The organism is Hungatella effluvii (assembly GCF_003201875.1).
In the GTDB taxonomy this organism is placed as follows: domain Bacteria; phylum Bacillota; class Clostridia; order Lachnospirales; family Lachnospiraceae; genus Hungatella; species Hungatella effluvii.
Window position 1 is genome coordinate 1 of sequence record NZ_QJKD01000004.1, and the last position, 57,671, is coordinate 57,671.

The 57,671-nt window shown below is 44.5% G+C and carries 52 protein-coding genes, 1 tRNA gene, 1 rRNA gene and 1 pseudogene; 28 read left to right on the forward strand and 27 right to left on the reverse strand.

What is annotated here, in order from left to right; all coding sequences use genetic code 11:
• The 5 genes from DFR60_RS08600 to DFR60_RS08620 form a co-directional block, all read right to left on the reverse strand.
• A 16S ribosomal RNA gene (locus tag DFR60_RS08600) occupies nt 1-95 on the reverse strand; the annotation flags it as partial.
• Nucleotides 96-489: 394 nt separating this feature from the next.
• Nucleotides 490-577 (reverse strand) — tRNA-Ser (locus tag DFR60_RS08605).
• A gap of 85 nt (nt 578-662) precedes the next feature.
• A complete protein-coding gene (locus DFR60_RS08610) occupies nt 663-1,376 on the reverse strand; it encodes a lysophospholipid acyltransferase family protein (protein ID WP_110322541.1) in 714 nt (237 codons plus the stop codon).
• 43 nt (nt 1,377-1,419) lie between these two features.
• Nucleotides 1,420-1,971 carry a Fe-S-containing hydro-lyase gene (locus DFR60_RS08615; protein ID WP_110322542.1) on the reverse strand — a complete coding sequence of 184 codons (552 nt, stop codon included), beginning with the start codon at nt 1,969-1,971 and terminating at the stop codon, nt 1,420-1,422.
• A gap of 37 nt (nt 1,972-2,008) precedes the next feature.
• Nucleotides 2,009-2,851, reverse strand: a complete 843-nt coding sequence (locus tag DFR60_RS08620) for a fumarate hydratase (RefSeq protein WP_110322543.1) — start codon at nt 2,849-2,851, stop codon at nt 2,009-2,011.
• 181 nt (nt 2,852-3,032) lie between these two features.
• Between DFR60_RS08620 and DFR60_RS08625 the strand changes: the two genes are divergently transcribed.
• Genes DFR60_RS08625 through DFR60_RS08635 form a run of 3 tightly spaced genes read left to right on the forward strand, consistent with a single transcriptional unit; the run spans nt 3,033 to nt 4,908 of the window.
• On the forward strand, nt 3,033-3,404 hold the full coding sequence (locus DFR60_RS08625; protein ID WP_002605423.1) for a GntR family transcriptional regulator: 372 nt from the start codon (nt 3,033-3,035) through the stop codon (nt 3,402-3,404).
• Nucleotides 3,401-4,099 carry an ABC transporter ATP-binding protein gene (locus DFR60_RS08630; RefSeq protein ID WP_110322544.1) on the forward strand — a complete coding sequence of 233 codons (699 nt, stop codon included), beginning with the start codon at nt 3,401-3,403 and terminating at the stop codon, nt 4,097-4,099. Before DFR60_RS08625 ends, DFR60_RS08630 begins: the two co-directional genes overlap by 4 nt.
• On the forward strand, nt 4,093-4,908 hold the full coding sequence (locus DFR60_RS08635) for a hypothetical protein (RefSeq protein ID WP_110322545.1): 816 nt from the start codon (nt 4,093-4,095) through the stop codon (nt 4,906-4,908). Before DFR60_RS08630 ends, DFR60_RS08635 begins: the two co-directional genes overlap by 7 nt.
• Nucleotides 4,909-5,052: 144 nt before the next feature.
• Here DFR60_RS08635 and DFR60_RS08640 read toward each other — a convergent pair whose 3' ends face one another.
• The 9 genes from DFR60_RS08640 to dnaA form a co-directional block, all read right to left on the reverse strand.
• A complete protein-coding gene (locus tag DFR60_RS08640) occupies nt 5,053-5,469 on the reverse strand; it encodes an RrF2 family transcriptional regulator (RefSeq protein WP_110322546.1) in 417 nt (138 codons plus the stop codon).
• Between the two features lie 265 nt (nt 5,470-5,734).
• A complete protein-coding gene (locus DFR60_RS08645) occupies nt 5,735-6,871 on the reverse strand; it encodes a sodium ion-translocating decarboxylase subunit beta (protein WP_110322547.1) in 1,137 nt (378 codons plus the stop codon).
• Between the two features lie 34 nt (nt 6,872-6,905).
• Nucleotides 6,906-8,237, reverse strand: coding sequence for a hemolysin family protein (locus tag DFR60_RS08650; protein WP_110322548.1), 1,332 nt, complete (start codon nt 8,235-8,237; stop codon nt 6,906-6,908).
• A 408-nt stretch (nt 8,238-8,645) separates the two neighbouring features.
• Nucleotides 8,646-11,168 (reverse strand): DNA gyrase subunit A, encoded by a 2,523-nt coding sequence (gyrA, locus tag DFR60_RS08655; RefSeq protein WP_110322549.1) that lies wholly within the window; start codon nt 11,166-11,168, stop codon nt 8,646-8,648.
• A gap of 36 nt (nt 11,169-11,204) precedes the next feature.
• Complete coding sequence (gene gyrB / locus DFR60_RS08660; protein ID WP_110322841.1) at nt 11,205-13,115, reverse strand: DNA topoisomerase (ATP-hydrolyzing) subunit B; 1,911 nt, start codon at nt 13,113-13,115, stop codon at nt 11,205-11,207.
• A gap of 24 nt (nt 13,116-13,139) precedes the next feature.
• Nucleotides 13,140-14,225, reverse strand: coding sequence for a DNA replication/repair protein RecF (gene recF, locus DFR60_RS08665; RefSeq protein ID WP_110322550.1), 1,086 nt, complete (start codon nt 14,223-14,225; stop codon nt 13,140-13,142).
• Nucleotides 14,226-14,234: 9 nt separating this feature from the next.
• Complete coding sequence (locus tag DFR60_RS08670) at nt 14,235-14,444, reverse strand: RNA-binding S4 domain-containing protein (RefSeq protein WP_110322551.1); 210 nt, start codon at nt 14,442-14,444, stop codon at nt 14,235-14,237.
• A gap of 28 nt (nt 14,445-14,472) precedes the next feature.
• On the reverse strand, nt 14,473-15,594 hold the full coding sequence (dnaN, locus tag DFR60_RS08675; protein ID WP_002605412.1) for a DNA polymerase III subunit beta: 1,122 nt from the start codon (nt 15,592-15,594) through the stop codon (nt 14,473-14,475).
• A 273-nt stretch (nt 15,595-15,867) separates the two neighbouring features.
• A complete protein-coding gene (gene dnaA, locus DFR60_RS08680) occupies nt 15,868-17,250 on the reverse strand; it encodes a chromosomal replication initiator protein DnaA (RefSeq protein ID WP_110322552.1) in 1,383 nt (460 codons plus the stop codon).
• A gap of 612 nt (nt 17,251-17,862) precedes the next feature.
• Between dnaA and DFR60_RS08685 the strand changes: the two genes are divergently transcribed.
• The 11 genes from DFR60_RS08685 to DFR60_RS08735 all read left to right on the forward strand — a co-directional run bounded on the left by DFR60_RS08685 (nt 17,863) and on the right by DFR60_RS08735 (nt 28,007).
• Complete coding sequence (locus DFR60_RS08685; RefSeq protein WP_002605410.1) at nt 17,863-18,492, forward strand: ECF transporter S component; 630 nt, start codon at nt 17,863-17,865, stop codon at nt 18,490-18,492.
• 602 nt (nt 18,493-19,094) lie between these two features.
• Nucleotides 19,095-20,015 (forward strand): hypothetical protein, encoded by a 921-nt coding sequence (locus DFR60_RS08690; RefSeq protein WP_110322842.1) that lies wholly within the window; start codon nt 19,095-19,097, stop codon nt 20,013-20,015.
• 278 nt (nt 20,016-20,293) lie between these two features.
• A complete protein-coding gene (gene rpmH / locus DFR60_RS08695) occupies nt 20,294-20,428 on the forward strand; it encodes a 50S ribosomal protein L34 (protein WP_039891277.1) in 135 nt (44 codons plus the stop codon).
• Between the two features lie 143 nt (nt 20,429-20,571).
• On the forward strand, nt 20,572-20,919 hold the full coding sequence (gene rnpA, locus DFR60_RS08700; RefSeq protein WP_029466960.1) for a ribonuclease P protein component: 348 nt from the start codon (nt 20,572-20,574) through the stop codon (nt 20,917-20,919).
• Between the two features lie 4 nt (nt 20,920-20,923).
• On the forward strand, nt 20,924-21,139 hold the full coding sequence (gene yidD / locus DFR60_RS08705) for a membrane protein insertion efficiency factor YidD (RefSeq protein ID WP_080552254.1): 216 nt from the start codon (nt 20,924-20,926) through the stop codon (nt 21,137-21,139).
• A gap of 89 nt (nt 21,140-21,228) precedes the next feature.
• Entirely contained in the window at nt 21,229-22,515 is a 1,287-nt protein-coding gene (locus tag DFR60_RS08710) for a YidC/Oxa1 family membrane protein insertase (RefSeq protein ID WP_110322553.1), read from the forward strand.
• Nucleotides 22,516-22,527: 12 nt separating this feature from the next.
• Entirely contained in the window at nt 22,528-23,196 is a 669-nt protein-coding gene (jag, locus tag DFR60_RS08715) for an RNA-binding cell elongation regulator Jag/EloR (RefSeq protein ID WP_002605405.1), read from the forward strand.
• A gap of 69 nt (nt 23,197-23,265) precedes the next feature.
• Complete coding sequence (gene mnmE / locus DFR60_RS08720) at nt 23,266-24,645, forward strand: tRNA uridine-5-carboxymethylaminomethyl(34) synthesis GTPase MnmE (protein ID WP_110322554.1); 1,380 nt, start codon at nt 23,266-23,268, stop codon at nt 24,643-24,645.
• A 17-nt stretch (nt 24,646-24,662) separates the two neighbouring features.
• A complete protein-coding gene (gene mnmG / locus DFR60_RS08725; protein ID WP_110322555.1) occupies nt 24,663-26,669 on the forward strand; it encodes a tRNA uridine-5-carboxymethylaminomethyl(34) synthesis enzyme MnmG in 2,007 nt (668 codons plus the stop codon).
• Nucleotides 26,653-27,384 (forward strand): 16S rRNA (guanine(527)-N(7))-methyltransferase RsmG, encoded by a 732-nt coding sequence (gene rsmG, locus DFR60_RS08730; RefSeq protein WP_110322556.1) that lies wholly within the window; start codon nt 26,653-26,655, stop codon nt 27,382-27,384. The genes mnmG and rsmG overlap by 17 nt, the downstream gene beginning before the upstream one ends.
• Nucleotides 27,385-27,485: 101 nt before the next feature.
• The gene (locus DFR60_RS08735) at nt 27,486-28,007 is read left to right on the forward strand and encodes a CDP-alcohol phosphatidyltransferase family protein (RefSeq protein WP_278321380.1); all 522 of its coding nucleotides are present in this window, start codon (nt 27,486-27,488) and stop codon (nt 28,005-28,007) included.
• A gap of 867 nt (nt 28,008-28,874) precedes the next feature.
• Here the strand turns inward: DFR60_RS08735 and DFR60_RS08740 are convergent.
• Complete coding sequence (locus DFR60_RS08740) at nt 28,875-29,825, reverse strand: alpha/beta fold hydrolase (RefSeq protein ID WP_110322558.1); 951 nt, start codon at nt 29,823-29,825, stop codon at nt 28,875-28,877.
• 242 nt (nt 29,826-30,067) lie between these two features.
• On the opposite strand from DFR60_RS08740, the gene DFR60_RS08745 reads away from it, so the two are divergent.
• Genes DFR60_RS08745 through DFR60_RS08755 form a run of 3 tightly spaced genes read left to right on the forward strand, consistent with a single transcriptional unit; the run spans nt 30,068 to nt 32,312 of the window.
• Complete coding sequence (locus tag DFR60_RS08745) at nt 30,068-30,838, forward strand: ParA family protein (protein WP_002605400.1); 771 nt, start codon at nt 30,068-30,070, stop codon at nt 30,836-30,838.
• A 2-nt stretch (nt 30,839-30,840) separates the two neighbouring features.
• Nucleotides 30,841-31,782, forward strand: a complete 942-nt coding sequence (locus DFR60_RS08750; protein ID WP_110322559.1) for a ParB/RepB/Spo0J family partition protein — start codon at nt 30,841-30,843, stop codon at nt 31,780-31,782.
• A 26-nt stretch (nt 31,783-31,808) separates the two neighbouring features.
• Complete coding sequence (locus DFR60_RS08755) at nt 31,809-32,312, forward strand: DUF4446 family protein (RefSeq protein ID WP_110322843.1); 504 nt, start codon at nt 31,809-31,811, stop codon at nt 32,310-32,312.
• Nucleotides 32,313-32,383: 71 nt separating this feature from the next.
• On the opposite strand, the gene coaW is transcribed toward DFR60_RS08755, so the two are convergent.
• From coaW to DFR60_RS08785, 6 genes are all read right to left on the reverse strand, one after another.
• Nucleotides 32,384-33,229, reverse strand: coding sequence for a type II pantothenate kinase (coaW, locus tag DFR60_RS08760; protein WP_110322560.1), 846 nt, complete (start codon nt 33,227-33,229; stop codon nt 32,384-32,386).
• 69 nt (nt 33,230-33,298) lie between these two features.
• Nucleotides 33,299-34,087, reverse strand: a complete 789-nt coding sequence (locus DFR60_RS08765) for a sulfite exporter TauE/SafE family protein (protein WP_110322561.1) — start codon at nt 34,085-34,087, stop codon at nt 33,299-33,301.
• On the reverse strand, nt 34,075-35,424 hold the full coding sequence (locus tag DFR60_RS08770) for an amidohydrolase family protein (RefSeq protein ID WP_110322562.1): 1,350 nt from the start codon (nt 35,422-35,424) through the stop codon (nt 34,075-34,077). Before DFR60_RS08770 ends, DFR60_RS08765 begins: the two co-directional genes overlap by 13 nt.
• Before the next feature lie 36 nt (nt 35,425-35,460).
• A complete protein-coding gene (locus tag DFR60_RS08775) occupies nt 35,461-35,907 on the reverse strand; it encodes a hypothetical protein (protein ID WP_110322563.1) in 447 nt (148 codons plus the stop codon).
• Between the two features lie 15 nt (nt 35,908-35,922).
• On the reverse strand, nt 35,923-36,753 hold the full coding sequence (locus DFR60_RS08780; RefSeq protein ID WP_110322564.1) for a DUF3100 domain-containing protein: 831 nt from the start codon (nt 36,751-36,753) through the stop codon (nt 35,923-35,925).
• A 267-nt stretch (nt 36,754-37,020) separates the two neighbouring features.
• The gene (locus tag DFR60_RS08785; protein WP_002605391.1) at nt 37,021-37,224 is read right to left on the reverse strand and encodes a cold-shock protein; all 204 of its coding nucleotides are present in this window, start codon (nt 37,222-37,224) and stop codon (nt 37,021-37,023) included.
• A gap of 265 nt (nt 37,225-37,489) precedes the next feature.
• Between DFR60_RS08785 and DFR60_RS08790 the strand changes: the two genes are divergently transcribed.
• Together DFR60_RS08790 and adhE are read left to right on the forward strand one after the other, a co-directional pair.
• Entirely contained in the window at nt 37,490-38,200 is a 711-nt protein-coding gene (locus tag DFR60_RS08790) for a Crp/Fnr family transcriptional regulator (RefSeq protein ID WP_110322565.1), read from the forward strand.
• Between the two features lie 208 nt (nt 38,201-38,408).
• Nucleotides 38,409-41,024: a bifunctional acetaldehyde-CoA/alcohol dehydrogenase gene (gene adhE / locus DFR60_RS08795; RefSeq protein WP_110322566.1), complete on the forward strand. Its 2,616-nt coding sequence runs from the start codon at nt 38,409-38,411 to the stop codon at nt 41,022-41,024.
• Between the two features lie 61 nt (nt 41,025-41,085).
• Here adhE and DFR60_RS08800 read toward each other — a convergent pair whose 3' ends face one another.
• Complete coding sequence (locus tag DFR60_RS08800; protein ID WP_110322567.1) at nt 41,086-42,024, reverse strand: acetylxylan esterase; 939 nt, start codon at nt 42,022-42,024, stop codon at nt 41,086-41,088.
• A 118-nt stretch (nt 42,025-42,142) separates the two neighbouring features.
• Here DFR60_RS08800 and DFR60_RS08805 point away from each other — a divergent pair, with 118 nt between their 5' ends.
• The 5 genes from DFR60_RS08805 to DFR60_RS08825 all read left to right on the forward strand — a co-directional run bounded on the left by DFR60_RS08805 (nt 42,143) and on the right by DFR60_RS08825 (nt 47,533).
• Nucleotides 42,143-43,051, forward strand: coding sequence for a helix-turn-helix domain-containing protein (locus DFR60_RS08805; RefSeq protein ID WP_110322568.1), 909 nt, complete (start codon nt 42,143-42,145; stop codon nt 43,049-43,051).
• 130 nt (nt 43,052-43,181) lie between these two features.
• Entirely contained in the window at nt 43,182-44,570 is a 1,389-nt protein-coding gene (locus DFR60_RS08810; protein WP_110322569.1) for an ABC transporter substrate-binding protein, read from the forward strand.
• A 61-nt stretch (nt 44,571-44,631) separates the two neighbouring features.
• Complete coding sequence (locus DFR60_RS08815; RefSeq protein ID WP_110322570.1) at nt 44,632-45,528, forward strand: carbohydrate ABC transporter permease; 897 nt, start codon at nt 44,632-44,634, stop codon at nt 45,526-45,528.
• Entirely contained in the window at nt 45,525-46,373 is an 849-nt protein-coding gene (locus DFR60_RS08820) for a carbohydrate ABC transporter permease (RefSeq protein WP_341457933.1), read from the forward strand. Before DFR60_RS08815 ends, DFR60_RS08820 begins: the two co-directional genes overlap by 4 nt.
• A 50-nt stretch (nt 46,374-46,423) precedes the next feature.
• Nucleotides 46,424-47,533 (forward strand): Gfo/Idh/MocA family protein, encoded by a 1,110-nt coding sequence (locus DFR60_RS08825; RefSeq protein ID WP_110322572.1) that lies wholly within the window; start codon nt 46,424-46,426, stop codon nt 47,531-47,533.
• Here DFR60_RS08825 and nudC read toward each other — a convergent pair.
• Both nudC and DFR60_RS08835 read right to left on the reverse strand, forming a co-directional pair.
• Nucleotides 47,530-48,372 carry an NAD(+) diphosphatase gene (gene nudC / locus DFR60_RS08830; protein WP_110322573.1) on the reverse strand — a complete coding sequence of 281 codons (843 nt, stop codon included), beginning with the start codon at nt 48,370-48,372 and terminating at the stop codon, nt 47,530-47,532. The genes DFR60_RS08825 and nudC overlap by 4 nt on opposite strands.
• A gap of 113 nt (nt 48,373-48,485) precedes the next feature.
• Nucleotides 48,486-49,076, reverse strand: a complete 591-nt coding sequence (locus tag DFR60_RS08835; RefSeq protein ID WP_243005010.1) for a biotin transporter BioY — start codon at nt 49,074-49,076, stop codon at nt 48,486-48,488.
• Nucleotides 49,077-49,427: 351 nt separating this feature from the next.
• Between DFR60_RS08835 and gdhA the strand changes: the two genes are divergently transcribed.
• On the forward strand, nt 49,428-50,762 hold the full coding sequence (gene gdhA, locus DFR60_RS08840) for an NADP-specific glutamate dehydrogenase (RefSeq protein ID WP_110322575.1): 1,335 nt from the start codon (nt 49,428-49,430) through the stop codon (nt 50,760-50,762).
• 137 nt (nt 50,763-50,899) lie between these two features.
• On the opposite strand, the gene DFR60_RS08845 is transcribed toward gdhA, so the two are convergent.
• The 3 genes and pseudogenes from DFR60_RS08845 to DFR60_RS08850 all read right to left on the reverse strand — a co-directional run bounded on the left by DFR60_RS08845 (nt 50,900) and on the right by DFR60_RS08850 (nt 54,338).
• Complete coding sequence (locus DFR60_RS08845; protein ID WP_110322576.1) at nt 50,900-52,456, reverse strand: response regulator transcription factor; 1,557 nt, start codon at nt 52,454-52,456, stop codon at nt 50,900-50,902.
• Nucleotides 52,449-52,514, reverse strand: a pseudogene (locus DFR60_RS31415) (DUF6783 domain-containing protein); the annotation flags it as partial. The gene DFR60_RS08845 and the pseudogene DFR60_RS31415, both read right to left, overlap by 8 nt.
• On the reverse strand, nt 52,515-54,338 hold the full coding sequence (locus DFR60_RS08850) for a sensor histidine kinase (RefSeq protein WP_167437556.1): 1,824 nt from the start codon (nt 54,336-54,338) through the stop codon (nt 52,515-52,517).
• Between the two features lie 200 nt (nt 54,339-54,538).
• Between DFR60_RS08850 and DFR60_RS08855 the strand changes: the two genes are divergently transcribed.
• From DFR60_RS08855 to DFR60_RS08865, 3 genes are all read left to right on the forward strand, one after another.
• A complete protein-coding gene (locus tag DFR60_RS08855; protein WP_243005011.1) occupies nt 54,539-55,813 on the forward strand; it encodes an ABC transporter substrate-binding protein in 1,275 nt (424 codons plus the stop codon).
• 95 nt (nt 55,814-55,908) lie between these two features.
• Nucleotides 55,909-56,790, forward strand: coding sequence for a carbohydrate ABC transporter permease (locus tag DFR60_RS08860; protein ID WP_110322578.1), 882 nt, complete (start codon nt 55,909-55,911; stop codon nt 56,788-56,790).
• A gap of 12 nt (nt 56,791-56,802) precedes the next feature.
• Nucleotides 56,803-57,636: a carbohydrate ABC transporter permease gene (locus DFR60_RS08865; RefSeq protein WP_055657705.1), complete on the forward strand. Its 834-nt coding sequence runs from the start codon at nt 56,803-56,805 to the stop codon at nt 57,634-57,636.
• Nucleotides 57,637-57,671 lie beyond the last annotated feature (35 nt).

Here is a 57,671-nt window from a genome sequence, read left to right on the forward strand (position 1 = left end):
CATCCGAAAACTTCCTCTTAATCGCTTCGCTCGACTTGCATGTGTTAAGCACGCCGCCAGCGTTCATCCTGAGCCAGGATCGAACTCTCATGTTAAATGATTCGTTTGATCCGGGGTCAAAATCAACTAACTAGCTAATTTATTTCCCGTTTTACTTGTTGTTTGGTTCGTATACAATACTTGTATTCGTTCTGAATTTTCTCATTCAAAGCCATCAAACAATGGCTTGTTTTATTAGAATTTTCAGGGTTTTACATACTGTTCAATCTTCTGTTTTCAAAGTGCTTTGCGTTGTTATGTTCTCAACAGCAACTCGTTTATATTACCACATCGTCTCTGTTTTGTCAACAACTTTTTTAATTTATTTTTTTGCTTTTTTCACCGTTTTTCGCGGTGGAGTTAAATTATAGCACATTGACTTGTCCGAGTCAACCATAATTTTACTTTTTTCTCCACGAAAGGGCAAAAAAATAATCATTTGGAAAAGAGCGGAGAAAGAGGGATTTGAACCCTCGCGCCGGTTACCCGACCTACACCCTTAGCAGGGGCGCCTCTTCGGCCTCTTGAGTATTTCTCCGTAGTTCATAGTCTCCATATGATTCGTCCTGCAACAAGATTGTTCCCAGACGCATTGACAATTATACTAGAGAATATTTCGATTGTCAACCCATATTTTCATTTATTTCCTGTTGAATTTTGTCGTGTACTATATCTGCTATTTGAATTGTCCTTAACCCAACATATTGTTCCGGCTGCAGCGGTTCCAGGAAGCGTACCTGGACCTTTTGCTTCTTAATAGAATTAACATCGAATGGTTTGAAACAGTCAATCAGTGCAACCGGCACAATCGGACACCTGGCATTTACCGCACTCTTGAAGGTTCCTCCTTTAAAAGAGAGAAGATTGTTTCCTTCCCTGCTCCGGGTCCCCTCGGCGAATATCACGTAATTTCTTCCCTGCTTCACATCCTCCGTCATCTTTGTGATGACCTTTAAGGATGCTTTTACGTCCTGGCGGTCTATGGACATGCCGTGCATGGCCGCGATGACCTGCTTGATCAATATAATATTAGAAGCTTCTTTCTTGACGACAATCCCCAGCGGATTGGGACAACTCTCCATAATGGCCAGAACATCAAACAGGCCCTGGTGATTGGGAAACAGGATAAAACCGTTTTTTTCGGGCAGATTTTGAATTCCGTGGACTTCTACTTCCACACGGCCTGTGCGGTTTACCGTTTTCACTACATTCCTAATATAATCATATCGCTGCTGTTCTGTGTGGGTATCCCCTGATCTCCCCAGCTTCCAGATATGATAAAACCATATTGGAGCCCGAAAAAAATTCCGAAGCACCATATATGCAATACGGTTCATGATTTCCTCCTGCGTTTCTCTGTATTGTAATTGGACAGAGAAACTATTCTTCCCTGTATTCTTTTATCGCGGTCTCATATAGATTGTTTCCTTTGCTGTCGATAACGACAATCACAGGGAAATCTTCTATCTCCAGACGGCGGATCGCTTCTGTGCCCAGGTCATCGTAAGCGATCACCTCTGAGGAAAGAATCCGCTTAGACAGAAGCGCCCCGGCCCCTCCTACTGCGGCAAAATAGACGGAACCATTTCTGACAATGGCATCCACCACCTCTTCACTTCTCTTTCCCTTTCCAATCATGCCGCCAAGCCCCATATCGAGAAGCTGCGGCGTATACCGGTCCATGCGGCTGGCTGTCGTAGGACCTGCCGATCCGATTGGTCGTCCTTCTCTTGCAGGGGATGGACCCATGTAATAGATCATGTTGCCGCTGATTTCAAACGGCAGTTCCTGCCCCCGGTCCAGTGTCTCCTGCATCCTCTTATGTGCCGCATCCCTGGCGGTATAGATGGTTCCTGATAAATATACGTAATCGCCCGCTGAAAGGCTGGCTGCGTCCTCTTTGGTAATTGGTGCTTTCATATAACGGTCCATACTGTGGTAACCCCTCCTTCTCTTTCTTAGAGTGCTCTTATATAATCCGGTGCGCATGACGGTTTACATGGCAACAGATATTGACCGCCACAGGCAGGCCCGCTATATGGGTGGGGTACGTCTCGATGTTTACCGCCAGAGCTGTGACGCTCCCGCCGAGTCCGCCCGGTCCGATTCCCAGGCGGTTGACTTTTTCGAGCAGTTCCTTCTCAAGCTCTCCTGCATAGCCCGCCGGAGGTTCCTCCTCCAGGTTTCTGGTCAGAGCGTGCTTTGCCATCTCCGCACATTTTTCGAAGGTTCCGCCGATTCCCACACCGATTACCATAGGGGGACAGGCATTGGGACCTGCATCACGGACTGCCGTAAGTACGGCTTCCTTAATCCCTTCGATCCCATCCGCCGGCTTTAACATAAAGATACGGCTCATGTTTTCACTGCCAAAGCCTTTGGGCGCTACGGTGATATCAATCCTGTCTCCATCCGTGATCTCATAATGGATGACAGCCGGAGTGTTGTCTTTCGTGTTGATCCGGTCTACCGGCTCTACCACGGATTTACGAAGATAACCTTCCACATATCCGTCATGCACGCCCTGATTTACCGCGTCTGCCAGGCTGCCTCCTTCTATATGTACGTCCTGTCCTATTTTCAGGAAAATGACAGCCATACCAGTATCCTGGCAGATGGGGATCCTGTCTTCCCCTGCAATTTTTAAATTTTCCTCCAGCTGCTCTAATATCTGCCTTCCCAGAGGCGACCTCTCCCGTCTTACCGCATCACAGAATACATTCTTCATGTCATCCGACAAAACATGGTTCGCTTCAATACACATTTCTTTAATATTTCTTGTTATCTCTTCGGCCTGAATGGTTCTTATCATACGATTCCTCCATATAAATGATGAAATCCATCACTCTCTTTTACTAACTATAAGGGATTGATGCATTGAAATCAAGTATAATCATGTGTTATTTCTTTTGCAATTACTCTTGACAATGGATGGATCGCGGTGTATTATTGTATTAAGTAATTAGTACAGTAATACAAATGGAGGTGAGCGAATGACATGGCATTTTGAAAATGACAGACCAATCTATACTCAGCTTTTGGAGCAGATACGTCTTCGGATTATATCAGGCATCTATGCGGCGGGCAGCCGCCTGCCATCTGTCAGGGAACTGGCGGCAGATGCTTCTGTCAATCCCAATACGATGCAGAAGGCGTTATCGGAGCTGGAACAAAGCGGTATTATCTATTCTCAAAGAACATCGGGACGTTTCGTCACGGAGGACACGGCAATGATTGAACATGTAAAAGAAGAGATTGCAGAAGAAAAAATCAAAGAATTTTTTAAGGTCATGAACAGTCTTGGCCTAAAACCGGGGGATACACTGAAATTAGTAGAAAAAGCGGCAAAGGAGATGAGTCAATGAATTCTATACTACAGTGCAGCCATATTACAAAAAAATTTGGCTCTTTAACGGCTCTCGATGATGTGAATTTCACCATCGAACCAGGCAGAATCGTAGGACTTCTGGGGCCTAACGGAAGCGGAAAGTCGACATTTATCAAGCTGGCCACAGGCCTGTTAACTCCGACAACCGGAACGATCACCATCTGCGATCTTCCGGTCAGTGTTGAGACGAAACGGAGAGTCTCTTACCTGCCTGATAAGAACTACTTAAATGACGGACTGAGAATCAACCAGATTCTTGACTATTTTCACGATTTTTACGACAATTTTGATTTAAACAAGGCTTACGAGATGTTAAAACGTCTGAACATCGATCCGAAGAGCCGGCTGAAAACGCTATCCAAAGGAACGAAGGAAAAGGTTCAGCTGATTCTGGTCATGAGCCGAAACGCTGATCTTTATCTTCTGGATGAACCAATCGGCGGTGTCGACCCGGCGGCCAGAGACTATATTTTAAATACCATATTATCGAATTACAATGAACAGGGTTCCATTATTATTTCCACCCATTTAATTTCCGATATTGAACCAGTTCTGGATGACATCATCTTTATCAAGGATGGAAAGATTGTTCTGACCAGTTCTGTCGATGCAATCCGGGAAGAAAACGGTAAATCTGTAGATGCTCTGTTCAGGGAGGTGTTCAAATGCTAGGTAAAGTATTCAAACATGAAATGAAATCCACATCCCGATTATTTTTACCGCTGATGATCGGATTCATTGCCATTACGCTTCTGTGCAAATTTACATTTGAAACCAGCTACAGTGCGATTCTGGGAAACAACAGGCTGATGGAAACGATTACGGTAATCTTTTTCGTCCTGTATTTTATCTATATCATCGCCCTGTTTGTCATGACTTCCGTGTTTATCGTCATGCACTTTTATAAAACCATGGTGAGTGACCAGGGATATTTAACCAACACTCTTCCAGTGAAGATGAGTACTCTGATCAATGCAAAGCTTTTGTCAGCCATCCTCTGGGAGATTATCGCCGGTGCGCTGTTTATATTATCCATCTTCATCTTTTTCACCGGACACTTAAACTTCAATCTGACTGATCTCCAGCAGCTGCTCCGTGATTTTGGGACTCTCTATCGTGAGGCTTCAAATTACCTGAATATGCCGATTTTCCTGATTGAAGTCACGATTACCTGCATCGCCGGTCTGATTTCCGGACCTCTGATGCTGTATGCGGCGATTGCGCTTGGTCACTTGTTCCGGAAACACAGAGTCCTCTGGGCTATAATCTCTTATTTTGTTATCTATGTGGTAATGCAGATTATCAGCAGCGTGTATTTCTCCATATGCGGTTACTCCTCTCCTCTAATCAGCAATTCGGAGTACGCCGTTCAGACGGTTAAGAATTATATGCTGTTCACCACCATCTTCAGCATGGCCTGCACAGCGGGATTTTATGCAATAACAGATTATATCTTTACCAGGAAGCTTAATCTGGAGTAATATCTTTCGGGTGAAAGGAACAGATAAAAAACGTGGTAATTCCGATCAGAGGATATTGATCCAATCGGGATTACCACGTTTTTTATTTTTATATCCAGCGTTCTCAATCCTGGCTCTTATTTCAATCCATATTTTGAATCCTTGTTATTCCTTCTTGAATATCTTCGCTTCAATCGAAGCGATCGTAATGTTTTCCAGCCGCTTACGGCATAATTCATCGAGATCCGCATAGATTCCATCCATGATGGCGGCCATACCGGATGCGATCATGCAGTCCATTTCCTTGTCTCCTGATTTCCATGAAGCCGATACAAAATCGACCTCCAGGGCATCGCATACCTGTCTTAAATTCACGCAGGATGAGTCTTTTTCAAAATGGTATCCGCCTTCCAGCCCCTCTTTTGTTGAAATGATTCCGGCCTTTTTTAACTTGGCCATGACCTTTCTCACTCTGGCCGGATTGGTGCATACGTTGGAAGCCAGCGCCTCGCTGGATATGGTTTCCTGACGGTGATTCAAATATACCAAGGCGTGGACCGCTATTGCAAATTCACTTGTCATGTGATTCGCCCCCTGTCTGATTCATACTCTTCCCTGAAACCTTAATCTGTAATTATTATTGTTTCAGTTTATATTGTAATACTATCAGTTACAGTTTTTTTTGTCAAGTCCAAACCAAAAGAAATTTCAAACAAATTTATTTTAATATTTTACCCATAATTACAACACAGCCCATAATGATCAGGATGGATACAAAGATTCCGCCCATCCCTTTTCCCATGATTTCCAGAGCTATTAAGAAATTTTCCATCATCATATTTCCCTCCTATAAGAACCTGGTTACCAGGCTGATGACAAGGCCGCCTGCTATGACTGAGGCAATCTGGCCGGATACATTGGCGCCGACTGCGTGCATCAGGATAATATTCCCCGGTTCCTCTTTCTGGGCCATCTTCTGTACTACTCTGGCAGACATGGGGAATGCGGATATTCCGGCCGCGCCGATCATCGGGTTGATTTTCTCTTTACGGAACAGATTTAATATTTTGGCAAACAGCACGCCGCCTATGGTATCAAATACAAAGGCAATCAGGCCAATACCCATGATCATCAGCGTATCGACTCTCACAAACGCCTCCGCACGCATGCTGAAGGAGATTGTAATTCCCAGAAGCAGGGTGATTAAATTGGCGAGCCCGTTCTGAGCCGTGTCGGAAAGATTGCCGAGAACGCCGCATTCTCTCAACAGGTTGCCAAACATTAAGAATCCCACAAGGGCTACCGACATCGGGGCGATCATGCCTACAATGATAGTTACAACGATTGGAAATGCTATCCTCATGGCCTTCGAAACGCCCCCAGGCTTATACTCCATATGGATGGTTCTCTCCTTCTTTGTCGTGACCAGCCTGATGGCAAATGGCTGTACAATCGGCACCAGGGCCATATAGGAGTAGGCGGCCACCGCTATGGCTCCAATATATTTTGAATGGAGAATCTGGGACACGAGGATGGAGGTCGGTCCATCTGCCGCGCCGATAATTCCGATGGATGCTGCGTCTTTCAAATCAAATCCCAGCAGTACCGCCGCACAGATCGCGATAAAGATTCCCAGCTGGGCGGCCGCACCGAATAAGAACATCACCGGCTGGGACAGCAGGGGGCCGAAATCGATCATGGCTCCGATTCCGATAAACAGGAGGATGGGAAGCGCCTCAGACGCTTCGATCCCCACATGAAACAGCCATTCTATAATTCCGTTGGTGTCGCCGACACCGGCCAGCACCTGATTGATAACCCCTGTATTCGGCAGATTCACCAGAATTGCACCGAATCCCATGGGCAGAAGCAGCGCCGGTTCATACTCTTTTTTAATTGCAAGCCATATCAGGATGATTCCCACCAGATACATGAGTATTTGCTGCCAAGTAACAGACATAATTCCCTCTAATAAGAATTCCATTTCCATCCTCCTGTTTTCTCTATTGCCCTAATTTTTATTGTCCTTTTTCTTTCTCCCGGTTCAGTTCTATTTTTACCGTCTTTATCACCTTTTCATTCATCTTAAGGATGGTGTAATGGATGCCATCCTCATACAGCTCTATAGGCATCTGTTTGTCATTCGGTATGTATCCGAGACATTCGATCAGATAGCCTGACAGGGTATCGCAGGAGCTCTCGATATCCTCATGAAGAACCTCATTTAAATCGTACAGGAGGATGCTTCCGGCCGCCTGGTACACATGGGGTTCCACCTCCACAAGCTCCGGCTCCACGTCTTCATACTCGTCGTGTAAATCGCCCACTATCTCCTCGATTAAGTCTTCCATGGTCACAATCCCCGACACGCCGCCGTACTCGTCGACGAGCACAGCCATCTTCAGCTTATTCTTCTGCATCTCCTGAAATAATTTATCCGTCTTCCTGTTTTCAGGAATAAAATACGGTTTCTGCATGATGGCGCGAATATCGATTTCCCTGACGGGCTTCTTATTCGCTTCTATGATAAAATCCTTCATAAACAGGATTCCCACTATATTGTCAATCTCATCCTCGTAGACCGGGATTCTGGAGTGTCTGCTGCTTAGTATTTCGTCGATACTGGACAGCAGAGGCATGCTTAAATCCACAGCGATCATGTCCTGGCGCGGAGTCATGATTTCTCTTGCCTTCTTATCATCAAATAAAAAGATGGAGGTTATCATATCCTGTTCAATTTCATTGAACACGCCGCTTTCCCGGCCGGTCTGGAGCATGGAACGGATCTCTTCTTCAGAAACCTCCTCTTCCAAATTCTCCGTCTTAAGTCCCAGAAGCCTTAATATTCCGTTAGTGGACGCGGACAACAGTGCAATAAACGGGGCCATGATCTTAGAAATGATATAAATTGGCTTAACGGCAAACAGGCTGAAGGCCTCCGCCTTCTGCAGCGCAACCCTTTTCGGCACCAGTTCACCAAATACCAGGTTGAAATAAGACAGGATGATCGTAACCACCACCATCGCTATGCTCTGGCTGTAGGGAATTCCTGACTGCGCCATGCGGTTTCCCAGTATCTGTGAAATACCGGTCGCCGCGGATGCACTGGAAAAGAATCCGGCAAACGTGATTGCCACCTGGATGGTTGACAGAAATCCTGTGGAATTTTCTGATAGTTTTTGAATCAGGGCCGCCTTTTTATTGCCATTGTCGGCGAGCATCCGGATCCTGTTCTTGTTGACAGATACAACTGCCATTTCTGCCCCTGCGAAAAATGCATTCATCATGGTAAGGGCTATTAATAGTAAAATCTGTGCGGCTATCGCAGCCGCGCCTGGGTCACTGTCCAAGCTTAATTCCTCCTTTATTTGGGTTGGGTATTCCGGCATTTTCCTCTAAATAAAGAGTCCGGCGGACCGGACTCCCGCGCCGGAGCGCAGTCGCTTCAGCGGCCATATTTCCTTAGCGCGGAGTACGCATCCTGCCCGGAGGGCTTTTTTTAAAGAGGAACACTTTCCTCTTAAAAAAAAAGACTTTTATTACAGTATGGATTACTCCACACTGCAATAAAAGTCTTGCCATTTCAATTCCCAGCGGATTATTTATTTTTCAATCCACGCTAAAGCGTTCATTAATCGTATTGACGCACAGGAATCCATAAGGTTATGCCGGCTACTCCCCTTTATTGATAGTCTTATTATAATATAAAGAGCGGGAAATTTCTATTAAAAAAATGTTAAGTTTTCCACTGCAGCCTTTTATTCTTCGGTTTCCAGAGCGGTTTCTTCATCTTCCAGGTCCAGATATTCCATGCCTTCGCCCTCTGAATTGCTTCCGTCATCACGGACTTTGGCAATACTTGCCACTCGGATATCGGATTCCTGATCGATATTCATGAGTTTTACACCGGAGGTGTTACGCCCGATTACGGAGATATCTTCCACAGAAATTCTGATTACAATTCCCTCATTGGTGATAATCATAATATCGTGATCGTCATGCACCAGCTTCGCTCCCACGATCGTACCGGTCTTCTCTGTGATCTTATAGCAGAGTACACCCTTTCCGCCTCTCTTCTGCGGGGTAAATTCGTCGATCGGGGTACGTTTGCCCATACCGTTTTCGGATACGATTAACAGCTTCTCACCCTGCGTATCCATCTGCATGCCAACGACCTCGTCATCATCGTTAAGCTTCATACCGATTACACCCATGGATACACGTCCCGTTACACGGACATCGGTCTCATTGAAACGGATACACTGGCCCATCTTCGTAATCAGGAAAATATCTTTTGAATTATCGGTTGCCTTTACCTCGATGAGTTCGTCATCCTCGCGGAGAACAATGGCCTGAAGTCCGTTCTTTCTGACATTGGCGTATTCCATCATCGGGGTCTTCTTTACCATACCGTTCTTTGTCGCCATGAATAAGAACTTGTCGTCGTCGTATTCCTTCATCGGAATGATGGCGGTAATGCTCTCTCCCGGAAGCAGCTGAAGCAGATTGATAATCGCCGTACCTCTGGCCGTCCTGCTTCCCTCCGGAATCGCATACGTCTTAAGCCTGTATACACGTCCTGTATTGGTAAAGAACATAATATAGTGGTGGTTGGTGGTCATAATCAGATCTTCGATATAATCCTGATCGATGGTCTGCATTCCCTTGATTCCCTTACCACCTCTGTTCTGGCTCCTAAAGTTGTCCACGGACATTCTCTTGATATAGCCCAGCTTTGTCATGGCAACAATGGTACTCTCATCCGGAATTAAGTCTTCCATGGACATGTCAAATTCATCGAATCCGATGGAGGTTCTTCTGTCATCCCCGTATTTATCGGAGATCAGCATGATCTCTTCCCGGATTACGCCAAGAAGCTTCTTCTCATCTGCAAGAATGGCTCTCAACTCCTCTATCTTCGCTTCCAGTTCCTTAAATTCGTTCTCCAGCTTCTCACGTTCCAGACCTGTAAGAGCACGGAGACGCATATCCACGATCGCCTGGGACTGAACATCACTTAAGCCAAAGCGCTCCATGAGTTCTGCCTTCGCAATCTGAACGTTCTGCGAATTACGGATAATCCGGATAACTTCATCAATATTATCAAGAGCGATCAGCAAGCCCTGTAAAATATGAGCGCGCTCTTCCGCCTTGTTTAAGTCGTACTGGGTCCTTCTGGTTACGACTTCCTTCTGGTGCTCTAAATACAGCTTGAGCATCTGCATCAGGTTTAAGACACGAGGCTCGTTATTGACAAGCGCCAGCATAATGACGCCGAATGTATCCTGTAACTGGGTATGTTTTAAAAGCTGGTTTAAAATAACATTGGCATTGACATCACGGCGAAGTTCGATGACGATTCTCATACCGGTACGGTCAGACTCATCTCGTAAATCCGTGATTCCATCGATTTTCTTCTCTTTTGCAAGCTCCGCCATCTTTTCGATCAGACGGGCCTTATTAACCATGTAAGGAAGTTCTGTTACGATAATACGGCTCTTTCCGTTGGGAAGCGTCTCTATATCCGTCACGGCGCGGACTCTTATCTTTCCACGTCCTGTACGGTAAGCCTCTTCGATTCCCATCTTTCCCAGGATGGTTGCACCTGTGGGGAAATCCGGCCCCTTGATGATCTCGAGGACCTCTTCCATCTCGGTCTCTCTGTTTTCCTCTACCTGATTATCAATAACTTTAACAACAGCGCCGATCACTTCTCTTAAGTTATGAGGCGGGATGTTGGTCGCCATACCTACGGCGATACCCGATGTTCCGTTGACCAGAAGATTCGGGAATCTGGCCGGAAGAACAACCGGTTCCTTCTCGGTCTCATCGAAGTTCGGTGTGAAATCAACGGTATTCTTTCCAATATCGGCCAGCATCTCCATGGAGACCTTGCTCAGACGCGCCTCCGTGTATCGCATGGCCGCCGCTCCGTCACCATCGACAGAACCAAAGTTGCCATGGCCGTCCACCAGAGGATATCTGGTTGACCACTCCTGCGCCATATTTACCAAAGCTCCGTAGATAGAGCTGTCGCCGTGCGGATGGTATTTACCCATGGTATCACCGACGATACGTGCACATTTACGATGGGGTTTATCTGGTCCGTTATTCAGTTCGATCATTGAGAATAAGACTCTTCGCTGAACCGGCTTCAAACCATCCCTTACATCAGGAAGCGCACGGGCAGCGATAACACTCATGGCGTAGTCGATATACGACTTTTCCATGGTCTTTTTCAAATCTACCTCATGAACCTTATCAAAAATATTTGGTTCCATATTTCTTCTCCTTTATAACGCAATATTAATTGGTTTTTAGATATCCAGATTGCCGTACTTGGCGTTGGCCTCGATAAATTCACGTCTCGGCTCTACCTGGTCTCCCATCAGTGTCGTAAATGTCAGATCAATCTCCGATGCAGTCTCCTCGTCAAAGGCAACACGAAGCAGAATTCTGCGCTCAGGATCCATGGTCGTCTCCCAGAGCTGCTCGGCATCCATCTCTCCCAGACCTTTATAACGCTGTATCTTATTATTGGTGTCACGTCCGATTTCCTTCAGGATGTTATTTAACTCTTCATCACTGTACGCGTACCATACCTTCTTGTTCTTTTCCACCTTATATAACGGCGGCTGAGCCAGATATACATGGCCCTGTTTGATTAACTCCGGCATGAAACGGTAAAGGAAGGTCAGAAGAAGCGTACTGATATGCGCTCCATCCACATCGGCATCGGTCATGATGATGATCTTGTTATAACGAAGCTTCGAGATATCAAAATCTTCATGAATTCCAGTACCGAACGCTGTAATCATTGCTTTAATTTCCGCATTGGAGTAGATACGGTCCAGTCTGGCCTTTTCCACGTTTAAAATCTTGCCTCGAAGGGGAAGGATGGCCTGGGTATCTCTGGAGCGGGCCGTCTTAGCGGAGCCGCCGGCGGAATCTCCCTCGACGATATAAATCTCGCAGTTTTCCGGATTCTTGTCAGAACAGTCTGCCAGCTTGCCCGGAAGAGCCATGCCCTCGAGAGCGGTCTTTCTTCTCGTCAAGTCTCTGGCCTTTCTCGCGGCTGCACGGGCACGCTGCGCCAGGATGGACTTATCACAGATGGTCTTGGCTACATTGGGATTCTGTTCCAGGAAATACGTAAACTGTTCCCTTAAAATGTTATCCACTGCGCCTCTGGCCTCACTGTTTCCCAGCTTCTGCTTCGTCTGTCCCTCAAACTGAGGTTCCTCGATCTTAACGCTGATGATGGCGGTGAGACCTTCCCGGATGTCCTCGCCGGAAAGATTGGCCTCGCTCTCTTTCAGCAGCTTGTTGTTTCTCGCATAGTCGTTCAGTGTATTGGTAAGGGCATTCTTAAATCCTGATAAATGGGTTCCGCCCTCGGGTGTATTGATATTGTTTACAAAACTGTAGATGTTCTCTGTATAAGAATCATTGTGCTGCATGGATACTTCCACGTATACGCCATCCTTGGATCCCTCACAATAAAATACCTGATCGTAGAGTGCAGACTTGCCGCGGTTTAAATATGTGACAAACTCCTTGATTCCGCCTTCGTAATGGAACACATGCTCGTGCTTCTCTTCCCGGTTATCCTTTAATATAATTTTTAAATTCTTTGTTAAGAACGCGGTTTCCCTCAAACGAATCTTCAAAGTATCATAATCAAACACGGTTTCTTCAAAAATAGTATCATCCGGAAGGAAGGTAACCTTCGTACCATGTTCATCAGGACCCGCTTCTCTGATAACCTTAAGGGGATACATGGTCTTTCCCCTTTCATAACGCTGCTTATAGGTCTTTCCATCCTGGGTAATTTCGACTTCCAGCCAGTTTGACAGTGCGTTTACTACAGATGCGCCAACGCCGTGAAGGCCGCCGGACACCTTATATCCCCCGCCGCCGAATTTACCGCCTGCGTGGAGGATGGTAAATGCTACCTCTACTGCTGGTATTCCGGCCTTTTTCTGGATGCCAACCGGTATGCCGCGGCCATCATCGACAACAGTAATGGAATTGTCTTCATTAATTGTAACATAAATCGTATCACAGTAGCCGGCCAGAGCCTCATCCACCGCATTATCGACAATCTCATATACAAGGTGATGGAGCCCCCTTACGGAAGTACTTCCAATGTACATACCCGGTCTCTTTCTGACCGCCTCAAGTCCTTCCAGTATCTGGATTTGATCTGCACCATATTCTTCATTCAAAGCGCTCATAATTATGAATTCCTCCTAATTCTCACTGTAAACTTCACCACTCACAACCTTAAATATCTTATCAATCCGAAACCGGTTGTTGACGAAATCTTCCAGTCCCGTACAGGTGATCATGGTCTGTATATGATTAATTCCCGATAACAAGTGATTCTGTCTGCTTCCATCCAGCTCAGATAGCACATCATCCAGCAAAAGGATTGGATAATCATTTACTGTTTTTTTAACGAGTTCAATTTCTGCAAGCTTTAAAGATAACGCAGCTGTCCTCTGCTGTCCCTGGGAACCATACCTTCTGATATCAATATCATTGATGATAAAGCTCAAATCATCTCTGTGAGGTCCAGTCAGCGTCGTCCTCTGTTTTAAATCCGAAGGCCTGCTTTTTCTTAATGTATCTTCAAACATATCGACTGTGACATTTGGCTCATAGCTGATATGTAAAGATTCTTTTTCTCCTGATAACTGACGGTGGATGGGTCCAACCAGGTCGTTTAGCTGACTTACAAAGGCATCCCGGCACCGGATTACCTCCCGTCCGTACTGAACCAGCTGCATATCCCAGATATCCAGAGTCTCCTCATAGTCCGGCCGGAACATGATATCCTTCAACAGTTTGTTCCTCTGGGTTACAATTTTATTGTACTGAACCAGAGAATGAACATACAGCTTGTTTAGTTGACATAACTCCAAGTCAATGAACCGCCTTCTTTCGGCAGGGCCGTTTTTTATGAGATTTAAGTCTTCCGGAGAAAAAAATACAACATTGACAATTCCGAACAGTTCGCTGGCCTTCTTGATTGGAACACCGTTGACCGCCACGCCTTTTGCTCTGTTTTTCTTTAAATGCATGTCGATTCTGTATGGAACATCTCTTTTTCTGACGTTTAATTTGATATGCGACTCATCCCTGTCAAACTGTATAATTTCTTTATCTTTGCTTCCCCTGTGGGATTTTGTCGTAGCACAGACATAGATTGCTTCTAAGATATTGGTTTTCCCCTGGGCGTTATCTCCATAAAGGATGTTGGTCCCATGACTGAAATCCATATGTAGTTTATCGTAATTTCTGTAATTTTTAAGCTCTATCGACTCGATAATCATGGACTTCTCTTATTCCTCGATTTTAATCGTCTTTCCGTCGTACTCGACGATATCTCCGGCTCTCAGTTTTTTGCCTCGCTGAAGCTCAGTCCTGCCGTTTACTTTGACTAAGGCTTCTTCTATTACATATTTTGCATCCACGCCGGAGCCGACCAGACCCACTGCTTTCAGGGCCTGGCCAAGCTTGATGTATTCATCTCTTAACTTGATTATTTCCAATTTTTTCTCCTTTTTTCATCCCGTCATCCTAAACGGATGCGGCATTGAAGTTGACCGGAAGAATTAAATAGATATATTTTCCTTCTTCATCCCTGATAAAGCACGGGGATTTCGGATTCAGCATATAAAGAGTAACTTCTTCGTCATCGATGATTCTGAGCGCATCAATCAGGAACTTCGGATTAAAGCCGATCATAATATCGCTGCCTGTCTTATGGGCCGTCACTTCAGCGTTCATGGATCCAAAGCTGGAATTCATCTTAAGCTGCAGCTCCTGATCCACCACATTGATGATCAGCGGCTTCTTGTCATTCTCACGGATCAGGATGGTTGCCCTCTCGATGGAATCTAAGAGTTCCCGCTTATTAACCGTGATCTTTGTCTCGTAATCGCTGGAAAGCATCTGGTCGATCCGGAAATACTCGCCTTCAATCAGACGGGATACCACAATGGTATCATCAAACTCGAATAAAATGTGGTTGCTGCTGAAGAAAATCAGCACTTCCTTTTCGTTGTCGCCGCCTAAAATCTTGCTGACCTCACTGAGAGTCTTGCCAGGAACGATGACTTTTATATCATGATACGTATCTTTTAATTCCACATTCCGGATGGAAATACGGTGGCCATCCAGAGAAACGACCTTTAACTGGCTTCCGGAGACCTGGAATAATTCACCGGTCATCATCTTATTGCTGTCGTTGGGAGCAATGGAGAAGATGGTCTGCCGGATGACTTCCTTCAGTGTGAACTGGGAAAGGCAGATGTAATTATCTCTTTCTATATAGGGAAGGTATGCGAATTCTTCTCCGTCACGTCCCTGAATATGGAATACGGATTTTTCGCAGGAAATCGTGGTGGTGAATTTTTCATCGCTTTCAATGGTAACGACAGAATCACCTGCGGATGAAAGCTTTCGGACGATTTCGGATAACAGCTTGGCATCCAGAGCGATCTTACCGCGTTCATGGATGGTTCCTTCTACTTTAGTTTCAATACCGAGTTCCATATCGTTGGCTGTCAGTTTGATCTCTGAACCGCTGGCATCGATGAAGATGCATTCTAAGATCGACATGGTTGTCTTGGATGGAACTGCTTTTAAAACGATGTTGATGCCGTTTAAAATGGCATCCTGTTGAAATGTCAGCTTCATAATTGTTGATAACTCCTTTTCAGTAAATTCACGAATTTTATAGATAGATAAATAGATAAATTCCGTCGTATTAGTAGTAGGGGCTGTGGGTATGTGTAAAAGCCCTTGAACCTTCGAGGGGGACAGGCTTTTCCCTGTGAATAAGAGTGTGAATAACGTCCACATTACTTCAGGAAAACTCTCAGGTTATCCACATGAGCCTGAGAACGGAAAAGAACCCCCTGGTTATCCACAGGGAATCAACATCCAATTCACATGAAATTGTGGATGAATCTACTGCGGACTAAGTTTTTTCTTGAGGATATCAAGAGTGTTTATTAAATTGGAATCATTCTTGGCAACATCGGCTTTTATCTTTTCGATTCCATGGATGATGGTCGTGTGATCGCGTCCCCCCAAATACTTTCCAATGGCCTGCAGCGGTGTGCCCACAATTTCGCGGCACAAGTACATGACAATCTGACGCGGATAGACGATTTCCTTATTCCGTTTCTGGGAACAGATATCGAGGGGAGTGATACCGTAGTGGTCCGCCACCACCTGGATGACCAGTTCCGGCGTCACTTCCCGCTTGTCATTAGGGGAAATGATGTCCTTTAAGGCTTCTTCTGCCAGCTCTACGGTGATTTCCTTGTTGTCCAGCCTGGAAAGAGCGACAATTTTTGTCAGGGCGCCTTCCAGCTCACGGATATTGGACTTAATGTTGGTGGCAATGTATTTAATTACCTCGTTATCGATGTTGTAGCCTTCCATCTCTTCCTTCTTCCGGAGGATGGCCATCCTTGTCTCGTAGTCCGGAGACTGGATGTCTACGGTCAGGCCCCATTCGAACCGGGAACGGAGACGTTCTTCCAGCGTCTCAATTTCTTTCGGCGGTTTATCTGAGGAGATAATAATCTGTTTTTTGGATTCATATAATGCATTGAACGTGTGGAAGAATTCTTCCTGTGTACTTTCCTTGCCGATAATGAACTGAATATCATCGATCAGCAGAACGTCGTTCGTCCTGTACTTATCGCGGAACTCAGTAGGAGAGAAGTTGTTCTTATTACGGATGGCATCGATCAGCTCGTTGGTAAATTTCTCACTCGTTACATAAAGAACCTTTGCATTCGGATTATTTTTCAAAATAAAATGACCGATGGAATGCATCAGATGCGTTTTTCCGAGTCCCACGCCTCCATAGATAAAAAGTGGGTTGTAGATTTCTCCTGGGGATTCGGCAACCGCCAAAGATGCAGCATGGGCCAGATTGTTATTGGCACCGACTACAAAGGTATCGAATGTATATTTAGGATTTAAATTGGCGTTTATGATGGCCGACTGGCTGACCGTGTTAAGCGCGTTGTTAATCAGCGTATTCCCGGTCTGGGCCTTTGGAACTTCCTCCTGCGGAACCTGGTTTTCCACAACGAAGTCCACGTTACATTCAAATCCTGTTACCTCTTCAATGGTAATTTTTAAAAGGAAACCGTACTTTTTACGGATATACCCTAAAAATTCCACGTCCGGGACGGTAACCGTTACGGTGTCTCCGCTTATGGAATGTACTTTCAGTGGGAGAAGCCAGGTTTTGAAGGAAACATCGGTAATTTCGTGCTCTTCCTTCAAATTCAGTAAGATTTCGTCCCATTTTTCTTTTAACTTTTCTAACATCTCAAGTCTCCTACATCTATCAAAATGCAAATAACGGAAAGTCCCCCTCATACCTGTTTGGGGGAATAGTGCGCATTAGCCCAATCTAAAACCATTTTATACTATTTCGGAACAATTTTCAATGATAATAGAAAATTTTTGTGGATAAGTATGTGTAAGACATGTGAATTTGTTGTTTATGGTGTGTTGATAATTATTTTGAAGGGGAGTTGTCCACAAAAATGAGGATATTTCTAAGTTCATTTATACACAGACAGAAAGATTTGAATCTAAGAGGCCTTCTGAATGCGGGGTGTGAACAAAAAACAGGTTATCAAGAGCTTATCCAGAGAGTTATCAACAACTTATCCACATTTTGGGGATAACATTATGTAAATTAACAAAATGCATGTGAAAAAGTACACATAACACCATTGACGCGGCGGCCTCCGCTCGGTATAATGCGCTTGTAACCGTTGCATTGTATCTTGAGAAAAGTAAGTATTCAGCAAAAAACCCGAGGGTTGCAGCGCCAAGTCACGTTTTTGTGACTTGTGTGCACGCCTATAGCTATGAGGGAGGTACGACTGAATAGTTATCTTGAGAAAAGAACAGTAGCACAGGAGGAAAAAAATGAATATTGAGAACAAAACCCGCAACCTGGTACTGGCCGCAGTCTTTATGGCCATTATCATCATCATGGCATTTACGCCTTTCGGGTATATCCCGCTGGGATTCATGAATGCCACCATCATTCACGTTCCGGTCATAATTGGAGCCATTATACTTGGACCAAAATATGGCGGATTCTTAGGATTGGTGTTTGGATTGACCAGTCTGTGGAAAAACACGTACATGCCGAATGCCACATCGTTTGTATTCTCTCCATTTATTAAAATAGGAGAGTACGGCGGGAATTTCTGGAGCCTGGTGATCTGCCTGGTGCCGAGAATTCTGATTGGAATCGTGGCGTATTACGTATTCAGAGGTATTATGAGGACCCTGAAAGCGAACAAGGCAAGAAGAAGCATCGCTCTGGCTGCGGCGGCAGTTGCCGGATCATTAACCAACACACTTTTGGTAATGAATCTGATCTACTTATGTTTTGGAAAAGAGTATGGAGCAGCGGCGAGAGGACTGTCTGAGGGAATCTATGCAGTCATCCTGGGAATCATCTGTATGAATGGAGTTCCCGAGGCCATTGTGGCGGGAGTTTTGACTGTGGCTATTACGCAGGCGCTGTTTAAGGCGATGAAGAGATAAGTGATATAATGGAAGATAAAATTAAAATTTATGTTGTAACGCCGGCGGATGCCGGCGTTCTTTTTTTGAAAATAATAGCATTTATATAGATGATATTATAAATGCTATTATTACCTCCTCCATGCCGCTGCAGCCGATCAGAGCGGCTCTGTATTTCTTTTGCATTGCAGCTTTCCCCTTTCCTGTTAAGTTTATGATGTTCTTATCTTATAAATTGACAGAAGATGAAAAGGGATACATTTTCGTACTCCGTTCTAAACTAGCAGGAGCATACAGTGGATGATTGGAAAGGGTGCGGTAATATAAAGCTTTTTGTGTTTACGATAAAGAAGGAATGTGGTATGATTATCAGGTAGTACTACAGAGAGAGTTTAACGTTAATCTGTTCTTTCATAAGAACATCTGATCAAATTGCCGATAAGACTGGTCAAAACCGGTTGTCAGGGAATTTCATGGAGGTTCCTCCGAAAATTTCTCAGCAATTTTCTAATTTTATATGGGCAGCAAAGGGAAAGGCGGCGTATGCGTATGAATGTGCGGCGGTGATGTGTTTTTGTGCTGTAAAAAAGGCGAAGGTATTGATGGAAGGGGAGAGTGATCGGATGAAAGAGTATCACGACATGTATGACCGGATGGCTAAGAGGTGTTTGATGCTGTCAAACCGTGCAATAATACAGTTTATTAATGGTATTTACGAGGTAAACCATCCTCTGGACAGTGAAGTGACGTATAACTGGACGGAACATGAAGATGATGATTTGAGAAAGACGCTGGCAGATACAATCATTACAATTGGGGGAGTCAGCAGTTACCATCTGGAGTTTCAGATGTCGGAGGATGGAAGTATTACGTTTCGAATTCTGGAATATGGATTTAATCATGCTATAAAAAAACAGAAGGATGAGGCGGTTCTGGAATTTCCGGAGCCGATTCTGATCTGTCTCTATGAGGCGAAAGCAGTACCGGCAGAGAAGACACTGGAGATTCGGTTCGGAAAACAAGGTGTCTATCATTACAAGGTTCCGGTGATCAAATATCTTGCCCTGTCTCAGGAAGAACTGCATCAAAAAAATATGATTATTTTAATCCCGTTCCAACTCTTAAAACTCAGGAAGGAAATTGAAAAAGAGATAACTGAGGAAAACCTGAAGGCGTTGAAATACCTAGTCACACATGATATAATTAATTCCATAGCAATGAATGTGGAGGCAGGTAATATTACACCGACTGACGGACGTAAATTAAAGAGTCTGACTCTGCAGTTATATCATCATATCTACGACAAATATCAGGAAGTAGCGGATGAAGGGGTGAGTGAGGCAGTGGAAGAGGCATTGATTCTGGATATTGATGTAATCGAGATGGAGCATAAGAAAGAAATTAAGAAAAAGGAAAAAGAGATAGAAGAAAAACAGAGTGAAGTTGATGCATTAAAGCTCCTCTTGCAGGGGAAGTCTCCGGAAGAGGCGGCCGAAATCCTGCATATATCTATGGAGCGGATGGAAGAAATCATGAAATCGTAACGAAATAAAAAAAATATTATAAAATTCCAGAAAATCAGGCGGCCGGAAGCAAATAGAAAGGCCGCCTGATTTTTTTTGATACAAAATGTAGTAAATGAATTTATGAGTACCTACATTTTATGGTATAACCCTTATTTTATAAGAAAAAATCGTATTTTTAGCTTGACGAACCTTTATTTCTTCTATATAATTGAAACGATGTTTAACTAAAATAGTCTCAATATGTTTATTCATATTGCTATGATAAGCTATTGTAATAAGAGGAGGTGTCCGTAGATATGAAGATGACGTTTCAGCCAAAGAATAGACAGAGATCTAAAGTTCATGGTTTCAGAGCCAGAATGAGCACTCCAGGCGGAAGAAAAGTTTTAGCTTCCAGAAGAGCAAAAGGTAGAGCGAAATTATCAGCTTAAGGAAAGAAATCCCCTCGCATCTGTACAGGGGAATCATGGAAAGCCCCTTCACATGCGTTCAGGGGAAATGATGGACCAGGCCGCAAGTAATTGTGGCCTTTTCTTTTCTTCATTTCCGTGAGCGGCGAGGAGTGAGGGAGTTCATGAAACATTTTAATTCGATTAAAAAAAACCGGGATTTTCAGGAGGTTTACCAGACTGGGAAATCCTATGCAAACAAGTTACTTGTCATGTATGTGAAAAAGACGGACAGGCCGGAAACCAGAATCGGGATTTCGGTCAGCAAAAAAGTTGGCAACAGTGTGGTCCGGCATCATATAACCAGATTATTGAGAGAAAGCTTCAGGCTTCATGAAGACATGACAGAGACCGGGTTAGACATCGTGGTTGTCGCCAGAGCGGCAGCAAAAGAAGAGAGTTATAAAACAATCGAGAGTGCATATTTGCACTTGTGCGGACTGCATAACATTTTAAAAAAAGAATCGAAGTGATCTTATGGTAAAAAAAATCATGATTTTGTTGATTCGGGGATATCAGAAATTTCTTTCCCCGCTGAAAGTAAGAACTCACTGCATCTACACGCCTACGTGTTCTCAATACGCCATTGAGGCACTGCAGAAGTACGGCGTGTTCAAAGGTACATTTTTGGCTTGTAAGAGGATACTTCGGTGTCATCCTTTTGCAAAAGGCGGTTATGATCCAGTTCCGTAACAGACAGGAAAGTCCCCAGGGGATTCGCTCAGGGGAATTAAGGAAAGTCCCCATCGTATTCGTTCAGGGGAAAATGAGGAGGTAGTTCATTGGAATTTTTAGTACTCACGAAAGTCGGAGGCATTTTGGGGCCGTTCGCAACTGTTCTGGGAATCATTATGGATTGGCTGTTTAAGCTGACCAGTATTTTTGGAATTCAGAACATTGGTTTATGTATTATCTTATTTACACTCGTTACAAAACTTCTTATGTTCCCGCTGACGTTAAAACAACAGAAATCATCCAAGCTGATGAGTATTATGCAGCCGGAACTGAATGCCATTCAGGCAAAGTATAAAGGAAAAAAAGACCAGGATTCCATGATGAAGCAAAATGTGGAAATCCAGGCTTTATATGAAAAATACGGCACATCCATGACAGGCGGCTGTTTACAGCTCGTTATTCAGATGCCGATTCTGTTTGCTCTTTATCAGGTTATTTACCATATTCCGGCCTATGTATCCAGTGTTAAGGATGTATTCATGAACGTAGTAACATCGATTACGTCTCTCGGTGTGGATCATGTGGGAATGCTGACTCAGTTTGCAACAGATAATAAGGTAAATATGGCGATGGTAAAGGATATAGCTACTAATAATGGCCTTGTTGACTTTCTTTATCAGCTGAACCCGACTCAGTGGGCTGCACTTCAGGACTTATTCCCAAGCATACAGGGAACAATCGTGGAAAATGCGGCTAAGATTGAGCATATGAACTCTTTCCTGGGCATTAACCTGGCGAGCACACCGTTCAGTGTCATGTTCCCCAATGGCTTTACAGGCGGCTTTAACTTCAGCCTGGCTATTTTAATCCCGATTCTTGCAGGTTTGTCTCAGTGGTTAAGTGCAAAATTAATGACTGTTAACCAGCCGTCAGCCGGTAATGATGATGGGAATTCCATGGCTCAGTCTATGAAGATGATGAATACCATGATGCCTCTTATGTCCGTATTCTTCTGTTTTACATTTGCTTCCGGTATCGGTATCTACTGGATCGCATCCAGTGTGTTCCAGGTAATTCAGCAGGTATTGGTGAACCGCTATATGGATAAGATTGATATTGACGAGATGGTAAAACAGAACGTTGAAAAGGCAAATAAGAAACGTGCGAAAAAGGGACTTCCTCCGCAGAAGGTTTCTCAGAATGCAACTGCCAATTTAAAGAGCATTCAGGCAGCGAATGAGAGAGAAGAGACTGAGAGACAGGAAAAGATTGAGAAGACGCAGGAGCAGATGAAGGCCTCCAATGATTATTACAGCAGCGGAGCGGCCAATCCCAACAGTATTTCTGCAAAGGCACGTATGGTTCAGAAATATAACGAAAAGCACAGTAAATAGGAGGGGTTCCGGATGGATATGATTACAGTTTCAGCTAAAACCGTAGATGAAGCAATTACAAAGGCATTAATCGAATTGGAAACAACCAGTGATAAGCTGGAGTATGAGATTGTTGATAAAGGAAACAGTGGAATTCTGGGATTCATCGGTTCCAAACCGGCCATCATTCGTGCAAGAAAGAAAGAGACTATTGATGATAAAGCGATTGCATTTCTCGGAGAAGTATTCGGCGCCATGGATATGGGTGTGAATATTGAGACCGCTTTTAATCAGGAAGAAAAAGAGCTTTCCATCAATCTGGCAGGCGACGATATGGGAATCCTAATTGGAAAGCGCGGTCAGACCTTAGATTCTCTTCAGTATCTCGTAAGCCTTGTTGTAAACAGGGAGAGCGAAGATTATATCCGGGTGAAGCTGGATACAGAGAATTATCGGGAGAGAAGAAAAGAGACACTGGAGACACTGGCTAAGAATATCGCTTATAAAGTGAAGAGAACGAGACGTTCCGTATCGTTGGAGCCTATGAATCCATATGAAAGAAGAATTATTCATTCTGCACTTCAGAATGATAAGTATGTCGTAACACGAAGCGAGGGCGAGGAGCCATTCCGTCACGTAGTTATCTCCTTAAAAAAGGACTACTCGAAGAAGGAACGCTATCAGGATAACAGAGATAAATAGAGTAACGTCGATTGAGGGGTTGGGGCTGTCGGAAGGCACCTCACCCCTTTTCTTTTTCAGGTGAAAAATATGAAGATGAATACAATTGCAGCAATTGCCACTGCCATGAGCAGCTCGGGAATCGGTATCGTCAGGATCAGCGGAGACGAGGCATTTACAATTATAGATAAGATTTACAGAGGGAAAGGAAAAAACAGCCGGAAATTATCAGAGGCACCTTCCCATACCATCCATTATGGATATATTGCAGATGGGGATGAGATCATCGACGAGGTTCTGGTCATGTTAATGAGAGGACCGAAGAGTTTTACTGCTGAGGACACGGTTGAGATTGACTGTCACGGCGGCGTTTTGATTACGAAAAAGATATTGGAAACAGTATTAAAATATGGAGCCCGGCCTGCGGAGCCTGGAGAATTTACGAAGAGGGCGTTCTTAAACGGGCGGATGGATCTGGCCCAGGCGGAAGCGGTCATCGATGTTATCAATTCCAAAAATGAGTATGCGTTAAAGGCTTCTGTCAGCCAGCTGGATGGCGCGGTCTCGAAGGCGGTAAAGGCGCTTCGGGAGCAGATTATCTATCAGATCGCATTTATTGAATCTGCGCTGGATGATCCGGAACACATCTCTCTGGATGGGTATGGAGAGTCGCTCTTATCCGCGATCAGGGGGATGAAAGAAGGCTTATGGAAGCTGATTTGCTCGGCTGATAACGGCAGAGTGATGACGGAGGGAATCAAGACAGTCATTCTGGGAAAACCAAATGCAGGAAAATCTTCCCTGATGAATGTTCTCGTGGGAGAAGAGCGCGCCATCGTTACGGATGTGGCGGGAACCACGAGAGATACGCTGGAGGAAACCATCCGGCTGGAAGACATCACTCTGAATGTGATCGATACGGCAGGCATCCGTGATACAGACGATATTGTGGAGAAAATCGGTGTGGAGAAGGCCAGAAATGCCGCCGATGCCGCCGATTTAATCATCTATGTGGTGGATGGTTCCTGTCCTCTCGATGAAAATGACGATGAAATTCTGGAGTTTATCAGGGAAAGAAAGGCAGTCGTCCTTTTGAATAAATCGGACCTGGCAATGGAGATCAGCGCGGAGATGCTGGCATCCAGGACGACACACCGGGTTATCTCTATCTCTGCGAAAGAGCGGGTGGGGATTGAGAATCTGGAAGAAGAGATTAAGGCCATGTTTTACCATGGTGAGATTGATTTTAATGATGAAGTTACGATTACGAATGTCAGACATAAGAATGCATTGGAACAGGCATACAGAAGCCTGGAAATGGTGGAGCAGAGCGTCGAAAACGCTATGCCGGAAGACTTCTATTCCATCGATCTGATGGATGCTTACGAGCAGCTGGGCCTGATTATAGGAGAAGCGGTGGAAGACGATCTGGTCAATGAGATATTCAGTAAATTCTGCATGGGTAAATAGAGAGAAGGAAGGTTGTTATGCCAAATTTAGAAGAATCATATGACATTGTGGTGGTTGGAGCCGGGCACGCCGGCTGCGAGGCGGCGCTGGCGGCAGCCAGACTGGGCCTTGAGACCATCATGTTTACAGTCAGCGTGGACAGCATTGCGCTGATGCCCTGTAATCCCAATATAGGAGGAAGCTCCAAGGGCCATCTGGTGAGAGAGCTGGATGCCTTGGGCGGAGAGATGGGGAAGAATATTGACAAGACCTTTATTCAGTCTAAAATGCTGAATGAATCGAAGGGACCTGCCGTCCATTCCCTGCGTGCGCAGGCGGACAAGCAGAATTACTCCAGAGAGATGAGAAACACACTGGAGAATACGGATCATCTTACGATTCGCCAGGCAGAGGTTTCCGATATTATCGTGGAAAATGGAGTCCTTACAGGAGTAAAGACATTTTCCGGAGCGGTATATCACTGTAAGGCGGCTGTTCTGGCTACGGGGACGTATTTAAAGGCAAGATGTATCTACGGCGATGTGAGTAACGCCACAGGGCCTAATGGTCTTCAGGCGGCGAATTATCTGACGGAATCACTGAAGGCACATGGGATTGAGATGTACCGTTTTAAGACGGGAACTCCGGCCAGAGTGGATAAGCGGAGCATCGATTTTTCCAAGATGGAAGAGCAGTTCGGTGATAAGAAAATAGTACCCTTTTCCTTCTCTACGGATCCCGAAACCATCCAGAAGGAGCAGGTATCCTGCTGGCTTACGTATACCAGCGAGAAGACTCATGAGATTATCCGGGCCAATCTTGACCGCTCTCCGTTGTTTTCCGGTGCGATCGAGGGTACAGGACCCAGATACTGTCCGTCTATAGAGGACAAGGTGGTAAAATTTCCGGATAAGAACCGTCATCAGGTCTTTGTAGAACCGGAGGGATTGTATACGAATGAAATGTACTTAGGCGGTATGTCGAGTTCTCTTCCTGAGGATGTGCAGCATGCCATGTACCGGACTGTTCCGGGACTGGAGCATGTAAAAATCGTGCGAAATGCATATGCGATTGAGTATGATTGTATCAATTCCCGACAGCTGAATGCTACGTTGGAATTTAAGGCCATCAGCGGCCTGTTCAGCGGCGGTCAGTTCAACGGCAGTTCTGGTTATGAGGAAGCGGCAGTCCAGGGCTTTATGGCCGGCGTAAACGCGTCTATGAAGGTATTGGGAAGAGATAGCTTTGTTCTGGACCGATCCCAGGCTTATATCGGCGTTTTAATTGATGATCTGGTAACGAAGGAAAGCCATGAGCCGTACCGCATGATGACTTCCCGTGCGGAGTACCGTCTGCTTTTACGTCAGGATAATGCGGATCTGCGTCTGATGGGAATCGGTCATGAAATGGGACTTGTCACTGACGAACAGTACGAGAAGCTTCTGAAGAAGGAAGCCGCCATTGACGCTGAGATAAAGCGTCTGGAAGCCACTAATATAGGAGCTTCCAGGGAAGTTCAGGACTTTTTGGAGAGAAATGGAAGTACCATCTTAAAGACAGGAACTACATTGGCTGAACTGATCAGAAGACCAGAACTGAATTATGTTATGTTAACTGAATTGGACCCTAAAAGACCAGAATTACCAACCGATGTAATTGAACAGGTTGACATAAATATAAAGTACGACGGCTATATCCGCCGCCAAAAACAACAGGTAGCCCAATATAAGAAGCTGGAAAATAAAAAGCTGGATGCAAATTTTGACTATAGCAGTGTAAAGAGTCTGCGGAAAGAAGCCGCCCAGAAGCTGGATTTATACAGACCGATGTCCATTGGACAGGCTTCAAGAATCTCAGGAGTATCCCCTGCCGATATCTCGGTTCTTCTTGTTCATTTAGAGCAGCTTCGTTATCAGAATAGAATGGAAAAGGATTCCATTCCAGATTCTGAGCCAGAGCCTGAGCGGAAGACAGAGAGACTGGCGTCATCCAGGGAAACAGAAGAAGTGACAGGGAAGGAAGTGTCAGATGACTGCAGAATTTAAAGATAGATTAAATCAAGAATTGAATCAATTTTCTATAAAATTAGAAGATTCACAAATAATTCAATTTTACAAATATTACGAAATATTAGTTGAGTGGAATAAGGTAATGAATCTGACAGCGATTACAGAGCAGAATGAAGTGATTACAAAGCATTTTGTCGATAGTCTTGCTTTAATAAAATCAGTAGAAGAGATATCACTTAATCCTTATCGTATCATTGATATTGGCACTGGGGCTGGTTTTCCCGGAATTCCATTAAAAATTGCATTTCCACAATTAAAAATAACGCTAATGGATTCTCTGAATAAAAGGGTTAAATTTTTAAACGAAGTAATCGAAAAATTGGATTTAAAGGAAATCCAGGCAGTTCACAGCAGAGCGGAGGATTTGGGTAGAGAAAAAGAATATCGTGAGAAATACGATCTTTCAGTTTCCAGAGCGGTTGCGAATTTATCGACACTTTCGGAATACTGTATGCCTTTTGTGAAACCAGGCGGCTTCTTTATCTCATACAAATCAGGAAAAATAGAAGAAGAACTTGCATCGGCAAAACATGCGATTTTTCTTTTAAGCGGTAAATTATCCAGCGTTGAAAGCTTTACACTGGATGGAGCAGATGCAGAGCGTACATTAGTCAAAATAGAGAAGGTAAATGAGATATCAAAAAAGTATCCACGCAAAGCAGGGGTACCCGCCAAAGAGCCTTTAAAGTAATTAAATCATAGCCGGATGTTTCACGTGAAACATCCGGCTATTAATATACCAAACCATCCAGAAAATAGAAAGGAGAGAGAGTCATTAAAAACCTGGCCAATATTATAACATCCTCACGCATTATCTTTGCCATTGCAATTCTGTATATAAAACCATTTTCTATAGCCTTCTGGATCTGTTATTTTCTGGGAGGCCTAAGTGATCTTCTGGATGGTTTCGTTGCCAGAACTTTAAATCAGCAAAGCGCAAAAGGAGCAAAGATTGATAGTATTGCAGATTTTGTATTTGCTGTTTCGATATTTATTATAGTACTTAAACATATATTTTTGCCAGGATGGTTATGGCGCTTTATAAGTTTAATTTTAGTAACTCGAATCATTACATTTAGTGTTGGATTTTATAAATATCGTACATTTTCTTCTCTGCATACTTACTTTAATAAAGCATCTGGATTGTTGATTTTTATGTTTCCATTATTATATATTATTTTGAAGTTAGATGTCGCGGGAACTATTGTGTGTATTATATCATTTGTTGCATCAGTTGAAGAATTAGTGATTACTGTGAAAAGTAGTAGATTAGACAGAGATTGTAAAGGACTTTTTTTTAGGGGAAAGAGATAGCATAGTTATAAAAAAAACTATACTATCTCTTTCTCTATGTTGTATTATAACGTATTATATTAGAAAGATTAATAATGATGGAGTTTGAAAAGTAATAAACTAAAGTAATAAGTATTAAAATAGCATGCCAATAATGTTTGAGTGTCTAGCTTATTTGTCTGATACAAGATTATTATGTTCAGTTATAACTCACTGTATATAGTTCCATTTTTTGAATGTATCTATTTCTTACTTTGTAAATAGTAAGATGCGTTTTTGATATAAATAAAAAGATATAAAGCTTTTCTTCTCTTTATAAACATATATGTGGCAATCTTCTAAAACTGTGTCTCGAGTCAAAATAGTAATTAAAGGTAAGGTATTAATCACGAGTCAATACAGATAGAAGGCCTACTACAAGGCCAACTAATTCTGAATCGCATGATAGAAGCGGAAGAGTAAATTGTTTTCTTTTCCAAGTTCATAGTAAATTAGGCAGGACCGCAGAAAAAAGAGTAGTGAAATCTAGTGCTCCATCCGGCCAAAAACCATAGTATCAGCACTGCCTATTTTGCCATCTGCCGCGTTGTCATCAGTCAGCGGAGGAACCACTCCGCTTCCCTCCTCCGCCTTGCAGACTGACAAAATATTCAGCACTGATACTAAGGTTTCTGACTGGATGGAGCACTAGTATCAAAACATAATTTTGAATAAACATAAAAAAGAAGCGTTTTTTATAATTCTTCCAAAAACGCACAAGCCTCACATTTTCCTGTCTTCCTGCTTTAGCTCCTGACTCTGAAAAAAAACTAAAGCAAGAAACTATTTACTCTTTTTTTCCCTTCACACTCTCTACAATCTCTGTAGCGTAACTCTCGTCCATCTGTATCAAACAAAAAACATCTGTATCGTCTTATACAGCTCCATCGGATTCTCCAATTGCGGTAAGTATTTCGATTCGCTGATCAACGAGCTCTCAATAGCCGGATTGTACTCATGATACTCTCCAATTAACTGTCTGATTGAATCCATGGCAGTTCCGCCAACAATATAAATACTATTATCTATTTTTTTCAATGCATTTACAATATTACATTTCGTATAATTACACTTTACACTTGCATACAACGATTTCGGAGACTCACCCAGGTGTGCAGCTTCATAATATGCATCTACATAGGAGGACTTAACCGAATATGGGTTACAGTAATAGTCCCTTGTAAATTCCTCCGTAATAGCCTGTTTACTGGAGGCTATATGATACAGTAAAGTCCCAATAATCGGAAGATCGAGAATAAATTTATAAAATTTCGCATGCTTATTCGGTATCTGGCTGCATGTGACAAGACTGTCCGGATTAATCAGCATGATCTGGTCAAACAGCTCTGGAGCTTGATTACAGGCCATGATCACAAGCGCAGATGAGGCACCTGAAGCGATAATATTAGTCCGGTGTCCAATCTCAGATTTTATAAAATCCGATAGCAACTGTACGTATAAAAAGTTAGTATACGTTAAATCCGGCTTTTCAGAACGTCCACAGCCGAGTAAATCAATCGTATACACCGTATACTGATCCTTCAAATAGTTGACTAATTGTGTCCATTCGTAGCCACTGGAAAATGCTGTCAAATCATGAACCAGTAAAATGGGTTTTCCAGAGCCGGTTTTTGTATAATGAATGTTACCGAAACGCCATTTATAGCAAAGAGATTTTGACTCTGCCAGAAGATTTTTGGAGGTGGCAGATACTTTAATACATTTATTTATCACCGCAGTAGCAGTAGCAGCACCGGCCGCCAGAGTCAGCAGTGTGAGTAATTTATTTTTAGCTTTCATGATTTCCTCCATTCAGTGCACCAGTCCGCACAGATATATTCCTATTATAATATAATAGAATCCCAGTTACAACGGGGAACATATTAAAAAATTCTTAATCTTAGGCAAAATGTTTCACGTGAAACATTTTTATCCTATTTCTCTATTTTTTTCTTATAAAGCATAGGAAAAAGAATTGAAATGTGCTATACTCTATTTTGAACCGTAATTTCCGGTTGTTACAGGGAGAGGAAATATAAAACATGGGTAGAATTATTGCAATTGCAAACCAAAAAGGCGGTGTCGGTAAGACGACGACCGCAATTAATCTGTCCGCATGTCTGGCAGAATCAGGACAGAAAGTACTAACTGTTGATTTCGATCCGCAGGGAAATGCCACTAGCGGCCTTGGAATAGAGAAGGGCGAAATAGATAAAACAGTTTATGATTTGCTGGTTGGAGAGTGTGATATTGAGGAATGTCTCATTTCTAATATGCAGGAAAATCTGGATCTACTGCCCTCCAATGTAGATCTGGCAGGAGCTGAAATAGAGCTGTTAGAAATAGAGAACAAAGAATCTCTTCTAAAGACATATCTTTCTAAAATCCAGAACAACTATGATTTTATCATCATAGACTGTCCACCATCATTAAACTTATTAACAATCAATGCCCTGACGGCCGCCAATACTGTATTGGTTCCCATTCAGTGCGAATATTATGCATTGGAAGGGCTAAATCAGGTACTTAAAACAGTCAACCTGGTTAAGAAGAAGTTAAATCCTTCTCTGGAGATGGAAGGAGTCGTATTTACCATGTATGATGCCAGGACAAATCTGTCACTGGAAGTCGTGGAAAGCGTAAAAAATAATCTGAATCAAAATATTTACAAAACAATTATACCGAGGAACGTCAGACTAGCAGAAGCGCCGAGCCATGGAATGCCGATTAACTTATACGATTCCAGATCGGCGGGTGCGGAGAGTTACCGGCTGTTGGCAGCCGAAGTAATTAGCAGAGGGGAAGATATTTAGCTATGGCGAAAAGAACAGGATTAGGAAAGGGTCTTGGAGCAATATTTGGAGATGAAGTGATGGAATCTGCGGCAGAAGAGCAGGAAGCAAAACATCAGGCAAAGAGTAAAAAGGCTCAGGAACCGGAGAAAAAAGAGGAAGACAGCGACATTGGCAGGGAATTAATGGTGAAGGTAACATCCATAGAACCGAATCGTGAACAGCCCAGAAAGGACTTTAACGAGGAAGCAATGGGGGAACTGGCTGAATCCATGAAGGTATATGGAGTTTTACAGCCCCTTCTTGTACAGAAAAAGGGTGATTATTACGAGATCATCGCAGGTGAACGCCGCTGGAGGGCCGCTAAACTGGCTGGTCTCAAGGAAGTTCCGGTCGTTATCCGCGAATATACGAAACAGCAGACAATGGAGATCGCTCTCATAGAGAATGTCCAGCGTGAAGATTTAAACCCCATTGAAGAAGCAAGAGCATACCAGCGATTGATTCAGGAGTTTGAACTGAAGCAGGAAGAGATCGCGGCCAGAGTCGGTAAGAGCCGCGTTACCATTACGAACAGTATGAGATTGCTGAAGCTGGATGAACGTGTACAGGAAATGCTGATTCAGAATCAGATAACCGGAGGTCACGCGCGAGCACTCTTAACTGTAGAGGATGGCGAGCTTCAATATAAGCTGGCAGGCAAGATTATAGCCGAAAACTTAAGCGTCCGTGAGATAGAAAAGATCGTCAAGTCACTGTCGAAAAAGAAAAATCCGAAGGAAAAGAATGTGGAAGATGAGAGTCTGGCACTGATTTTCCGTGATCTGGAAGAGCGGATGAAATCAGCGATGGGCACCAAAGTAAGCATTAACAGAAAAGATAAAAATAAAGGAAGAGTAGAAATTGAGTACTATTCTGAGTCAGAATTGGAAAGAATAGTAGAATTGATAGAATCCATAAGATAGTAGTAATGGAAGTGAGGACGAAAGAAATGGATAACAGTATGATGGATTTATGGCCGGTCGACCCGGGCTATATTATTCTGGGGTTGGCTGTACTTACACTAATATTGTTGATTATCGTAATCATCTGCCTGATTCAGATGAGAAGGCTTTACCGCAGATACGATTATTTTATGAGAGGTAAAGACGCAGAAACCCTTGAGGAAATCATCATGGAACAGATGGGAGATATCGAGGCGCTGAAGGCGGAAGACCGTGCGAATAAAGACTCAATCCGCAATACAAATAAGAATTACAGAAGCGCTTTCCAGAAATTTGGTCTCGTGAAATACAATGCTTTCAAAGGTATGGGCGGAAATTTAAGCTTTGCCATGGCTCTTCTCGATTATACCAATACTGGATTCGTCTTAAACTCCGTACACAGCAGAGAAGGCTGCTACGTCTATATCAAAGAAGTAGAGCGGGGAGAAACAGAGGTGCTGCTGGGAAGTGAAGAGAAAGACGCTCTGGAGCAGGCACTGGGATATCATTAAAGTAAAAACCCCATTTCATTTGGGAGGAGATTATTCCTCACAAATGAAATGGGGTTTTGTAATTGTATATATCATAACAATATCTGAGACATATTCGCATGATGCGACTCCGTCAAAGCGGCTCCGATCGCAGTACCATATTCGGCCTGTTCCGGTATAATGAAATGTACATCGAACATCGTTTCCAGAGAGCAGAAAATATCCTTACATTGAGGAAACTTAGCGAGATTGCCAATCATAACAAAGTTGTTAATCGCACTGTTGAGAGAGGAAAGAATGGCAGATTTTCCGATTGCCTGAAGCACCATATTAATGAGGCCGATGGCAATATCCTCTTCGTCGACCTGACTCCTCACCTTGCCGAAGTTAGAGGCCGTAGCGGTGAGTGGGAGTCCAGGAAGGGCCTCCTTGGAAATATCACAGATCTGTAAATCTACGTGACTTAAATCGCCGCCGCTGGCCAGTTCCATGATCTTGCTGATCTCCTGTGTCTTTAAAAGCAAACTGGATAAGCCGATGATAGTTCCACCGCCGATACCAATACCTCCGGTATGCACGATCTTATCGCCGTTTACCTGGACAAAAGAGGTGCCAGTACCCATACTGACCACAATTAAATCATTCATGCCGGTAAAGTAGCGGCCACCCAATCCATTGGAAGTAAACTCATCTACCTTGAAAGTAGGAATGCCATAAAGCGGCTGTTCCACATTGGCGCTTCCGACTCCTGTTATCATGATCTTCTCTATATCACTTAACTGTATTGCATTGTCATAAATAAATTTTCCAAATGCACCGAAAAGAGATGCAATAGGATTATTAGCTTTCACGAATGTTGGAATTTTCAAGTTATTATTTTCAAAACCAACAATTTTAGTAGTGCTTCCTCCGATGTCAATTCCTATGATAATTCCCATGGTCAAGAATCTCCTTTGATTGATTACAGTGACCCTAGTATATCATAGATTTTCAGGAATGCAAAGTTCTTAAATCAATCCAATAATCATATAAACGGCGATAGCAATTGAAAAAACAGCTACCCCTTTCTTGAGAACCCTTACATTTATCCGTCCAGCCTGTCCTGCGCCAAAGAAAACACCGATGGCCTGGCATACAAAGCTGATCAGACAGAGAACGAGAAGCCCCTCCTTAGGGCAATTGGAGAGATATCCCACGCAGGCAGGAAGAGCAATAAAAATGGAGTCAAACAGGCTGACACCCACAGCAGTTCGAACCGGCATTCCAAGCGTAACCAGTATTGGCATGACGAGAATCGGCCCGCCTGCACCGGAAAGAGCGCAGATAGCGCCTGTGATAAAGCCGAACAACAGTACGAACGGCTTGTTGCCAAGTAACCCGGTATAAACTGCAGAGCCGGACGGTAAAGCGGCAGAAGAATCACCAGAGGAAGCAGTCTCAGGCTTATCCTTTTTAACCAGAATAGAGAGACCAGACGCCAGTACCACCAGGTAAAGGAACATCTTAGCGGTGGTCAGAGGAATCATAAAATTCAGCTTGACGCCGAGCACCGCCCCCGCGATACTTCCGATTCCCACCAGAACACCAAATTTCAGATCCATCTGTCCCTGCCTTTGATAGCGGTAGGAACCGATAATTCCCGAGGTGAGAAAGGAGATAAAGCTCAAGGCCAGAGACAGGCTTAAATCCATGCCTAAATAGCCAGTGAATACAATGGGAAGCAGGAATCCGGCGATGCCGGAGACTCCTACCAGGGTGCCGACAATCAGGTTCATGACAGCTATTACCGGTAACATAATTCGTCCTCCATAAGATGGTTTTTCGTAAGCCAGGAATGCGCTTCAAAGCGTATTTTTTCTTCGTCCAGCGTGAGAATCTCTCTGTTCCTCATCAGGAATTTCCCCGCGGCGATGGAATGGATCACATCCTGTGAAGAAACACTTTCTACCAGGGTGTGTACCAGATTGTTTGTAGGGTAAAGATGAGGCTGATCTAAATCAACCGCAATTAAATCGGCACAGAAGCCTTCTTTCAGCTGACCTGATTTGTTATGTAAACCGAGCGTGCAGCTTCCGCCTTCCAGAGCCATGGAGAGAATCGTCTCTGCAGGCATAATTACAGGGTTGGATTCCGGGACACCGTAACGGATGTTCATGATGGAGCGGAATATCTTCATCTCCTGGAAGAGGCTCATGCCTCCATGTGCGGTTCCATCCGTTCCAAATGCCACGGATATTCCGCTTTCCAGAAGTCTTGGGGTATTGGGGACGCCTTTCCCGCAGTTGCTGAACGGGCAGTGGACTGCCTTAACTCCATTAGCAGCCATAAGCTCTATCTCATGCTCTGACAGCAGTATGCTGTGTGCACTGACAAAATGATCTGAAAGCACTCCAAGGCTGTCTAAATACTCCATAGGCCGCATCTGATAGCGCTCCAGGTGGTAATTGATCTCATTCGGATATTCGTTCATATGGGCTTCCACCATGGCGCTGCGCTCCGAGGCAGCCTCAAATACACCGCGAATCAGTTCCTCGGAACAGGAAATCAGGGAGCGGAGAGAGTAGTAGACGCTCAGCCTTCCGTCGCCGGAGCCGTTCCAGGCGTTGTAGTATTCATTTAAACGGGAAATGGATTCTGCCGCGTCAGCCCTCATGGAATCAGGAACTTTCGTATCATCCATGGTAGACAGTGTGAGTGCGCCTCGCAGACCAGATTTTATGTAAACTTTAGCCGCTTCATCCATATGAATTCCTCCCGCATCGAGGAAGGAAGTGGTACCTCCGCGGATCATTTCCAGGGAGGAGAGAGCAGCGCTTAGGGATACGGCCTCCGGAGTCAGAGTGCTTTCAAATGGAAGCATAATTCGTGTCCAGATCATCGGCAGAGCATCCAGAATCTTTCCGCGAAGCAGCTGCTGACAGGTGTGCATATGACCGTCTGTCAGGCCAGGCATCCAGAGGAGGCGGCTCCCGTCTACAGTCTGCTCCGCCTCCGGGCAGGAGAGGGAGCCAGAGCTGCAGATCCTGGAAATCATACCGTCTTTTATGGCGACATCCACGCCGGGGCGAATGGTCATGTCTGGCGTCAGGATGCGTGTATTTTGAATCAGTATATCATAGATGGGTTCTTTCATATAATAATCTCCATAAATCTATTGATTTAAAACGAATTAAATTGCGTGAGTCAGAGACAGAACAATGTTAGAAACCAGGGCGGAACCGAAGAATGTTCCTGTCATGACGAGAAGAGCGATAATAATCATCTTCCAGCCCTGTTTTGCGAAGGCTTTAATCTCATTTCCAATAGAAATACCGGCAAATGCACCTACCATGGTCAGAGGAGCCGTAAAATTGATCTTGTTGGCGGACTCAATTACAAAGGAAGAGATCGGTGAGATCGGACATGCCGCTAAGAGTCCCACAATCGAGCAGTAGGCCACGATTGGAAGCTTTAACGGGATAATCTTGCTTAATACAACTCCGATGCAGGAGATGACAAGGAGCACGCATACACCTGGCAGAGAGTCGAGAAATGCTACCTTAAATCCAACAAAGTTTGCCGTCATGATGCCAAGGCAGGCAATAACCAGTAAAAATCCCCATTCTTTATATCTCATAATCGTCAGTCCTCCTTATTTTTCTCCGCGCAGACGTGCAATCTTTGGTTCCAGGAACGCATACAGCTTGTTGCAGAGCGGAATTCCTATAAATATAGCAACGTAGATACCAGTGATTCCGGAAAGGGTCTCACTGGTGCTGGCAAGCGCCGAAATCTTATCGGCCATAGCCGGGTAAATCTCTGTTAGGCTGGCCGTGGCTGACGCCATCATGATACCGGCGCCGACGCCGGAGGCCATTCCCAGTGCGTATGGGTGGAAAATATTTAAAGCCGCTACCATGGTAGCCATAAATCCGAAATAAATGGTTCCGATCATGCCGCCGACTATGTAAATGGATAAGCTGCCGCGGGCTTCCGGTGAATCCGGTCCATACATATCTGTGATCAAGGCCAAATTGGTTTCCCGGTTGATAGAATGCGTTGCACCGATTGCCTCACGCTTTAAGCCGAGGAGAAGTGCAAATGGCATAGCGAGGAAGATCGTTCCCAGATTGCCGATTTCCTGCAGTAAGAGAGCCGGACCGGCCTGAATAACCGTTGAAAGGCTGGCGCCTGCATTGATGCCGAGCTTTGCGATAAAGGGGCAGATAGCCACGATTACCAGCTTTGACGCTGCGGTTACTTCTTTTTCTTTCATGACCTTTAAGATCTGCGGTCCTGATAAAATACCCATGAAGAGAGAGTAGAAGATCGGGAACAGGATCAGCATTCCGGGGCCGAGAGGAATCTTAATCTGGCCGATGCTGTCTGCAATCAGGATAAAGATAAAGGCTATGATGTACACACGGTACTCTGTCTTGATCCGCTCCTTTAGGGAGGAATACTGGAAGGTTTCTTTTTTCATACACTTACGCTCCTTTTGGTAAAATGGTAACATTCGCTTCGGATATGTTTGATAGCTTTATTCTAGCGGAAGAGAAGCAGATAAAAAAGGACAAATGAGATATTTTGCACAAAAATAGGGAAAAATGTTTTTATAATTATAAGATAGTACTAAATTGTGCGAGATTTGATGAGTAAACGGGCAATAAAAAAAAGGTCTGTACAGATAACGGGAGTACCCGTTGCTCTGTACAAACCTTTTTTGAATCAGTTAAGAATCTGAAACTGATTAAGCTGCGTATACGTTGACAGCCTGGATTCCACGGTTGCCCTGAGTGGTATCGAAAGTAACTTTCTGACCATCTTCCAGAGACTTATAACCATCTGTCATAATTCCGGAAAAATGAACGAAAACTTCTTCTCCTGTCTCGTCGTTTGTGATGAAGCCGTAACCCTTTGAGCTGTTAAACCATTTTACTGTACCCTTATTCATGAGGTACCTCCTAATATAATATTATTATATTTGTTCTGAAACTAAAAATCACATATTTTTGTAAAGCATTATTAACAAATAATGACTTACAAAAATATGTGAATCAAAATCTCATTAAAATACTCTATTATGATATCATAGTACGAAAAAATTGTCAAGCAATTCTGAAAATTATTTTATCTCTGTTTTTGGTACCAATATTTTACATTTGTTTTTTCGCGCTGTATAATAAAAGAAGCGAAAACATCGGAAAAGGAGCCGGAATATGAATTGGGAGGAATTGCTGAAACGAGCGCCAAAGCTTGAGGCGTATATCAAACATATGCCGCCGGATATTAAGGCCCGCAGTGTCATTAAGGTGATACCGCCGGGACAGATCATCCACCAGAAGAATTACGAGCTGGACTATTTTGCATTTGTCTGCTGCGGAGACCACCGGGCCATCAATGAATTTGAAAACGGTAATGTGTATATGATTGAGAAGAACGAGGCCATAGACTTTGTGGGCGAGGTAACGATCCTGGCGGGGCAGGAGCGGACCTCTGTCACCCTGGAGACCATTACGGAATGTGTTCTCCTCCAGATGCCGAGGAAGGATTTTGAGCGGTGGATTAAGGAAGATATTAATCTTCTCTATTTAATTGCCAGCAAGGTGGCGTTTAAGCTGTACCGTTCTTCGTCCAAGAATGGGGCGACACTGTTCTATCCGCCCAACTTTCTGCTCTTGGAGTATCTGGTACAGTACGCCGATAAGCATATGACAGGAAATAAGACGAGCATTACAGTTCCATTTACCAGGAATCAGCTGGAGGAGGAGCTGGGAATCAATATTAAGACCTTGAACAGGACTGTTAAGAAGTTAAAGGATACCGGCATGATCGGGATCACAAAAGGAAAGCTGACCTTTGATAAAGAGCAGTATAACAAGGCCGTTGCAGAGCTGGCTGTGTTGAGAAAGGGGGCAAATCACTGGTAAAACAGCTGGTTGGGACTGGAAATTATATCAGTATAAAAGTATTTATTAGATTTGAATAAAAATGGGGGTGATATTGTTATTTTTTTGTCAATTCTATTATTGACAATTATTTAACGAAAACATATAATGATACTACAAAGTTCGTTAAAAAAATATCGAACATAAAAAAACCTATTAAACTTATTAAAAAAACTGGAGGTAAGTCAGGATGGCAAAGAAAGAAGAACAGGTAAAAGTTCCGGAAATCATTGACAATGTAGACGCTTTGGTTGCAAAGATGGAAGCAATGAGAGAAGCTCAGAGAGAATTTGCAACCTTCACACAGGAACAGGTGGACAAGATCTTCTATGAAGCAGCTAGTGCAGCCAATAAAATGAGACTCCCTCTCGCCAAGATGGCAGTGGAAGAAACCGGCATGGGTGTTGTGGAAGATAAGGTTATCAAAAACAACTACGCAGCTGAGTACATCTACAATGCCTATAAAGATACAAAGACCTGCGGTGTTATTGAAGAAGATAAGGCATACGGAATTAAGAAGCTGGCAGAGCCGATCGGTATCGTAGCAGCTGTTATTCCTACAACAAACCCGACTTCAACTGCGATCTTTAAGACACTGATTTCTTTAAAGACAAGAAACGCGATCATCATTTCTCCACATCCGCGTGCTAAGAATTCCACGATCGCTGCCGCAAAGGTAGTTCTGGACGCAGCTGTTAAGGCCGGCGCACCGGAGGGAATCATCAGCTGGATCGATGTTCCTTCACTGGAATTAACGAACGAAGTTATGAGAAGCGCAGACATCATTCTGGCCACAGGCGGCCCTGGAATGGTTAAGGCTGCTTACTCTTCAGGAAAACCGGCACTGGGCGTAGGCGCAGGCAATACACCGGTTATCATCGACGATACAGCCAATATTAAGCTGGCAGTAAACTCCATTATCCATTCCAAGACCTTTGATAACGGTATGATCTGTGCTTCCGAGCAGTCCGTTACCGTTCTGGAAAAGGTATATGATGAAGCGAGAAAAGAATTTGCGGCAAGAGGCTGCTACTTCTTAAAGGGTGATGAGATTGAAAAGGTTCGTAAGACCATCATCATCAACGGCGCTTTAAATGCCAAGATTGTAGGACAGACGGCTTACACCATTGCAAAGCTTGCAGGTGTCGAGGTACCGGAAGCGACCAAGATCTTAATCGGCGAGGTTGATTCTGTTAATATAGATGAAGAGTTTGCACATGAGAAACTGTCTCCGGTTCTTGCCATGTATAAGGCAAAGGATTTCGACGACGCGCTTGCAAAAGCAGCTCAGCTGGTTGCTGACGGCGGCTACGGCCACACGGCTTCCCTGTACGTAAATGTAAATGAGCATGAGAAGATCATGAAGCATGCCGAGGCTATGAAGACATGCCGTATTCTGACCAACACTCCATCTTCTCAGGGCGGTATCGGTGATATCTACAACTTCAAGATGACTCCATCCCTGACATTAGGCTGTGGTTCCTGGGGCGGAAACTCCGTATCTGAAAACGTAGGTGTAAAACATCTGTTAAATATCAAGACCGTTGCCGAGAGGAGAGAGAACATGCTGTGGTTCAGAAATCCTGAAAAGGTTTACTTCAAAAAAGGCTGTATGCCTGTTGCACTGAGCGAATTAAAGGATGTATATGGCAAGAAGAGAGCATTCGTTGTAACAGACTCCTTCCTTTACATGAACGGTTATACAAAACCGATTACAGATAAATTAGACGAAATGGGCATCGTATACACGGTATTCTCCGATGTACAGCCAGACCCGACGCTTGCCAACGCACAGGCAGGTGCAAAGGCTATGAGAGCATTCCAGCCGGATACCATCATCGCTCTGGGCGGCGGTTCCGCTATGGACGCAGCCAAGATCATGTGGGTAATGTATGAGCATCCGGAAGTAGACTTCCAGGATATGGCTATGCGTTTCATGGATATCCGTAAGAGAGTCTACACTTTCCCGAAGATGGGTGAGAAAGCATATTTCATCGCGATCCCGACCTCTTCCGGTACTGGTTCCGAGGTTACCTCCTTCGCAGTTATCACAGACCAGGATACAGGCGTTAAATATCCGCTGGCTGACTACGAATTAATGCCTAAGATGGCGATTGTCGATGCAGACAACATGATGAGCCAGCCGAAGGGCTTAACAAGCGCTTCCGGTGTCGATGTTCTGACTCATGCTCTGGAAGCCTATGCATCTGTTATGGCTTCTGATTATACAGACGGCCTTGCGTTAAAGGCTATGAAGAATGTACTGGAATACCTGCCGACAGCTTATAATGACGGATCTAATGTTGAGGCAAGATGCAAGATGGCTGATGCTTCTTGTATGGCTGGTATGGCATTTAATAACGCATTCCTGGGTGTATGCCACTCCATGGCTCATAAACTGGGGGCATTCCATCACCTTCCACACGGTGTTGCAAATGCTTTGTTAATCACTCTGGTTATGGAATTCAATGCATCTGAAGTACCAACCAAGATGGGCACTTTCCCGCAGTATGAATATCCGCATACACTTGCAAGATACGCGGAATGCGGACGTTTCTGCGGAATTCAGGGAAAGAATGATGCTGAAGTATTGAAGAAATTTATCGATAAGATTGAAGAATTAAAAGCAGCAGTAGGAATTAAGAAGACGATCAAAGAGTATGGTGTAGATGAGAAGTACTTCTTAGATACGTTAGATGCTATGGTAGAGCAGGCATTTGATGATCAGTGTACCGGGGCTAACCCGAGATATCCGCTGATGAGCGAGCTCAAAGAGATGTATTTAAAGGCTTACTACGGTAAATAAGTTTAAATAGGTGGCAAAGGGCCGTACCCGATTCGCGGGACGGTCCTTTGTGTTATATAAATTAAGCAAATAACCGAAGCCAAGCTCCAAATAAAACCATACTTTCCCGAGAATGAGTATGAACCCCATGTTCGAGACGTGTGTACTGTTTGGTACATGATAGTTTTGTAAACAGGCTTTCTACCGTATCGGGAGGACAAACTTCATCTTGACCGCCTCCTGAAAGCATGACCGGTATATGCAGCCGATGGGCATGAGAAAGCGTATCGATATATCCCAACCGATTCCAGAAGATATCCTCGGGTACAGATTGACGATATGGACTTAATATGCCGTAAGCGTTTCCTTTCAGCCTGGAGGACGGAAAATTAGTCAGGAAAGGAATGTCTGCGCAGACACATCGAACTGCCGATCCCAAAATAGATGCCAGTAAAAGGGCAGTTCCTCCGCCCTGGCTGGTTCCAAAGACAGAGAGCCGGTCAGGAAGGACATCAGGCTGCAGGACTGCCCAGCGTATTGCCAGTAAACAGTCTGTAAGCCAGTCTTCGTAACCTCCCGGTTTGCCCGTTATTGTATTATGAAGTACAGGCCAGTTTCCATCCGGTGCTGTCTTTGAAGTATCTGGACCGGAGGGACTAACATAACCCTGAGGCGATATGTGAAGTATATGGTACCCCATGTCTGCAAGCTGTGGATGAAGGTTTATGAAACCTCCGTAACCCGGCAGGTTTATTAGCAGCGGGGCAGGAGAGCTTATAGATGGCTGCCAGTAACCATAAAAAGTACGTCGTTTTTCTTCAGTTTTAAATTGAATAAATTTATTCTGAAGAGTACAGGGGTTGTTACCAAACTCGATACGGATTGGTGAGTTTGGTAAAATGGACACTTCCGTTTTCATATTCTGACTTTTCTTTAGTAAATCAGAGGCCCATTTGTCAATTTCATGTGATGATGGATAACAAGAAAAGGCTTGAGCTTCTGAAAATAGTTCTTTTGGCATGATAGCACACCTCCTTTTAAACTATTATAGTCATAAAATAACTTTACCGATAGTAATATTTTGATTATAATCAAGACAAAACAACTATATTTCAATCGAATTATTAAGGAGAGGTACAATGGAGGAGAATCATTCACTTATCTATTCACTTCGTTTTAACTTTATTTATGTTGATGTATATTCATTCACACGAATGTGGATCTACCCTACAACAGTATTGCCATATGGGCTGCTGCGTTATATTCTGGCAGGCGAAGGTGAATTTGTTCTGGATGGACGAAGACATAATGTAAAACCTAATCAGGTAGTTTATATCCCACAGGGGACAACTCTTGACTGTAAAGCATTTACCGACGATTTTAAATTTATGAGTATCCGTTTTGTAACGACTATACAACTTAAGAATAATGATTTTTTATCGAACTATTTTAATGTGTTGGATGTGACAGAGGCGGAAGATGAAAGGGTTTTGTCTTATTTCAGAGAGATTTATGAGACTGCAAGCTTTAATAAAAGCATTGGGAAAATGTTTAAAATTAGAGGATATCTAGAGCTGATTATTGCATGGCTGACAGAGCGGGGGGGGAAAAGGCAGCAGTCTCAACTTGAACTAAATTCAACTGCATATACAATTGAGAAACTGCAGCAGCGCGCAAGAAAGTCTGGTAATGTCAGCAGGGATCCAAGAATACAGGCTGTAGAGGATTATATAGTAGCACATCCAAAGGATCCTCTGGATTTAAAGCTTCTCTGCAGTATTGCGGAAGTCAGTGAATCTTCACTGCGTCGTCTTTTTAAAATACAAACAGGAAAATCTCCTGGAGATTATATTAAAGAGCTCCGCATGCTGACTGCATCCCGCGAACTTTTGGCGTCAGAACGAAGAATATCAGATATTGCTTATGACCTGGGTTATAATGATCCCAATTATTTTACCCGTACGTTTCATTCGGTTTTCGGAATTTCTCCTCAGGAATATCGTAAGGTATCCAGAGAAGGCAGTACGGTAGAATTTAAAAGAAAATAGCCACATACGTTTAAATGTTAATTGTTTTATGCTAATTTTGAGCGATTTACATCTTGTATGCAGGTGCCAGGATAGATTATGATAAATACATAAAAATGCACAAAAAAAATAAATAAAAAAGGAGAAAATTATGAAAAAGTCATTATCGTTGCTCTTGACACTTCCGATTATTGCCTGTCTGGCAGCTTGCAGCAGCAACACCTCAACACCTGCGACAACGGCAGAAAACAACGCAAAACAAGAGGAAACAGCAGAAACAGTGAAAGAAGAACCAGGAGAAGAACCCTTAAAAGGTGAGATTACGTTTTGGCATTCCTTTACACAGGGGGGACGCCTGGATACCATTCAGGCAGCCGCGAATGATTTTATGAAAGAAAATCCAGATGTTAAAATCACGATTGAAACATTTTCCTGGCCGGATTTTTATACAAAATGGACAACCGGTCTTGCATCGGGTAATGTGCCGGATATGAGTACTGCTCTTCCGAACCATGTTGTAGAAATGATTGATGCGGATGCCATTTTACCGATGGATAATCTGATTGATAAGATAGGTAGAGATCGTTTTTATGAAGCACCAATTAAGGAAATGACGGTGGACGGCAGTTGCTATGCGATTCCGATCTATTCTCATGCGCAGGTAATGTGGTATTTTACCAATATACTTGATAAGTATAATCTTGAGGTGCCTGCTACCTGGGATGAATTATATACAGCCGCGAAAACCATTTCAGACGGAGAAAACGGATCGGTCTACGGCTGTTCGGTTCCTCTGGGTACCAATGATATGATGGCGACGCGTTATTTGAATTTTTATGTTAGAAGCGCGAATGAAACTCTTATTAAAGAGGATGGAACCGCTAATTTAACAAGCCAGGCAGCAATAGACGGCATTAATTATTGGGTTAAGATGTATAAAGAATGTTCGCCGGCTGAATCAATTAACTATAACGTTTTGGATCATGCCACACTGTACTATACTGGAAAAAATGCATTTGATTTTAATTCCGGTTTCCAGATTGGCGGTGTTGATACTAATGCACCGGAGCTGTTGGATTTTGTAGCGTGCGCTCCAATGCCAACAATAAACAAGGGTGATGAGCAGAGAGGATATGAAACCTCTAATATTCCTATGGTAATATGGAAAAATTCAAAGCATCCCGAGATTTGCGAAGCATTTATTAAGTTTCTGTATCAGCCGGAATACTACGTTCCGTTCCTTCAGTCTGTTCCTGTAGGCATGCTGCCTGCACTTAAGGACATTGCATCAAATGAAGAGTTTCTTTCTGATCCGATGATTCAGAAATTCTCTAATGAAATGAAGGTAATCTCAGATGCGGTTGGAACCGGAACTGCAATCGGAATGGAATACGGTCCTAAGCCGCAGGCAGGTCTGCTTACAAGTCAGGGTGTAATTGAGAATATGTTCCAGGAAATTATACTGAAGGGAACGCCTGTGGAGGAAGCGGCTAAAGCGGCAGAAGATAAGCTGAACGAGCTTTTTGAAACATTGGAATGATTAACAAGTTGATGAAACGGGGCGGATACATCGCCCCGATTTGTCTTAAAGGAGCGTTGTCATGAAGAAAAAAAAGTTGCTGAACTGGAATCGGATATCCGGTTTCCTGTTTTTACTGCCGGCTCTTGCAGTCGTTATAGGGTTATTGCTCTATCCTGTTTTATCAAGTGTTTTTTATAGCTTTACCAGCAAGCATCTGATTAAGCAGAATTACAAGTTTATTGGAATTGATAATTACATAAAAATTCTGTCAGATAAAGAATTTACAGGAGCATTCCTGACATCAATTAAATGGACGGTGTTTTCTCTGCTTGGACAGATTGGAGTGGGATTTACTGCAGCGCTGGCTCTAAATCGGATAAAAAAGGGTCAGGGTCTGTTCCGGACAGCACTTATTATTCCATGGGCATTCCCCTCTATTGTTATTGCACTTGCATGGAAATGGATTTTAAGCGGAGTATACGGTTTTCTTCCCAATCTTTTGGTACAGATTGGAATCTGTCAGTCTACGCCTCAGTTTCTAAGTAATGAATCCCTTGTATTTGGTACTTTGGTTATGATCAATATCTGGTTTGGAGCACCGCTTATTATGGTAAATGTCTTAAGTGCCCTCCAAACGGTTCCCAGGGATCAATACGAAGCAGCACAGATAGACGGTGCAGCGCCCTGGCAGTCCTTTCTGCATATTACGATTCCTCACATCCGTGTAGTTGTAGGGCTTTTGGTGGTTCTCAGGACGATATGGGTTTTCAATAATTTTGACACAATATTTTTAATTACAGGCGGCGGACCTGCAAACTTAACAGAGACGGTTCCGATTTATGCCTATAATGTGGGGTGGGGGCTTAAGCAGTTAGGACGCTCATCGGCGGTTACAGTACTGCTTCTGATGTTCCTTCTGGTAATTTGCCTTTTATATTTTAAGCTGCTTGATAAATGGGATAAGGAGGGGGCATGATGGAAAAGCACAAACGTTTAAAAAGTGGATGGGTTGGCAATACAATAAGTTATCTTTATCTGTCGGTTCTTTCTGTGATGGCAGTGTTTCCGCTTCTTTGGATTGTGCTTTGCTCTGTTAAAAAACAGGGAGAGCTTTTAAGCAATCCGACCAAACTGATTCCTAGTGCCGTTACACTTGATAATTTTAAGAATGTGCTGATAAATCTTGGTTTCTTAAACAATATTGGAAACAGTATAATAATTGCATTTTCATCTACTTTGATTACCATTACCATCTCTGCTTTGGGAGCTTATGGAATTGTAAGGTTCTACCCTCGTTTCGGTAAGCTTATGACAAGGGTGTTAATTACCACTTATATGTTTCCCCCAATATTGCTGGCTGTACCGTATTCTATTATTATGGGAAAAGCGGGACTTATGAATACGCGTATTGGACTTGTAATCGTATATTTGTCATTTTCCGTTCCCTATGCAATATGGCTTCTGGTAGGTTTTTTTCAAACGGTTCCGCTAGAGATTGAGGAAGCAGCCAGGGTGGATGGAGCAAATAAAATACAGGTATTTGTTAATGTAGCGCTTCCTATTGTTGCACCGGGACTTGTTGCTGTGGCGATTTATACATTTATTAATGCGTGGAATGAGCTGTTATATGCTTTGATTATGACTAACAGTACCAGTAAAATGACGGTTTCCATAGCCTTAAAATCATTAGAAGGCCAGGAAATTCTGGATTGGGGAACCATGATGGCAGCCTCTGTTCTCGTAGTAGTGCCATCCATTATTTTCTTTATGCTGATTCAGAAAAAAATTGCGGGCGGACTTTCACAAGGGTCGATTAAGTAGGGTTAAGTTTACAGGGATACTAAAATAAATGAATGGAGGAAGTAACAATTATGGATACAATTGGATATGGAATTGTAGGTACCGGATATTTTGGGGCGGAACTGGCCAGAATTATGAAAGATCAGGAAGGAGCCAGGATTGCGGCGGTACTTGATCCTGAAAATGCGGTACAGACAGCAGAGGAATTAGGGTGTGATGTAGAAACAGACCTGGAAAAACTGTGTGCACGCCCTGATGTGGATGCGTTAATCGTGGCAACACCCAATTATTTACACCGCGATCCGGTTCTGATGGCGGCACGCTACAAAAAGAATGTGTTCTGTGAGAAACCGATTGCACTGTCTTATAAGGATTGTGATCAGATGGTAAAAGCGGCTCAGGACAGCGGCATTGTATTTATGGCCGGTCATGTAATGAATTTTTTCAATGGTGTACATAAAGCGAAACAGCTAATCCACGAGGGAAAGATCGGCAGGGTACTGTACTGTCATGCGGCCAGAAATGGTTGGGAAGAGCCGCAGGAGAGCATCAGCTGGAAAAAGATCCGTGCAAAATCGGGGGGGCATCTCTATCACCATATTCATGAACTTGATTGTATTCAATTCATAATGGGGCCTGCAACGGAAGTTACGATGACGGGAGGAAATGTGGCACATAGCGGTCCTCGGTTTGGGGATGAGGATGATATGCTTCTTATTTCCATGGAGTTTGGAAATAATACGTATGCTTTTATGGAATACGGTTCTGCATTCCACTGGCCGGAGCATTATCTGATGATTCAGGGAACAGAAGGCGCGATCAGAATCGATATGGCAAATGTGAAGATGACCTTAAAGCATGCGGACGGAACAGAGGAGTATTTTCTGGTGCATGAAAGCAGAGAGGAAGATGATGACAGAACGCGGATATACAACGGTCTGGAGATGGATGGTGCTATTATGTATGGTCATCCGGGAAAGAAACCTCCTATGTGGCTGCACAGCATCATGAAAAAAGAGATGAAGTTTTTTAATGGTATTATGCATGGTGAGGAGGCTTCCGAGGAATATAAACCGTTATTGACAGGAGAAGCTGCACGGGCGGCGATTGCAACAGCAGATGCAGCGACACTTTCCCTGCGGGAAGACAGAAAAGTAAAAGTTGAGGAGATTAAGGGCTAAGCCAGTCCGTTCTTAAATAAAAGAATCATCTCATGAGTCAGACTTACATTCGTGTAGTCTCCGGGGATATCTTCGCGTTTCATCCAGACTGCTGTGGATAATTCTGTTTCATCCAGATGAATTTGTGGAGAACCATCCAGCTCAGCGAAAAAACCAACCAGCATGGAGTCACTGAAAGCCCATGGCTGATTTTTATAATAGCGGATATTTGTTACCTTCAGTCCGACTTCTTCCATGACCTCGCGCCGGACGGTTTCCTCCAGTGTTTCACCGAATTCTGTGTAACCGGCTACCAGGGCATAGCGGGTATATTCACGGCCAGCGTATTTGGTGAGGAGAAGCTTATCACCATTAGTGACTGCAACAATGACGGCCGGTGCAATCTTGGGATAGACGGTATTGCCGCAGCAAGGGCAGACCATGGAACGTTCTTTTTTACTTTTCATATTTGCTGTACCGCAGCGGCCGCAAAAACGGTTATTGCGGTAGAATCGGTGGAGTTCTGCGCCGTTGGCAGCTGCAAATGAAATCCACAGCGGTTCTAAATCACGGATTACCGAAGTGGGATAGAGCGCCAGTGTCTCGTTTCCGGACAGAGATATGGCGGTTTCATCAATCAAAAAGTATTCTCTATCATCGATGGAAAAGAGATAGTCGCAGTGGCCGGATACGGAGTCGCCATCCGCAGCCATAAGTTCGGAAAATTTAGGGATCTTTAATGAATCAGTATGATTTAGCAGGATGGAACCATCCTGGAAATATAGAATATAACTGTCCGGAGATGGAGTTTTAATATAAAATTCGTTCCGGAAGCGGTGGGGTGCAATTTCCTGAATCATGCGTGAAAAGCCTTCTTTCTATCTATAATCATGAACTATATCACGGTTGTATTCAGGAAATCATAGCAGATGCAGAGCAGAAAGTCAATGGATGATATCGCCTGAACTGTTACTTATCTGGTTATACCTGCACGTTTCAGTGTTTTACGGAGCTGAATACCAAAGATAACTGCCAGAATGGTAAGTACAATATCTTTTGGTACAAATGCTGTCATAGAATAGGTAAATACTCCCCATGCAGACATGTCACCGGCAAGAGCTGCCCACTGCATCCCGCCGGCTGTCTCATTAATAACCAGTCCAATAAATGAAAAAAGAAAAATAGACGCAGATTCCAGTTTCTTATTTTCTGATTTAATATGAAGGCCGCATAATGCAGCCATGATCGGCCAGGACCAGATATATCCTCCTGTGAAATCAACCAGAACGGAGAAACCACCGCGGAAGTTTGCAAAGATAGGGAGACCTGCAGCGCCAAGGAGTATATAGACCAGAGAGCCGTAAAGTCCCAGTCTCCATCCAAATGTGACACCAATTAAAGTGATTCCAAATACCTGAATTGTTATGGGAACCCCGGTAGGCATGGGGACTGATATCTGTGATATAATAGTAAGAATGGCTGCAATCATTCCCGCAAATACTAAATCTCTCGTGGTAATGCGTCTTGATGGTGCGGCAGTGTGAGTAGTGTTTGGTAATATCATGATAGAAACTCCCTTCCTAATTTATCTATAGTTATGGTAAGAATTTTATTAAAAAATTGTATCATGCGTATGAAAAGATGTCAACTAAAAATAATATATAGTTAACAATTTTGCCATGGTATTAAAAGTGGGAAGGGAATAATAATAAGCAGTTTAAATTTAGCTAAAATTAATAAAATAAAGTTTTGGTAATTATTGACTTTATAATCTTTACTTGCTATAATTTCTATCAGTTACAAAAGGCAAAGGGGCCGGAACGTATGTTCTGGCCCCTTTTTGCCCTTTTGGAAGCAATATTCACTGATGTGAAGTCGTATGGTAAATGTGGAAAATCACAAGGAGGAAAAATCTATGTCGTATGTTGATGAAGTTTATGAGAGAGTGGTAAAACAGAATCCGGGAGAAGCCGAATTCCACCAGGCGGTAAAGGAAGTGCTCGATTCTTTGAGACTGGTCATTGACGCTAATGAGGAGAAGTACCGTAAGATGGCACTCTTAGAGCGCCTCGTAGAGCCGGAGAGAGTCATTTCCTTCCGTATTCCGTGGGTTGACGACAACGGGCAGGTACAGGTCAACAAGGGATACCGCGTGCAGTTTAACAGCGCAATCGGGCCGTACAAGGGAGGCTTACGTCTTCATCCGTCCGTAAACCAGGGTATCTTAAAATTCTTAGGTTTTGAGCAGGTATTTAAAAACTCTTTAACAGGACTTCCGATCGGCGGCGGCAAGGGTGGTTCCAACTTTGATCCAAAGGGTAAATCTGACAGAGAGGTTATGGCATTCTGCCAGAGCTTCATGACAGAGCTTTACAAGTACATTGGTGCAGATCAGGATGTTCCGGCCGGCGATATCGGCGTAGGCGCTAGAGAGATCGGCTATATGTACGGACAGTATAAGAGACTGACCGGCTTATATGAAGGCGTTCTGACCGGTAAGGGCTTAACATACGGCGGTTCCCTGGCACGTACACAGGCGACTGGCTATGGCCTCGTATACATTGTAGATGAGATGTTGAAGCACAACGGAAATGAACTGGCTGGAAAGACAGTAGTCGTATCCGGGTCCGGCAATGTGGCAATCTACGCGACAGAGAAGGCACAGCAGCTGGGTGCCAAGGTGGTTGCATTAAGCGATTCCAACGGATACATTTACGATAAGGACGGCATTAAGCTTGATATTGTCAAGGATATCAAAGAGGTTCGCCGCGGACGTATCAAAGAGTACGTGGATGCAGTTCCTACCGCTGCTTATACAGAAGGAAAGGGAATCTGGAGCATTCCATGTGATATCGCTCTTCCATGCGCGACGCAGAATGAACTGAATTTAGACGACGCAAAGGCCTTAAAGGCAAACGGATGCTTCGCAGTGGCAGAGGGCGCTAACATGCCTTCTACAAGAGAAGCAACGGACTTCTTCCAGGAAAACGGCATGATGTTCATGCCTGGTAAGGCAGCTAACGCAGGCGGCGTGGCGACTTCCGCACTGGAGATGAGCCAGAACAGCTTAAGACTTTCCTGGTCATTTGAGGAAGTGGATGAGAAGCTTCACGGCATCATGGTAGGCATCTACGCGAAAGCAGCGGATGCGGCTGAGAGATACGGCGTAAAGGGCAACTATGTGGCCGGCGCCAATATCGCGGGATTTGAGAAGGTTGTGGAAGCTATGATGGCTCAGGGAGTTGTGTAGGATTCTGAGGATTTCTATTAGACTGTTTATGAGACGAATGTGAATAATTAAAAACCGGAAGACAGGAAGGGATACCGATCCTTTCGTGCTTCCGGTTTTTTGATTTTGCAAATCGCAGAAATAACAATTGATACAAATCACAATGAATTTTTATACTCCGTAGGACTGATGCCCTCCACCTCCTTAAATGCCCGCACAAAATGGGCCGGTTCGGGATAGCCCACCGCGTCGGCTATCTCATAGACTTTCAAGTTTCCATGGCGGATCAGCTCCTTGGAGGTCTGGATGCGGAAATCCCGCAGGTACTGGCGGAAGGTGATTCCTGTCTTACTTTTGAACAGCGTGCTGAAATAGTTAGGGTTTAAGTAAACATAGGCGGACACATCGTTCAGGGTAATGGTATCCCTGTAATTATTCCGGATATATTCCCTGGCCTTTTTTATGACAAAGTCCTCTTTATTATTAAGGGAATCCATGGCCTTTTCCACATAAAAGTTCAGCGTGGCAAACATGGAGGTCTGAAGCTCTTTTAAGCTGGAAGCATCCTCGATCTGCGCCAGAATGTCATAGTCTGTCAGGCTGGACTGGCTGACGACCGGGATGAAGTTGGCGTTGCGTCCCATCAGGTCATAAATACCATTGGATAACGTTCTGCGCAGATGCGCGACTGAGGGGCGGCGGCTGTTAAAGTACGCGAACAGCCGGGAGAGGTGTTCGAGGGCGCCGGCATAATCGTATTCGGCCAGGGCGGTGGTCGTCAAGTCTAAAAGCTCCTGTTCCGCCGCCCGGTGCCGCTTCATGCCGGTCTGCTCTCCTTCCTCTGAGCCGGTCCACTCCTTTGAATCAGCCGTATAGGGCAGGTCGAAGAAATACCTCTCAAAGCCCCGCAGGCATTCCGCCTTTAAAAAGGATAAATCAGCCAGGGGCAGAGGGCTTAAGCTGGCACTTACGAAGAGTCCTTCATCCTCCAGTTGTTTTAGAAAGGCGGCTGTAAGGGCCGCGCATCTGGCGGTCTCTCCCAGTTCAAAAAGCAGCAGAATCCAGTACTGGCCGATCTCACCATATATCGGGCAGTAGGAGGATGAAGGAGGAAAACAGGACTCGAAGCGGGTTTCAATAAAATTGCGGATAATTTTCTTGCGGGAATAGAGGCCGTGGGACATATCGACGTAGAGGACGCGGCAGGGAGTATCCCGGGTGATGCAGCTGCGCGTCAAAAATGCCTCTTTCTCCTCTTCTACCGGGGCGGAGCCGAAGAAGCCCTCCAGAAGAATCTGATTCTTTAAATCGGCCTCCAGGGCCGGTGGATTTAAGGAATTGATCTCCAGCGATTTAAAGATAGAATCCAGGGCATTTAAGAGTAGTCCCTCGTTGACCGGTTTTAAGAGATAATCGATGGCTCCCAGCTTTAAGGAACTGCGGACCAGATTATAGTCGTCATATCCGCTCAGCACCAGTGTCGGAGGAATGACGTATTCTTCCTTTAAATGAGTGAGCAGCTCTAAACCGCCCCACACAGGCATCTTGATGTCGGTGATGACGGCATCAAAATGAAACTTAACCACCTGATCGAAGGCGATTCGTCCGTTTTCCGCAGTGTCCGTAATGACGGTGTCCGGATAAGCATTTTGAATCATCCGGGACAGTCCGATCCGGATGTTGGGATCATCATCAACCACCAGTATTTTATACATGATTTTCCTCCTCCTTGCTGGAGCGTGTTTTAAAATTCATTCCTGTCATCTGCACGCCTCACTTCGCAGACGTAAGCGGAATTTTAATGCAGACCGAGGTTCCGCGTCCCTCCTGGCTCTCGATCGTCAGCCCGTAGCCGATTCCATAATATAGCTCGATCCGGCGGTGCACATTCTTTAAGCCAATGCTTGTAAATGCCTCATTTTCACCTCTGATATAGCCGTTCAGTGTCTCCACCTGTTCCGGCGCCATTCCCACGCCGTTGTCCGTTACCTGAAAACAGAGGGTTCCCTCTTTCTGATATCCGAAGATACCGATCCGTTCATTTCCTGTAAAGCCCTCGAATCCGTGGTTCAGTGCATTTTCCACAAGAGGCTGGAACATGAGTTTCAATGACAGAAATTCGTATAAGTCCTGGCTCACCATGACATTGATCTTCACAGCGTAGTGGAAGCGGTACTGCTGGAGTGTAATATATTCGTTTAAATGCTCGATTTCCTCCTTCAGAGTCACCAGCTCGGTCGGTGAGGAGACCCCGTAGCGCAGGACATCGGCCAGCAGCAGGCACATCTGAGAGATATCGTGGGCGCCTTCCGTGTAGGCCGCCATACGCATGCTTTCCAGCGTGTTGTAAAGGAAATGAGGATTAATCTGATTACGGAGCATCTGAAGCTCTAAATCGCGTTCTGCAATATCCTTTAAGTAAACCGTATTGATCAGATGCGCCACCTGTCCGGCCATCTGATTAAAAGAGCTGGTCAGATATCCCAGCTCCGCATCCGGCGGAATCTCCACACGGACGGAGAAATTCCCCTGTCCAATCTCTCCGCAGGCGGACACCAGGGTCTCAATCGGTTTCGAGATACCGCGGAAGGTGTACTGGACGAAGAGGATGATCAGAAAGAGCAGAAGCAGCAGGGACACCAGGATCATTACCAGCGGCATATAGGAGATTACGGCGGCCGGAGTGGAGATCACACAGGACAGGCCGGTGGAATGATCGGTCACCATATGGAAAAAATAGCCGGTTCCTTTGAAGTTTACATAAGTATACGGAACTTCGGATGACGCACCGGAGATTCCGGTGGCAGGCATTCGGCTGGACATGGTTTCAAGCGGAAAACTGTCAGAGGACGACAGCAAGCCGTTATCTGCATCTAAGAGAGCATAGGACTGGCCTTTGTAGGAATGCAGGCGGGTAAAGGAGGACTGGAGGTCATTGATATCCAGCTGGGCAAGGACGAGGCATAGCGGGGCAAATGAGCTGCGCAGGTTGATGAGGACACGGGTGCCGTAGAGGTAGTGACGGGAGGCTCTGCCGGATGGATCTTCCTCGGATTCATTGAAATTAGAGGGGATCTGGTCCGATTTCAGCAGCACAAGCCTGCCTTTCCGGTCTATGACATGCTCCCGCCAGGGGGCCTCTGTGAGAGAGGACGCGTGGAGGCGGGTGAAGTCCCTGCTGTCGAAGATGATGGGATCACCATCGTTGGTGTAGAGATAGAGGCCCTCCAGGGAAGGAAATAAGTAGAAGAGCTTTCTTGTGGCAGTGGTAAATGTCTTGGAGAGAGCGGCACTTGTCTCCTCTGAAGTGGCATAATCCGATAAATAAGGGAAAATGGATCCGTTTCCGTTATTCTGATAATGCTCCTGAAGAAGATAGGAAGTCACCTTATCCAGAGTATCCACCTTGCCCGAGGCCTGTTCCAGCAGAGTCGCAGCCGTCTGATAGGCGGCTGTGTCCAGCCGGGCGTAGGTCTGCCTGTGAAGCGTTATAAAGATATAGGTAAAACAGCCTGCCATCAGCAGGACGATTAAAAACAATATAATGAAGAGACGTTTGCGGACTCCTAAATGCTCCAGTGATATCTTCTTTTTCATGGTATTCCCCAATCTGACCGTTCTATGGTACAGACCTATTATAGCAACAGAAAATGACAGGATGCAAGCTGGCGGAGTAAGGATGTGAAGAAATGGTAAGAAATATAAAATAGGGGTATTCATTTCCTGTCTGAAATTGATTATGATTAGAACATCAAAAAGACGTGCACGTTTGAAAAAAGGGAAAGTGAGAAAAGGTTATGAGATATCAGAAAGTAATGGCAGTTTTATCAGCAGCTGCACTGGCAGCAGGCGTTTTGACAGGATGCGGCGGAGGAGCCGAAAATAAAGGCGGTGAGAGTTCCAAAGCGGTGGCGGGATCTGTCACACTGGATTTCTTTCAGATGAAAAATGAAGCAAAGTCAGTTTATGATGATATCATCGCAAAGTTTGAGGCGGAAAATCCCGGCGTCAAGATCAATCAGATCTCCCCAGCAGACTCGGAGACCGTATTTTTAACCAATATTTCCACCGGCGATATTCCGGACATCATGAGTGTCTATCCGGCGGAGGCGACGTATAAGAGTATTATGGACGAAGGCATTATGGCGGATATGACCGGTGAGAAGGTACTTGAGAACGCGGAAGCCACAGCCGTGAAGATGTGCGAACATAACGGAAAGGTATATACCATGCCATTTGCTCTCAGTTCATTCGGCATTTTCTGTAATAAGGACATGTTTGAGGAACAGAATCTGGAGCTTCCGGAGACCTGGGAGGATTTGATCAAGGCATGCCAGACCTTTGAGGCGGCGGGCATTACTGCCATCGCCTGCAATGATAAGGATTCTGTCGCACTCGGACAGGAGGCGGAGCGAATCATCGGTATTATTAAAAATGATGTTTACAACGATTTTGAGACGGTTGGAACGAGTGACGCTTCGTTTACGGGTACGGATCTTCCTTACGTGCGTACCATGGCGGAGGCCATGCTGGAACTGAGAAAGTACGGCCCCAAGGATTCTCTCGCAATCGGCAGAGAGCAGGCTACCTCTGACTTCGTCAATAATAAATATCCCATGTTCATCAGCGGAACCTGGGGGCTGGCGGCTATCTTAAAGGCGGCGCCTGAAATGAATCTCTCCATGGTGCCGATTCCTAATCCTGCAGGGGGAGCACAATCCCTTCCAATCAATGTAGATATTGCCCTGGGATACTCTGCGACGACAGAGCATCCGGAGGAAGCGCTTAAGTTTATCGAATTCTGTGCAAGGCCGGAGATCAACCAGCTTCTGGCGGACAATGAGGGAACACCTACGGTCATCAAGGGCGTAGAATACCATATTGAACCTCTGGCCCTGATGAAAGAGAAGATGGCGGGGGACAAGACATTTCTGACCCTTGTCAACTACTGGCCGGCCGGCATGCGCAACGAGTGGGCGATCCCGATGCAGCAGCTTCTGATCGACCAGAATGTCGATCATTTCCTGGAAGAGACCGACAGGATTGTTAAACAGTACTACAAAGAATCCTAGAGCAGACGATGAATACGCTCTAAAACAAAAGGTGTTGTGCTTACGCTTCCCAAGGAAGCAGGCACAACACCTTCTTTCAAAAAGAGAGGGTTTTTATGAAGAGTAAGAAAAAGATAAACAACAGGGATATCACGCTGTTTCTGTTCGTGATACCGGCGGTGGCGCTTTACTGCATGTTTTTTATTTACCCTATTATCAATGGTTTATATTACAGCATGACGGACTGGAACGGGATCACGAAAAAGTTTCATTTTATCGGACTGGGCAACTATCTTTCCATCGTGCAGGATGCCCGTTTCCGTGGTTCCTTCCTGTTTACCCTGGTCTACGCGCTCATGCTCCTGGCTCTGGTTCTGGTAATCAGCATGGTGCTGGCGCTCCTTTTAAACAGTAAGATTAAGTATAAATCGGCATTCCGCGCCATTTATTTCTTCCCAGCCGTCATCAGTATGCTGACTGCGGGCCTGATATTCAACGAGTTCTTTTACCGGGTGCTCCCGGGGATCGGGGAGCTTTTTAACATTGAAGTGCTGAAGACCAGCATCCTGTCTAATCCCAGCCTGGCAAAATACGGAATCCTGTTCGTTCACGTATGGCAGAGCGTGGCCATACCTACCGTACTTTTGATGGCGGGGCTTCAGTCGATTCCTCAGGAACTGATTGAATCGGCTTCTTTGGACGGCGCGAATAAATGGCAGCTGTTTAAACACATCACGCTGCCTTTCGTGCTCCCGGTGGTGACTGTGGTGGTCGTTCTCATGTTTAAAGACGGTCTGATGCTGTTTGACTACGTGGTGGGACTCACCCAGGGCGGACCTGCGGGTGCCACGGAGAGTGTGGCGCTCCTCATCTACAACCACGGATTTAAGGAAATGAAGTTCAGCTACGGTATTGCGGAATCCATTATTCTGTGCATTCTGGTGTGTACGATTTCCTTTATCCAGATTGCCGTCAACAATAAGAAGAAAGTCTATTAGGAGGGAGGACCTATGAAAACACAGACAAAACGGGCAGCCGGCACGTATCTCATTCTGGGGATTGGCATCCTGCTCATCATTTATCCCCTGTTTTTGACAGTCATTTCGGCCTTCAAGACGGAACCCGAGATCACAAAGAATTTTCTGGCGCTGCCGGAAAGCTTTTACCTGGGAAACTTCAAAAATATACTGAGCCGTCCGGATTACTATCAGGCGGTTGGAAATACCTTGTACATAACGATCCTGTCTCTGGCCGGAATGATCGTGGTTCTTCCCATGGTGTCCTATTCCATTGCCAGGAAGATGGATGTCAGCCGTTTTTATAAATATCTCTATTTCTTCCTGCTAGTCGGCATTTTTGTGCCGTTCCAGGTAAAAATGATGCCTTTGATCAAGACGATGAGCAGCCTACACATGCTGACTCCCACGGGAATCATCATCGTGTATGTGGCCAGTTCCATCTGCGAAGGCGTGTTTCTCTATGTGGCCTTTATCCAGGGCGTACCGACAGAGCTGGAGGAGGCGGCCTACATCGATGGGGCATCCACAGCCAAGACGTATTTCCAGATTATTCTGCCGCTCTTGAAACCCATGACGGCCACGGTGCTGATCAAGATGGGCTTATGGATCTGGAACGATTTCTTCCTTCCGCTGCTGGTATTGAATAAATCGACGAAGTACTGGACACTGACGTTGTTTCAGTACAACTTTAAGAGCACCTTTACGGTGGATTATGCGCTGGTGTTTGCAACCTTCATACTGTCCATGCTCCCGGTGTTCCTGGTGTATCTGGTCCTGCAGAAACAGATCATCGGCGGACTGACCAACGGGGCGGTTAAGGGCTGAGTGATGCGGCGGCTTACACCGCGGGAAAGGAGATT

What these genes read in the sequence shown, in the direction of transcription:
- DFR60_RS08835 (WP_243005010.1), bottom strand. Translation starts at nt 49,076, where the DNA reads ATGATATTACCAAACACTACTCACACTGCCGCACCATCAAGACGCATT.
- recF (WP_110322550.1), bottom strand. Translation starts at nt 14,225, where the DNA reads ATGATTATCGAGTCGATAGAGCTTAAAAATTACAGAAATTACGATAAA.
- yidD (WP_080552254.1), top strand. Translation starts at nt 20,924, where the DNA reads ATGGTAAAAAAAATCATGATTTTGTTGATTCGGGGATATCAGAAATTT.
- DFR60_RS08645 (WP_110322547.1), bottom strand. Translation starts at nt 6,871, where the DNA reads ATGGAATTCTTATTAGAGGGAATTATGTCTGTTACTTGGCAGCAAATA.
- rpmH (WP_039891277.1), top strand. Translation starts at nt 20,294, where the DNA reads ATGAAGATGACGTTTCAGCCAAAGAATAGACAGAGATCTAAAGTTCAT.
- gdhA (WP_110322575.1), top strand. Translation starts at nt 49,428, where the DNA reads ATGTCGTATGTTGATGAAGTTTATGAGAGAGTGGTAAAACAGAATCCG.
- DFR60_RS08775 (WP_110322563.1), bottom strand. Translation starts at nt 35,907, where the DNA reads ATGAGATATAAAGAATGGGGATTTTTACTGGTTATTGCCTGCCTTGGC.
- DFR60_RS08855 (WP_243005011.1), top strand. Translation starts at nt 54,539, where the DNA reads ATGAGATATCAGAAAGTAATGGCAGTTTTATCAGCAGCTGCACTGGCA.
- DFR60_RS08785 (WP_002605391.1), bottom strand. Translation starts at nt 37,224, where the DNA reads ATGAATAAGGGTACAGTAAAATGGTTTAACAGCTCAAAGGGTTACGGC.
- DFR60_RS08845 (WP_110322576.1), bottom strand. Translation starts at nt 52,456, where the DNA reads ATGTATAAAATACTGGTGGTTGATGATGATCCCAACATCCGGATCGGA.
- DFR60_RS08765 (WP_110322561.1), bottom strand. Translation starts at nt 34,087, where the DNA reads ATGTTACCGGTAATAGCTGTCATGAACCTGATTGTCGGCACCCTGGTA.
- DFR60_RS08745 (WP_002605400.1), top strand. Translation starts at nt 30,068, where the DNA reads ATGGGTAGAATTATTGCAATTGCAAACCAAAAAGGCGGTGTCGGTAAG.
- DFR60_RS08635 (WP_110322545.1), top strand. Translation starts at nt 4,093, where the DNA reads ATGCTAGGTAAAGTATTCAAACATGAAATGAAATCCACATCCCGATTA.
- DFR60_RS08610 (WP_110322541.1), bottom strand. Translation starts at nt 1,376, where the DNA reads ATGAACCGTATTGCATATATGGTGCTTCGGAATTTTTTTCGGGCTCCA.
- rnpA (WP_029466960.1), top strand. Translation starts at nt 20,572, where the DNA reads ATGAAACATTTTAATTCGATTAAAAAAAACCGGGATTTTCAGGAGGTT.
- DFR60_RS08620 (WP_110322543.1), bottom strand. Translation starts at nt 2,851, where the DNA reads ATGATAAGAACCATTCAGGCCGAAGAGATAACAAGAAATATTAAAGAA.
- DFR60_RS08625 (WP_002605423.1), top strand. Translation starts at nt 3,033, where the DNA reads ATGACATGGCATTTTGAAAATGACAGACCAATCTATACTCAGCTTTTG.
- DFR60_RS08820 (WP_341457933.1), top strand. Translation starts at nt 45,525, where the DNA reads ATGATGGAAAAGCACAAACGTTTAAAAAGTGGATGGGTTGGCAATACA.
- DFR60_RS08640 (WP_110322546.1), bottom strand. Translation starts at nt 5,469, where the DNA reads ATGACAAGTGAATTTGCAATAGCGGTCCACGCCTTGGTATATTTGAAT.
- DFR60_RS08790 (WP_110322565.1), top strand. Translation starts at nt 37,490, where the DNA reads ATGAATTGGGAGGAATTGCTGAAACGAGCGCCAAAGCTTGAGGCGTAT.
- adhE (WP_110322566.1), top strand. Translation starts at nt 38,409, where the DNA reads ATGGCAAAGAAAGAAGAACAGGTAAAAGTTCCGGAAATCATTGACAAT.
- DFR60_RS08850 (WP_167437556.1), bottom strand. Translation starts at nt 54,338, where the DNA reads ATGAAAAAGAAGATATCACTGGAGCATTTAGGAGTCCGCAAACGTCTC.
- DFR60_RS08690 (WP_110322842.1), top strand. Translation starts at nt 19,095, where the DNA reads ATGAAAGAGTATCACGACATGTATGACCGGATGGCTAAGAGGTGTTTG.
- DFR60_RS08865 (WP_055657705.1), top strand. Translation starts at nt 56,803, where the DNA reads ATGAAAACACAGACAAAACGGGCAGCCGGCACGTATCTCATTCTGGGG.
- DFR60_RS08860 (WP_110322578.1), top strand. Translation starts at nt 55,909, where the DNA reads ATGAAGAGTAAGAAAAAGATAAACAACAGGGATATCACGCTGTTTCTG.
- coaW (WP_110322560.1), bottom strand. Translation starts at nt 33,229, where the DNA reads ATGGGAATTATCATAGGAATTGACATCGGAGGAAGCACTACTAAAATT.
- mnmG (WP_110322555.1), top strand. Translation starts at nt 24,663, where the DNA reads ATGCCAAATTTAGAAGAATCATATGACATTGTGGTGGTTGGAGCCGGG.
- dnaA (WP_110322552.1), bottom strand. Translation starts at nt 17,250, where the DNA reads ATGTTAGAAAAGTTAAAAGAAAAATGGGACGAAATCTTACTGAATTTG.
- DFR60_RS08780 (WP_110322564.1), bottom strand. Translation starts at nt 36,753, where the DNA reads ATGAAAAAAGAAACCTTCCAGTATTCCTCCCTAAAGGAGCGGATCAAG.
- DFR60_RS08770 (WP_110322562.1), bottom strand. Translation starts at nt 35,424, where the DNA reads ATGAAAGAACCCATCTATGATATACTGATTCAAAATACACGCATCCTG.
- mnmE (WP_110322554.1), top strand. Translation starts at nt 23,266, where the DNA reads ATGAAGATGAATACAATTGCAGCAATTGCCACTGCCATGAGCAGCTCG.
- DFR60_RS08810 (WP_110322569.1), top strand. Translation starts at nt 43,182, where the DNA reads ATGAAAAAGTCATTATCGTTGCTCTTGACACTTCCGATTATTGCCTGT.
- DFR60_RS08800 (WP_110322567.1), bottom strand. Translation starts at nt 42,024, where the DNA reads ATGCCAAAAGAACTATTTTCAGAAGCTCAAGCCTTTTCTTGTTATCCA.
- DFR60_RS08740 (WP_110322558.1), bottom strand. Translation starts at nt 29,825, where the DNA reads ATGAAAGCTAAAAATAAATTACTCACACTGCTGACTCTGGCGGCCGGT.
- nudC (WP_110322573.1), bottom strand. Translation starts at nt 48,372, where the DNA reads ATGATTCAGGAAATTGCACCCCACCGCTTCCGGAACGAATTTTATATT.
- DFR60_RS08685 (WP_002605410.1), top strand. Translation starts at nt 17,863, where the DNA reads ATGAATATTGAGAACAAAACCCGCAACCTGGTACTGGCCGCAGTCTTT.
- DFR60_RS08805 (WP_110322568.1), top strand. Translation starts at nt 42,143, where the DNA reads ATGGAGGAGAATCATTCACTTATCTATTCACTTCGTTTTAACTTTATT.
- DFR60_RS08825 (WP_110322572.1), top strand. Translation starts at nt 46,424, where the DNA reads ATGGATACAATTGGATATGGAATTGTAGGTACCGGATATTTTGGGGCG.
- DFR60_RS08755 (WP_110322843.1), top strand. Translation starts at nt 31,809, where the DNA reads ATGGATAACAGTATGATGGATTTATGGCCGGTCGACCCGGGCTATATT.
- DFR60_RS08615 (WP_110322542.1), bottom strand. Translation starts at nt 1,971, where the DNA reads ATGGACCGTTATATGAAAGCACCAATTACCAAAGAGGACGCAGCCAGC.
- jag (WP_002605405.1), top strand. Translation starts at nt 22,528, where the DNA reads ATGGATATGATTACAGTTTCAGCTAAAACCGTAGATGAAGCAATTACA.
- dnaN (WP_002605412.1), bottom strand. Translation starts at nt 15,594, where the DNA reads ATGAAGCTGACATTTCAACAGGATGCCATTTTAAACGGCATCAACATC.
- gyrA (WP_110322549.1), bottom strand. Translation starts at nt 11,168, where the DNA reads ATGGAACCAAATATTTTTGATAAGGTTCATGAGGTAGATTTGAAAAAG.
- DFR60_RS08750 (WP_110322559.1), top strand. Translation starts at nt 30,841, where the DNA reads ATGGCGAAAAGAACAGGATTAGGAAAGGGTCTTGGAGCAATATTTGGA.
- DFR60_RS08815 (WP_110322570.1), top strand. Translation starts at nt 44,632, where the DNA reads ATGAAGAAAAAAAAGTTGCTGAACTGGAATCGGATATCCGGTTTCCTG.
- rsmG (WP_110322556.1), top strand. Translation starts at nt 26,653, where the DNA reads ATGACTGCAGAATTTAAAGATAGATTAAATCAAGAATTGAATCAATTT.
- DFR60_RS08630 (WP_110322544.1), top strand. Translation starts at nt 3,401, where the DNA reads ATGAATTCTATACTACAGTGCAGCCATATTACAAAAAAATTTGGCTCT.